The organism is Cupriavidus gilardii, assembly GCF_008801915.1.
GTDB classification, from domain to species: Bacteria; Pseudomonadota; Gammaproteobacteria; order Burkholderiales; family Burkholderiaceae; genus Cupriavidus; species Cupriavidus gilardii.
Genome location: NZ_VZOV01000020.1, coordinates 1 through 56,943, shown reverse-complemented (window position 1 = coordinate 56,943; position 56,943 = coordinate 1). Strand labels below are relative to the sequence as shown.

Here is a 56,943-nt window from a genome sequence, read left to right as displayed (position 1 = left end):
CGATTTCCGACGACGGCTTGCGCGCGATCAGCCGCGCCTCCGCGCTCGAATAGTTGGTCAGGCCGCGTGCCACCTCGCGCCCCTGCGCATCGACGCAGGCGATGACCTCGCCGCGCGCGAACTCGCCCTGCACTTCCACCACGCCGATCGGCAGCAGCGACTTGCCGCCCGCGGTCAGCTTGTCGACCGCGCCGGCATCGATGACGACGCGCCCACGCAGCTGCAGATGGTCGGCCATCCATTGCTTGCGCGCGGTCAGCCGCCCGGTCGGCGCCAGCAGCTGCGTGCCGATCGCCTCGCCGCCGGCCAGACGCGCGAGCACGTCGGCCTCGCGTCCGGACGCGATCACCGTATGGGCGCCCGACTTGGCCGCGCGCTTGGCCGCCAGGATCTTGGTCAGCATGCCGCCGCGGCCGATCGCGGTGCCGGCGCCGCCGGCCATCGCCTCGAGCTGCGGCGTGCCGGCCAGCGCCTCGTGCACGAACTCGGCGGCCGGATCCTTGCGCGGATCGGCGGTGTACAGGCCGCGCTGGTCGGTCAGGATCACCAGCGCATCGCCCTCGATCAGGTTGGTGACCAGCGCGCCCAGCGTATCGTTGTCGCCGAACTTGATTTCGTCGGTGACGACCGTGTCGTTCTCGTTGATGATCGGCACCACGCCCAGGCCGAGCAGCGTCAGCAGCGTCGAGCGCGCATTCAGGTAGCGCTCGCGGTCGGCCAGGTCGGCATGGGTCAGCAGCACCTGCGCGGTGCGGATGCCATAGCGGCCGAACTGGCTCTCGTAGACCTGGGCCAACCCCATCTGGCCGACCGCGGCCGCGGCCTGCAACTCATGAATCTCGCGCGGACGGCGCACCCATCCCAGCCGCTGCATGCCCTCGGCGATCGCGCCCGAGCTGACCAGCACGACTTCCTTGCCGGCGGTACGCAGCCTGGCGATCTGCGCCGCCCAGCGGGCGATGGCATCGTGGTCCAGCCCCTTGCCGTCGTTGGTGACGAGGCTCGATCCGACCTTGACGACGATGCGCCGGGCCTGCGCGATGACCGATTGGGTGGGCAACTGTGTCTCCTGAAGTAGGGTCGTGCCGGGCAAAGATCCGGGACAGAATTCCGGCGAGGCGATCAGCCTTGTCGTTCGTCGCGATCGACGTTGTGCAGCCGCTCGTCCAGACGCACGTCCGGCTCGGCCAGCGCCGCGGCCTCCTCGGCCTTCAGCGCGGCCAGATGGTCCTTGATCGCGTAGACCAGCTCGCGGCAGCCCTCGCCGGTCAGCGCCGAGATGCGGAACACCGGTCCCTTCCACTTGTAGCGCTTGATGAAGTCCTTGACGCGCGCCTCGCGCTCGTCCTCGGGAACCATGTCGAGCTTGTTCAGCACCAGCCAGCGCGGCTTCTCGTACAGCTCGGCATCGTACTTCTTCAGCTCGTTGACGATGGCGCGCGCCTCGGCGACCGGATCGACCGATTCGTCGAACGGTGCCAGATCGACGATATGCAGCAGCAGCCCGGTGCGCTGCAGATGGCGCAGGAACTGATGTCCCAGCCCGGCGCCCTCGGCGGCGCCTTCGATCAGCCCCGGAATATCGGCGATCACGAACGATTGCTCGTGGTCGACCCGTACCACGCCGAGATTCGGATGCAGCGTGGTGAACGGATAGTCCGCGACCTTGGGCCGCGCATTGGACACGTGCGAGATGAAGGTCGACTTGCCCGCATTGGGCATGCCCAGCAGGCCGACGTCGGCCAGCACCTTCAGTTCGAGCTTCAGCATGCGGCGCTCGCCCGGCTTGCCGTCGACCTGCTGGCGCGGCGCACGGTTGGTACTGGACTTGAAATGCAGATTGCCCCAGCCGCCCATGCCGCCCTCGGCCAGGCACACCTTCTGGCCGTGCTCGGTCAGATCGGCGATGACCTCGCCGCTGTCCATGTCGGTGATCAGCGTACCGACCGGCATGCGCAGGGTCACGTCGTCGCCGGCCGCGCCGTAGCAGTCGGAGCCGCGGCCGTTTTCGCCATTGCGGGCGACATGCTTCTTGGCGTAGCGGAAATCGATCAGCGTGTTGATGTTGCGATCGGCCACCGCGTAGACGCTGCCGCCACGGCCGCCATCGCCGCCGTCCGGCCCGCCGAACGGCACAAACTTCTCGCGCCGGAACGACGCGCTGCCATTGCCCCCATTGCCGGCAATGACTTCGATTCGGGCTTCGTCGATGAACTTCATGATGGTGATCCGTGCTGGAGCGTGCCGCGTCGAAAGACCTTGTCAGGCGCTGCCGGCGGCGGGCGACGTTCGACATTGTCGCCAGAAAAGAAAAAGCCCCGCAAGGGTTGCGGGGCCTTCGTGCTGCAAGGCAGTGGTCAGGCTGCCGGAACGACGCTGACCTGCTGCTTCTTGGCAGCGCCCTTGACGGCGAACTTCACGTGGCCGTCAACCAGGGCGAAGAGGGTGTGGTCCTTGCCCACGCCGACGTTCTCGCCGGCATGCACACGGGTACCGCGCTGGCGGACGATGATGCCGCCGGCGTTGATGGCCTGGCCACCAAACACCTTCACGCCCAGACGCTTCGATTCGGAATCGCGGCCGTTCCGTGTGGAACCGCCGCCTTTTTTCTGTGCCATGACTTAGCTCCTGTCGCTTTACCTGGATGTCACCGATTTGCTCTCGTTGCGGTCCGCGGGGACTCAGGCAACGATCGCTTCGATGCGCAGTTCGGTGTAATTCTGGCGATGGCCTTGGCGCTTCTGGTAATGCTTGCGACGGCGCATCTTGAAGATCTTCACCTTGTCGTGACGACCCTGGGAGATAACGGTAGCTTTGACGGAAGCCCCGCTGACCAGCGGCGTACCAAACTTGATCTGGTCGCCAGCGCCCACTGCGAGCACTTGGTCGAGCGTGATTTCTGCGCCAATGTCTGCCGGTATCTGTTCTACTTTCAGTTTTTCGCCAGCAGCAACCTTGTATTGCTTGCCGCCGGTTTTTACGACCGCGTACATTGTCGAACCTCTCGATGTGAATAAACGCCCAAAAGCCAGCGCTGGCGCGGCTTCGCGGCTAGGCGAAGCGGCCATGCAACGCGCTTTCGGCCCGGTTATCTCCCGCCGGCACGGACGCAACAACAGCAGTTCAGCCGGAGGAAACTCGGCATTCTATACGAGCAGCGGGAAAAGTGCAAAGAAAACAAACACATAGGCCCGCAGAGACGGGCAGCGCACTTAATGCAGTGGCCCCTCAGGTCGCCTCGGCGAGCAGAAATCCGGCCAGCGCGGCGAACGCGACCCACCACGCGAGGCGGCGGAAGGGGCGGCGGCCATGGCCATCGGGAGCGGCGGGCTTGTTCATGGCGGCATTATAGGCGCCGGTCCCGCCCCGGCCCGCAAGCCGGTATCCGCCGGCGAACGCGCCGCGCGATCGCGCGCACGAGGTGCCATCCGGGCCATCTGGACACGGCCATCGCATATAATCGCTCGTTCTGCGTAACGGTGATCATCTTGTCCGAGTCTTCCGCTTCTGCCTTGCTCGCTCCGGTCGCTGCCGACATGCGCGCCGTCGATGCAGTCATCCGGCAGCGCCTGTCTTCCGAAGTGCCCCTGATCGAACAGATCGGCGAATACATCATCGGCGCGGGCGGCAAGCGCCTGCGCCCCGTGATCCTGCTGCTGTCCGCACGCGCGCTGGGCTATGACGGACATCGCCATCACGAACTGGCCGCGGTGGTGGAATTCATCCACACCGCCACGCTGCTGCACGACGACGTGGTCGACGAATCCGAGCTGCGGCGCGGCCGCCAGACCGCCAACGCGGTGTTCGGCAATGCCGCCAGCGTGCTGGTCGGCGACTTTCTCTATTCGCGCGCGTTCCAGATGATGGTCGACGCCGGCAGCATGCGCATCATGCAGATCCTGTCGGACGCGACCAACGTGATCGCCGAGGGCGAGGTGCTACAGCTGCTGAACATGCACGACCCCGACGTCACGGTGGAGCGCTATCTGCAGGTGATCCGCTACAAGACCGCCAAGCTGTTCGAGGCCTCGGCCCAGCTTGGCGCGGTGCTGGCGGGTGCCGACGCGGCGATGGAAGAGGCGGCCGCCGAATACGGCCGCCGCATCGGCACCGCCTTCCAGCTGATCGACGACATGCTCGACTACACCGCCAGCGCCGAACAGATGGGCAAGAACGCCGGCGACGACCTGCGCGAGGGCAAGCCGACGCTGCCGCTGCTGCATCTGATGGAGCATGGCAGCGCCGAGCAACGCGCGCTGGCGCGCGAGGCGATCGTCCAGGGCGGCACCGAACACTTCGACGCGGTGTTCTCGGCCATCCATCAATGCGGGGCCCTGGATGCGACCTTCGAGGCCGCAAAACGCGAGGCCGATGCGGCCGAACGCGCGGCAATGCAATTTCCCTCTTCACAACTGAAGGAAACGCTGATAAAGTTATGTGCTTTCTCGCTGCAACGTCAGTCCTGACGCGGCGGGGAACAGAAAACGGGGTGTAGCTTAGCCTGGTAGAGCGCTACGTTCGGGACGTAGAGGCCGGAGGTTCGAATCCTCTCACCCCGACCAGTTTTTCCGAAAGGGCCGTGCAGCGATGCACGGCCCTTTTGTTTTGGTCCGTTCGTTTAAGTCTTCTTGCTTTGGCCGTCCCCGCCATTTGAGACTGGGCGCATTCCCGTTCCCGCCGGCGCATCGCACACTGGGCCACTCCCGCACTGCGTCCCGCCCGCCATGATCGCCATGACCGCCCCGTCCGATGCGCCGATCGAATACGACCCCGCCATGCCATCGGTCGACGACGCGCCGGTCGTGCGCTTCGTCCAGACGCTGCTGGCCGAGGCCTGCCGGCGCGGCGCCTCGGACCTGCACTTCGAGCCGTACGAAGGCTTCTATCGCGTGCGCTTTCGCATCGATGGGCAGCTGCACGAGGTCGCCCGTCCGCCGCTGGACATTCGCGATCGCATCGCGACGCGGATCAAGGTGCTGGCGCGGCTGGACATCGCCGAGAAGCGTGTACCGCAGGATGGCCGCATGCGGTTCGTGGTGCCGCGGCGCGACGGCGAGGCGACGCCTGACGGGGCCGCCGGCCGCGCGGTCGATCTGCGCGTATCGACGCTGCCGACGCTGTTCGGCGAAAAGATCGTGCTGCGCATGCTGGCCGCGTCCAGTGTGCGGCTCGATATGGACAGCCTCGGCCTCGAGCCGACGCAGCTGGCCGTGCTGCTCGAGCGGCTGCGCCGTCCGCACGGCATGGTGCTGGTCACCGGTCCGACCGGCAGCGGCAAGACCGTTTCGCTGTACGCCCTCCTGAATCTGCTGAACCAGCACGAGCGCAATATCTCGACGGCCGAGGACCCGGCCGAGATCCAGCTGGCCGGCATCAACCAGGTCAATATCCACGACAAGATTGGCCTGAACTTCCCCACCGTGCTGCGAGCGTTGCTGCGGCAGGACCCGGACGTGATCATGGTCGGCGAGATCCGCGATGCCGAAACCGCCGATGTCGCGGTCAAGGCGGCGCAGACCGGCCATCTGGTACTGTCGACGCTGCACACCAACGATGCGCCGGGCACGCTGACACGGCTCGCGCAGCTTGGCGTCGCGCCCTTTCACCTGGCCGCCAGCGTGCTGGTGATCACCGCGCAGCGGCTGGCCCGCATGCTGTGCGCCTGCAAACGTCCGGTCCCGGTGCCGCTGTCCGCGCTGCGCGAGGCCGGTTTCGCGGACACCTTGCTCGACGGCGACTGGCAGCCCTGCCAGCCGGTCGGCTGCGCCGCGTGCCGCGGCAGCGGTTATCGCGGGCGCTGCGGCATCCATCAGGTGATGCCGGTCTCCGACGCGATGCAGAACATCATCCTGTCGCGGGGCAGTGCCCGTGCGCTGGCCCAGCAGGCGCGCCGCGAGGGCGTGCTATCGTTGCGCGAGGCGGGGCTGCTCAAGGTCAGGGCGGGCACGACCTCGCTGGCCGAGGTGCTGGCGACGACCAATCCATAACGACAATCCATCACGAAGATCGACCGAACGATCATGCCATCCGGGTCCACCATGGCGGCGCCGGCACCGCGCGCCGCCGTCCGCCTCAGGGCCATGGCGCGCGTCATCGCGCCACCCCGATTCCATGCCGAGGACATCGCGCGCTTCACCCGCCAGCTGTCGACGCTGCTGGGCGCCAGCGTGCCGCTGCTGCCGGCGCTGGACATCATCGCGCGCGGCCATGGCGACCCGGCGTGGCGCCGCCTGCTGGCGCAATTGCGCGCCGACATCGAGGGCGGCAGCGGCCTGGCGCAGGCCATGCGCCGCCATCCCCGCACGTTCGACGCGCTGTACTGCAGCCTGGTCGAAGCCGGCGAGCACAGCGGCGCGCTCGGCGGCATGCTCGACAGGCTGTGCGTCCATCAGCAACAGGAGATCGCGCTGCGTGGCCAGGTACGCGCCGCGCTGCGCTATCCGCTGGTGGTGCTGGCGGTCGCCGCCGCCGTGACGACGATCCTGATGCTGTTCGTCATTCCCGCCTTCAAGCAGGTCTTCGTCGGCTTCGGCGCCGGCGCCGAACTGCCCGGACCCACGCAATTCGTGATCGCGGTGTCGGATGGCCTGGTTGCCAACTGGCAGCTGCTGTTGTTGCTGCCGCCGCTGGCGTGGCTGGCCCTGCGGCATGCGCTGCGGCGCTCGGCTGCGCTGCGCCATGCGCGCGATCGCGCGGTGCTGCGGTTGCCGCTGGCCGGTCCGCTGCTGCGCAAGGCGGCGGTGGCACGCTGGACGCGCACGCTGGCGACGCTGTCCGCCGCGGGCACGCCGCTGGTCGAGGCCATGGCGCTGGTCGCGGGAGCCGCCGGCAATCGTGTGTACCGCGATGCCACGCGGCAGATCGAACGCGCGGTGCGTTGCGGCGCCAGCCTGGCGACGGCAATGCGCGCCAGTGCCGCGTTCGACCCGATGGCGCTGCAGATGACGCGCATCGGCGAGGAATCGGGCGCGCTCGACACGATGCTGCTCCATGTCGCGCAATGCTGCGAGCGCGAGGTCGACGAGGGCGTCGCCGCGGTCGCCGGCATGGTCGAGCCGCTGATCGTCGTGGTGCTGGGCGTGCTGATCGGCGCGCTGGTGATCGCGATGTATCTGCCGATCTTCAAGCTGGCCCAGGTGGTCTGAGATGCAAGGCTTCCTGTCGAACTGGAACGCGGCCATGCCCGCCGGTACCTGGACCATTGCCGCACTGGCCGCGCTGCCGCCGTGGTTCCTGCTGGGCGCGGCCGCGCTGCTCGGTCTGGTGGTCGGCAGCTTCCTCAACGTGGTGGTGCATCGGCTGCCGCGCATGATGGAACGCGAGGAGGCGAACTATCTGGCGGCGCTGCGCCACGAGCCCGTGCCCTACCCCGATCGCTACGACCTCGTGGTGCCGCGCTCGTCGTGCCCGCACTGCGGCCATGCGATCGCCCCGTGGGAGAACATCCCCGTGCTCGGCTATCTGTTGCTGCGCGGCCGCTGCTCGGCCTGCGGCAAGCCGATCGGCCTGCGCTATCCCGCCGTCGAGCTGATCAGCGCGGCACTGTGCGCGCTGGCGGCCTGGCATTTCGGGCCCACCTGGCAGGCGCTGGCCGCGCTGGTGCTGATCTGGTCGCTGCTGTCGCTGGCGCTGATCGATGCCGACACGCAACTGCTGCCGGATCAGATCACGCAGCCGCTGCTGTGGCTCGGCCTGCTGCTGAACCTGACCGGCCTGTTCGCGCCGATCGGCGATGCGGTGATTGGCGCGGCCGCCGGCTATCTGCTGTTGTGGACCACCTATTGGCTGTTCAAGCTGCTGCGCGGCAAGGAGGGCATGGGCTATGGCGACTTCAAGCTGATGGCCGCGCTCGGCGGCTGGTTCGGCTGGCAGGCGCTGCCTGCGCTGGTGCTGGTGTCCTCGGTGGTGGGACTGGTGTACGGTCTTGCCAAGATCGCACTGCGCCGCCACGATCGCGATACGCCGTTCCCGTTCGGGCCGTTCATTGCCGGCGCCGGACTGCTGGTGCTGTTCGCCGGTGCCGACTGGCTGCTGCCGTCATTGGCGCCGGACATTGCCATCGAAGCGGGCGCGATGCAGACCCACTGACCCTGGAGACTTATGCTGGAAATCGGATTGACCGGGGGCATCGGCTCCGGCAAGAGCCGCGTCGCTGATCTGTTTGCCGAGCGCGGCGCCGCGCTGATCGATACCGACCTGATCGCGCACGAGATCACCGCGCCCGGCGGCGCGGCAATACCCGCGCTGGTCGAGGCCTTCGGCCCCAAGTGTCTGCGCGCCGACGGCGCGATGGACCGCGACGCGATGCGCGCGCTGGTCTTCTCCGATCCGACCGCCAAGGCCCGGCTCGAGGCGATCACGCATCCGCTGATCCGCGAGGTCACCGAACAGCGGGCCGCCCGGATCCGCGCGGACGGCGCCCATCCCTATCTGATCCACGTCGTGCCGCTGCTGGTCGAATCGGGCCGCTGGCGCGAACGTGTCGACCGCGTGCTGGTGGTCGACTGCAGCGAAGCGACGCAGATCGCCCGCGTAATGGCGCGCAACGGCTTCTCGCGCGAGCAGGTCGAGGCCATCATGGCCAGGCAGGCCACACGCGCGCAACGGCTGGCCGTCGCCGACGACGTGATCGACAACGATGGCCCGGTCGAGGCATTGCCGCCGCAGGTCGAGGCGCTCGATCGCCGCTATCGTGCGATGCAGCCGCTGTCCGCCAAACCCGCCGCGCGCTAGCCACGCCGGCGTGCAAGCGCACTTTCCGTCAGGCGCCGCCGAGGCCACCATCGGCGGCGTTTCATTGTCCTTGCGCGCTGTCTCGCATAGAATGCGTTGGAATATGCTGCCAAGTGCATGCATACGGCCGCATGCGAGCTTCGCATGCATTCTGTACCGATCGCCTCGCGCGCCAGCCTGAGCCGATTCGTCTGTCGAATCCAGCACCGGGCCGGCAAGCTGGCCGACGCCGCGCTGCACGGACTTCCCCTTGATTCTGTACGAATATCCTTTCAACGAACGCATCAGGACACTCCTGCGTCTGGAGGACCTGTTCGATCGGCTGGATTACTTTCTCGGACAGGAACATGCGCTGCAGCATCATGTCGCGCTGACCACGCTGTTCGAGATCATCGACGTCGCTGGCCGCGCCGACCTGAAGACCGATCTGATCAAGGAACTGGACCGCCAGCGCCAGGCGCTGAGCGCGCTGCGTTCGAGCCCGCAGATCGACCAGCAGACGCTCGACGCGGTGATCGGCGAGCTCGAGCAGGCCATCGCGCAGCTGAACCAGACCGTCGGCAAGGCGGGCCAGCTGCTGACCGACAACGAGTGGCTGACCAGCATCCGCAGCCGCGCGATCATTCCCGGCGGCACCTGCGAGTTCGACCTGCCCTCGTACTACGCCTGGCAGCATCGGCCCGCCGAGGAGCGGCGCGCCGACATCCTGAAGTGGGTGCGTCCGCTGATTCCGTTGCGCGTGGGTACCGATGCGGTGCTGAAGCTGCTGCGCGAATCCGGACAGAGCGGCAAGGTGATCGCCACCGGCGGCAGCTATCAGCAGATGCTGTCCGGCCGCAGCTACCAGCTGATGCAGGTGCTGCTCGACGATTCGCTGCTGGCCTTCATCCCGGAGATGAGCGCCAACAAGTACATGCTGTGGGTGCGCTTCACCCAGCAGGACGGCGACATGCGACCGCGCTCGGTCGACGCCGACATCCCCTTCCTGCTCAAACTCTGCAACTTCTGATTTGCCATGCCATCCGTAGTCAAATGCCCGACCTGTGGCAAGGACGTCGTTTGGGCGCCGGAAAACAAGTTCCGCCCCTTCTGTTCCGAACGTTGCAAGCAGATCGACCTGGGTGCCTGGGCCTCGGAGAAATACGTGATCGGCGGCAAGCCGGCCGATCCGACCGAGGACGAGCAGGACCGGAACGAGGACTGAGCGCCCGCGCGCGCACGGCGGCAGCCCTCAGGCCGCCTCCTCACCCAACCACTGGACCACCGGAATCGTCGCCGGCAGCAGCGGGCCGACGGTAACGGGCACCCGCTCCCACGAGAACGCCTGGCCTTCGCGCCCGACCGGCTCGCCGGTCCAGCCGGTGACCTTGCAGAAGTGCAGCCGCACATAGGCGTGCGGGTAATCGTGCTCGAGCACGTGCCAGCGCGTCGAGGCCGTGATGTCCAGGCCCAGTTCCTCGTGCAGCTCGCGCGCCAGCGCCGCTTCGACCGATTCGCCGGCTTCGAGCTTGCCGCCGGGAAACTCCCAGTAGCCCTCGTAGGGCTTGCCGGCCGGCCGCTGCGCCAGCAGGAAGCGGCCGTCCGGCCGTACCAGCACGCCGACCGCGACCTCGGTGACCTTGCGTCCGCCGCTCATGCCGGCTCGCCCTGGTGCGCGCCCGGATGTCCCCCGTAAGGCTTGCCATGCTTGCCGCCCCAGTCGCGCGCGAACTGCCACGCGACGCGCCCGGAGCGCGAGCCGCGCTCCAGCGCCCAGACCAGCGCATCGCCGCGCGCGGCGGCGATATCGTCATCGTTGCAGCCGAACTGGCGCAGCCAGTGCGCGACGATATTCAGGTATTCGTCCTGCTTCGGCGGATAGAACGACAGCCACAGGCCGAAGCGCTCGGACAGCGAGATCTTTTCCTCGACCACCTCGCCGGGATGGATTTCGCCATCCGCGGTGTGCTGGTAGGTCTCGTTGTCCTTCATGTACTCCGGCAGCAGATGGCGGCGGTTCGACGTCGCATAGACCAGCACGTTGTCCGACTGCGCGGCGACCGAGCCGTCGAGCGCCGACTTCAGCGACTTGTAGCCCGATTCGCCGTCCTCGAACGACAGGTCGTCGCAGAAGATCACGAAGCGCTCCGGCCGCTGCGTCAGTTGCTCGACGATATCGCCGAGGTCGCCCAGGTCGGCCTTGTCGACTTCGACCAGGCGCAGCCCCTCGTCCACGAAGGCGTTCAGGCAGGCCTTGATCAGCGACGACTTGCCGGTGCCGCGCGCGCCGGTCAGCAGCACGTTGTTGGCCGGCAGCCTGTGCACGAACTGGCGCGTGTTGGCGACGATCGCGTCCTTCTGGCGCTCGATGTTCTTCAGGTCGTCCAGATGGATCGGCGGCAGCTGGCGGATCGCCTGCAGATAGCCGATATTGCCGAACAGGCTCTGCCGCTTGCGCCAGCGGAAGGCGACGGCCTGTTGCCAGTCCGCCTCGGTCAGCTGCGGCGGCAGCCACTGTTCGAGCCGGGCGAGAAATTGGTCGAGACGGGAGGCGAGATCGGACATGGCGGCAATCCGGAGAGGCGGGGGATGGGAGAAGCGGAACAGCGAGGGGATGGCGGTGGCCCGATGCCGGGCCGCCATCGCCGGCGATGCCTCGCCAGGCGGCAAGGCATCGTCGGGCAACGATCAGGAACGATAGTCCGCGTTGATCGATACGTAATCGTGCGACAGGTCGCAGGTCCAGACCGTGGCCGTGGCATTGCCGCGGCCCAGCGCGATGCGCACCGTGATCTCGGCCTGCTTCATCACGCGCTGGCCGTCTTCCTCGCGGTAGTCGGGGTGCCGGCCGCCGTCCCTGGCGACCCAGACATCGTCGAGCCACAGGTTGACGCCGCCGACATCGAGATCGTCGACACCGGCATAGCCGACCGCGGCCAGGATCCGGCCCAGATTGGGATCGGACGCGTAGAACGCGGTCTTGACCAGCGGCGAGTGGGCGACCGCGTAGGCGATCTGGCGGCACTCGGCGACATCGCGTCCGCCCTCGACCTGGATCGTCATCAGCTTGGTCGCGCCTTCGCCGTCGCGCACGATCATCTGCGCCAGCTCCTGCGCCAGCGACGTCACTGCATCGCGCAGCGCCTCGAACTCGGCACCGTCGGCACGCTCGATCGCGGGCGCGCCGGCGCGGCCGGTGGCGATCAGCACGAACGAATCGTTGGTCGAGGTATCGCCGTCGATCGTGATGCTGTTGAACGAGTGGTCGGCCGCGTGCGACACCAGCGCCTGCAGCACCGGCTGCGCCACGGCCGCATCGGTGGCGATGAAGCCCAGCATCGTCGCCATATTGGGACGGATCATGCCGGCGCCCTTGCTGATGCCGGTCAGCGTGACGGTCTTGCCGCCGATCGTCACCGTCCGCGACGCGGCCTTCGGCTGCGTGTCGGTGGTCATGATCGATTCGGCCGCGGCCAGCCAGTTGTCCTCGCGCGCGCTCTCGATCGCCTTCGGCACGCCGGCCAGCAGGCGCTCCATCGGCAGCGGCTCGAGAATCACGCCGGTCGAGAACGGCAGCACCTGGTCGGCGCCGATGCCCAGCGCCGCGGCGACCGCGTCGCAGGTCGCGCGTGCGTTGGCCAGACCCGGCTCGCCGGTGCCGGCATTGGCGTTGCCCGTATTGATCACCAGCGCGCGGATGCCGCGGCCTGCCGCCAGATGCTCGCGGCAGACCTGCACCGGCGCGGCGCAGAAGCGGTTGCGCGTGAAGACGCCTGCCACGGTGCTGCCTTCGGCTAGGCACACCACCAGCACGTCCTTGCGGTTGGCCTTGCGGATGCCCGCTTCAGCCCAGCCGAGCTCGACGCCGGCGACCGGTTTCAGATTCTCTGCCTGCGGCAGCGGCAAGTTGACGGCCATGTTCGATTCCTTGCTTCGATGCGATACCCAGTGCCAGTGTCTTGCGGCCGGCTCAGCTCAGCCTGCCGTGGCACTGCTTGAACTTCTTGCCCGAGCCGCACGGGCACGGATCGTTGCGGCCGACGCGGGGCATGGTCGCCACTTCGCTGTCGTCGCGCGCGCCGCGTGCCGCGGCGGCGATCGCGCGCTCGCCGGTGTCGGGACCGGCGCCGCCGAACTCGTCATGCTGGTATCGCACATTGCCCAGATGCGACAGATCGTCCTCGATCTGCTCGGAGGCGTGCTCGAGCTCTTCCGGCGACTGGATCTGGACGTTGAAGACGACGCGGGTGACCTCGCTCTTGATCACGTCCAGCAGCCGCGCGAACAGCTCGAACGACTCGCGCTTGTACTCCTGCTTCGGATCCTTCTGCGCATAGCCGCGCAGATGGATGCCCTGGCGCAGGTGGTCCAGCGCGGCCAGGTGCTCGCGCCAGTGCGTGTCGATGCTCTGCAGCATCACGGAGCGCTCGAAGCCGGCAAAGGCCTCGCGGCCGACCTGCGCGACCTTGGCCTCGTAGCGCTCGGCCGCGGCCGAGACGATCATCTGCAGCAGTTCCTCGTCCTCGATGCTCTGCGCGTTCTCGATGGTCTGCGCGAGCGGCAGCTCCAGGCCGAAATCGTCGCGCAGGCGCTTCTCCAGGCCGTCGATGTCCCACTGCTCTTCCATCGATTCGGCCGGCACGTACTCGCGGAACAGATCGACCAGCACGCCCTCGCGCAGGCTCTTGATCATCTCGCCGACGTCCTGCGCTTCGAGCACCTCGTTGCGCAGCTTGTAGATTTCCTTGCGCTGGTCGTTGGCGACGTCGTCGTACTGCAGCAGCTGCTTGCGGATATCGAAGTTGCGGCCCTCGACCTTGCGCTGCGCAGATTCGATCGAGCGCGTGACGATGCCGGCTTCGATCGGTTCGCCCTCGGGCATCTTCAGGCGGTCCATGATCGCGCGCACGCGGTCGCCGGCGAAGATGCGCAGCAGCTGGTCGTCCAGCGACAGATAGAAGCGCGACGACCCCGGGTCGCCCTGGCGGCCGGCGCGGCCGCGCAGCTGGTTGTCGATCCGGCGCGATTCGTGGCGCTCGGTGCCGACGATATGCAGGCCGCCCGCGGCCTTGACCTGCTCGTGCAGCGATTGCCATTCGGACTTCAGCTGCGCGATGCGCGAGGCCTTGTCCTCGGCCGACAGGCTGGCATCGGCCTCGATGAAGCCGGCCTGCTTCTCGACGTTGCCGCCCAGCACGATGTCGGTACCGCGGCCCGCCATGTTGGTGGCGATCGTGATCATCTGCGGCCGGCCCGCCTGCGCGACGATCTCCGCCTCGCGCGCGTGCTGCTTGGCGTTGAGCACCTGGTGCGGCAGCTTTTCCTTGTTCAGCAGGTCCGACAGGTATTCCGAGGTCTCGATCGACGTGGTGCCGACCAGCACCGGCTGCCCGCGCTCGTAGCATTCGCGGATATCGCGGACCACGGCGTCGTAGCGCTCCTTGGACGTCTTGAAGATCTGGTCCTGGAAGTCCTTGCGCTGGGTCGGCTTGTTGGTCGGGATCACGACCACTTCCAGGCCGTAGATCTCCTGGAATTCATAGGCCTCGGTGTCAGCCGTGCCGGTCATGCCGGCCAGCTTCTCGTACATCCGGAAGTAGTTCTGGAAGGTGATCGTCGCCAGCGTCTGGTTTTCCTGCTGGATGGTGACGCCTTCCTTGGCCTCGACCGCCTGGTGCAGGCCGTCGGACCAGCGGCGGCCCGTCATCAGGCGGCCGGTGAATTCGTCGACGATGACGACCTCGTCGTTCTGCACCACGTAGTGCTGGTCGCGATGGAACAGGCTGTGCGCGCGCAGCGCGGCGTACAGATGGTGCATCAGCGTGATGTTCTGCGGCGCGTACAGCGACTCGCCCTCGCCGATCAGGCCCAGCTGCGCCATGATCTGCTCGGCCTTCTCGTGGCCGGCCTCCGTCAGGTAAACCTGGTGCGCCTTCTCGTCGACGTAGTAGTCGCCCGGCTTCTCGACGCCGGTGCCGTCCGCCTTCTCCTCGCCGATCTGGCGCTCGAGCAGCTTCGGGATGCCGTTCATGCGCTGGTACAGGTCGGTATGGTTCTCCGCCTGCCCCGAGATGATCAGCGGGGTGCGCGCCTCGTCGATCAGGATCGAGTCGACCTCGTCGACGATCGCATAGTGCAACGGCCGCTGCACGCGCTGACCCGGGTCGTAGACCATGTTGTCGCGCAGGTAGTCGAAGCCGAATTCGTTGTTGGTGCCGTAGGTGATGTCGCTATTGTAGGCCGCCTGCTTCTGGTCGTGCGGCATCTGCGACAGGTTGACGCCGACCGACAGCCCGAGGAAGTTGTACAGCCGGCCCATCCACTCGGCATCGCGCTGCGCCAGGTAGTCGTTGACCGTGACCACGTGCACGCCCTTGCCGGTCAGCGCGTTCAGGTAGACCGCCAGCGTCGCGGTCAGTGTCTTGCCCTCGCCGGTACGCATCTCGGCGATCTTGTTGTCGTTCAGCACCATGCCGCCGATCAGCTGCACGTCGAAATGGCGCATCTTCATCACGCGCTTGCTGGCCTCGCGGCAGACCGCGAAGGCTTCGGGCAACAGCGACTCGAGCGATTCGCCGCCGGCGTGGCGCTGGCGGAACTGTTCGGTCATGCCGCGCAGCTCGTCGTCCGACAGCGCTTCGAACTTCGGCTCCAGCGCGTTGATCCGCTCGACTGTCCGTCGATATTGTTTGATCAGCCGCTCGTTACGGCTGCCGAAGACTTTCTTGAGAAGGCCCGTGATCATCGATTGGTGTCACCTGCGCACGATTGCGGTCCCGCCGTCCGAGCCGGAGGGCCGGACGCGAAGCGCGCGTGGCGAAGAGAGGATTAGCGCAAAACGCCGAGTTTATCACGCGCGGCGGGCGGTTCCGTGGCGGGTCCCGCGCGGTTTCCGAGACGCCGGGCGTGGCTGCCGGCCCTGCCGGCACGGTGTCTCGCGCACGGCACCGCCGGTGCCGCGGCGGGGCCGCTCGAGGCAGCCAGAGGCTAGAATGCGGCATGCGCCTGTTCACCCACCACGCCCTGCAAACGCCCCACGCCAAGCCGCTGAACGACTGGCTGGCCAAGGCCGGTCCGATGTCGTCGCTGATGCAGGCGGCGCGCGAGCTGGCCGCGCTGGAAGCCGAGGTGATGGCCCTGCTGCCCCCCGGCATGCGCGCCGGCATCGCGGTCGGCGGCGTGCGCCAGGACACCCGCAGCCCGGGGCAGCCCAACACGCTGCTGCTGCTGGCCGCGCACGGCGCCGCCGCGGCGCGGGTGCGGCAGATCGTGCCGAGCCTGCTGGCGCGGCTGCAGCAGCGCGGCGCGCGGATCGATGCGGTCAAGGTACGGGTACAGCCCGACGCCGCACGCGGCGACTGGGACGTGGAGCCGGCCGAGCGGCCGAAGAAGACGGGCGTGCCGGCGGCGGCATTGAACAGCCTGGGCGAACTGGCGCAGACGCTGCCGGACTCGCCGCTGCGGGACGCGGTGCAGACGATGCTGTCGCGGCACCGCCAGGGACGTGGCTAGCGCAACCGCAAGCGGAGAGCGGGCGCGCCCGCGGGTCAGGCGAAGGCGGGCTGCAGCTGCGGCAGGAAGGCGGCCGGGGCCTCTTCCTGACGTTCGAAGCTGACGATCTCGTAGGCCTGCTCGTCGGCCAGCAGCGCGCGCAGCAGCTGGTTGTTCAGCCCGTGGCCGGACTTGTTGGCGACGTAGGCGCCGATCAGCGGATGGCCGACCACATAGAGGTCGCCGATCGCGTCGAGGATCTTGTGGCGCACGAACTCGTCGCCATAGCGCAACTCCTCGTTGTTCAGCATGCGGTGCTCGTCGAGCACGATCGCGTTGTCCAGGCTGCCGCCGCGGGCCAGGCCCATCTCGCGCAGCGCCTCGACCTCGTGCGCGAAGCCGAAGGTGCGCGCGCGCGCGATCTCGCGGACATAGCTGGTGTCGCCGAAATCGATCTCGAAGGTCTGGCCGGTCTTGTCGACGGCCGGATGGCGGAAATCGATGGTGAACGACAGCTTGAAGCCGAAGTAGGGTTCGAGCCGGGCCAGCTTGTCGCCATCGCGCACCTCCACCGCCTTCCTGACGCGGATGAAGCGCTTGGCCGCCGGCTGCTCCTCGATGCCCGCCGACTGCAGCAGGAACACGAAGGACGCGGCGCTGCCGTCCATGATCGGGATTTCCTCGGCGTCGACGTCGACGAACAGGTTGTCGATGCCGAGACCCGCGCAGGCGGACATCAGATGTTCGATGGTGGACACGCGCGCGCCGTTCTTCTGCAGCACGGACGCCAGGCGCGTATCGCCGATGGCCGACGCCTTGACCGGGATCTCGACCGGCTCGGCCAGGTCGACGCGGGTGAACACGATGCCGGTATCGGTCGGCGCGGGCCGCAATGTCAGCGTCACCTTGCGGCCCGAGTGCAAGCCAATGCCAACGGTCTTGACCAGGGACTTGATAGTGCGCTGTTTGAGCATGACGGCCTCTGCTAATTATTAAAGTCTATCGGGCGTGAGATCTAATAAACCGTATCTTACCACCGGCACGGATATTGCGCTGCACCAGTTTTGTTTCGTCGTGTTAACGGTGTGGCATTCGACGGTTAAAGCCCCGAAAAAGATGCGGCGATCGACGGAGAACGCGTCGCGGAAGGCCCGATAAGCGGCATCCCAATCACTTCCATTGCCGCTTTCCGCACGTCCACAGCCGCCGAGGTACGGAATCCCGTCTTACCCGCGCAACATCGCGAGCACCGCTTCCGCGCTGCTGACCTCGAATTTGCCCGGGGCTTCGACGGCCAGATGCGTGACCACGCCGTCGTCCATCACCATCGCATAGCGCAGCGAGCGCACGCCCATGCCGCGCTTGCCCAGGTCCTGCTCCAGGCCGAGCGCACGCGTCCAGTCGGCGCTGCCGTCGCCGAGCATCCGGACCTTGCCGGCGGTGCCCTGCTCGCGCGCCCACGCGCCCATCACGAAGGCGTCGTTGACCGACACGCACCAGATCTCGTCGACGCCGGCGGCGCGCAGCGCGTCGGCCTGCTCGACGAAGCCGGGCACGTGTCGTGCGGAACAGGTCGGCGTGAACGCGCCGGGCAGACCGAACACGACGATGCGGCGATCCTTGGCCAGCTCGGCGACCGAGAAGGCGTTGGGACCGAGCGCGCAGCCGCCCGCCTCGGTTTCGAAGTATTCGTACAGCGTCGCGTCGGGCACGCGTGCACCGATTTCGATCATGGCGATTTCCTCAGGCAGCCACGGCGTCCGGCGTCCACCTCGAACATCGGCAACGACGGCGATCGCCCTGGCCAAACCCAGTCTGCATCATAGTTGCCGCCTTCCGGCATCCCAAGTGGGACGGCGGCGCGCACGGCTGTCGGCGCATGCCGACAGGCTGGCAAGCAGAACTGACAAAAACAGGCGCGGCGAGCTTGCGCTCGCCGCGCGGACGGGAGGCACATCCCGGCCGGGATACGGCGGGAGACCAGTCCGGGGAGGCGGCCGGCGGCGCGCCTGTCCCGGCACGGGATGCGGACGGAGGACAGCGGGCGGCGTCAGTCTCCTCGCTCGCGCGGAAGGCCGGCGGCCGTCATCCGTAGCGCGGGCACGGGCGGATGGGGAGCGCCCATCGTGCCCCGCTGTCGCGGATGCGCGGCCGGCAACCTGCCGGCGATGCGATCGGCCAGCCGAGCAGTCGGCTCGCCGTGGGTCGACGTCGCGCCGTGCTCAGTCCGCCTGCTTGCGCAGGAAGGCCGGAATGTCGTACGTGTCGACACCCTTTTCCTGCAGCGCGGCCACGTGCGCCGACGCGGTTTCGCGCGAGCTGCGGAACACCGCCGGCGTATCGAGGCCGCTGTAGTCCGGCGCGCTGTGCAGCGCCGAGCCATGCTGCAGGCCGGCCATCATCTGCACCGGCATGTTGTCGGTACCGGTCTTGAGCAGCGTCATCGGCTGCTGCTTCTTGCCCGAGCGGCCCAGGCCCGTGGCGACCACGGTCACGCGCAGCGCATCGCCCATCGAGTCGTCGTAGACGGTACCGAAGATCACGGTCGCATCTTCCGCGGCATAGCTGCGGATCGTGTTCATGACTTCCTTGGTCTCCGACAGCTTCAGCGAGCGGCTGGCCGTGATGTTGACCAGCACGCCGCGCGCGCCGGACAGATCCACGCCTTCCAGCAGCGGGCTGGCGACCGCCTGCTCGGCGGCCAGGCGCGCGCGATCGACGCCCGACACCGTGGCCGTCCCCATCATCGCCTTGCCCTGCTCGCCCATCACGGTCTTGACGTCTTCGAAGTCGACGTTGACCAGGCCGTCCACGTTGATGATCTCGGCAATGCCGGCCACCGCGTTGTGCAGCACGTCGTCGGCGCACTGGAAGCACTTGTCCATCTCGGCGTCGTCGCCCATCACCTCGAACAGCTTCTCGTTGAGCACGACGATCAGCGAGTCGACGTTGTTTTCCAGCTCGGCCGAACCGTGCTCGGCGACCTTGGCGCGGCGTGCGCCTTCGAAGTCGAACGGCTTGCTGACCACGCCGACGGTCAGGATGCCCATCTCCTTGGCGACCTGCGCCACGATCGGCGCCGCACCGGTACCGGTGCCGCCGCCCATGCCGGCAGTGATGAAGACCATATGCGCGCCGCGCAGCGCGTCGGCGATCTGTTCGCGCGCCGATTCGGCGCAGGTGCGGCCGACTTCCGGCTTGGCGCCGGCGCCCAGGCCCGTATTGCCCAGTTGCAGCACGCGCGCCGCGGTCGAGCGCTTGAGCGCCTGCGCATCGGTGTTCATGCAGATGAATTCGACGCCCTGCACCCCGCGGTTGATCATGTGCTGCACGGCGTTGCCGCCCGCGCCGCCCACGCCGACCACCTTGATGATGGTGCCGTCCTGCATTTCCGATTCGATCATGTCAAAGTCCATCACTGCCTCCGAGAAAAATCAGTCGCCAAACGCTGCGGCCTCCCCGCCGCAACCCTTGGTTCCTGAACAAAGAACCAAAAGAAAGAAACTGCTCCATCAACGCGCCGCGCCCGCCACGGTGGACAAGCCGGCAACAAGCGCGTCGCCAATTCGATGCCGGCCAATCAGAAATTGCCGACGAACCATTCCTTCATGCGCGTCCAGATCTGCTTGACCGAACCGCTCTGCACCGCGACCTTGCGTCCGCGCATCCGCTGCACGCGGCCTTCCAGCAGCAGGCCCATCACCGTCGAGTAGCGCGGGCTCTTGACGACCTCGTGCAGGTTGCCGCGGTACTCGGGAACGCCAACCCGAACCGGTTTGAGGAAGATGTCCTCTCCCAGTTCCACCATGCCGGGCATCATTGCCGTGCCGCCGGTGATCACGATGCCGGACGACAGCAATTCCTCGTAGCCGGACTCGCGCACGACCTGATGCACCAGCGAGTACAGCTCCTCGATGCGAGGCTCGATCACCGCCGCCAGCGCCTGGCGCGACAGCGTGCGCGTACCGCGGTCGCCCACGCCGGGCACCTCGATCATTTCCTCCGGATCGGCGATCGCCTGCTTGGCGATGCCGTACTGGATCTTGATGTCCTCGGCATCGGGCGTCGGCGTGCGCAGCGCCATCGCGATGTCGTTGGTGATCTGGTCGCCGGCGATCGGAATCACCGCGGTATGGCGGATCGCGCCTTCGCTGAAGATCGCGATATCGGTGGTGCCGCCGCCGATGTCGACCAGCACCACGCCCAGTTCCTTCTCGTCCTCGGTCAGCACCGCCAGGCTCGACGCCAGCGGCTGCAGGATCAGGTCGTGCACCTCCAGTCCGCAGCGGCGCACGCACTTGACGATGTTCTGCGCGGCGCTGACCGCGCCGGTCACGATATGGACCTTGACCTCCAGGCGGATGCCGCTCATGCCGATCGGCTCGCGCACGTCCTCCTGGCCGTCGATGATGAATTCCTGGGTCAGGATGTGCAGGATCTGCTGGTCGGTCGGGATATTGACCGCCTTCGCCGTTTCGATGACCCGCGCCACATCGGTCTGGGTCACCTCCTTGTCCTTGATCGCCACCATGCCGCTCGAGTTGAACGAGCGGATGTGGCTGCCGGCAATGCCGGTGAAGACCTCGGCAATCTTGCAGTCGGCCATCAGCTCGGCTTCCTCGAGCGCCTTCTGGATCGACTGCACGGTGGCCTCGATATTGACCACGACCCCTTTCTTCAACCCCTTGGACTCGGATTGGCCCATCCCGATCACTTCATAGCTGCCGTCGGGGCGCAATTCCGCGACCACCGCCGCCACCTTCGAGGTGCCGATGTCCAGACCAACCAACAGGTCCTTGTATTCCTTGCTCATCGGGTTTTCTCCGCGTTCTCTTTTCTCAGTCGCGTCGGATTGTTGTTGGAAGCCGGGCCACGCTTCGTGCTGCTTGCACTGGCACTGGCACTGGCACTGGCACGGTTGGCGCCGTTCGCATTGCTCGTTCCCTGCTCGCGTGCCTTGGCGGCGGCTGCCGCCTGGGCCTCGGTCAGGAAGCGCACATTGGCTGCCCGGATGGCAAACCCGTTCGGATAGCGCAAATCCGCATACTCGATCTGCTTGCCCCACTGCTCCGTCACCTGCGGCCAGGCGATGACGAAACGCTTGACGCGCTCCTCCATCGCCATCCGGTCAAGGTCGGTCTGCTCCCGTCCCAGTTCGACCACCATGCCGTTGGACAGCCTGGCCCGCCAGGCGTAACGCCCGGACAACGTCACCGCGAGCGGTTCGGCCTTCAACGGCCGGAACCAGTCGCGCATGATCTCGAGCTTGTCGACGACATCCGCCTCGCTGCCGGGCGGGCCATCGAGCGCGAGCAGCCGGGCGTCCTCTTCCGCCTCGGCGGGATTGGCCACGAACAGCTCGCCATAGGTATTGATCAGCCGGCCGGTATCGGGCGCGCCCCAGGTACCGAGCGCCTCGTGTTCCTCGATCCTGACCGTCAGGCCGCTCGGCCATTCGCGCCGCACGCTGGCCTTGCGCACCCAGGGCACCGACTCGAAGGCCTGGCGCGCGGCGTCCAGGTCCAGCGTGAAGAAGTTGCCCGACAGCTTGCCCAGCGCGTTGGCGCGCACCGCCGGCGCGTTGACGTGGCGCAGCGCGCCGCCGTACATCGGCGCCAGCTCGACATGGGTGATCGCGAACACCGGCCGCTGCGCCAGCCACATCAGGCCGGCCGCGAGCGCCATCACCACCACCACGGCGTACAGCGTGGTGGCGATCAGGTTCAGCAGGCGTGCGTTGTGCCACATGTCGATTCGGAAGGCGCGGGGTTATTCGGGTTTCCAGTGCTCGTTCGGATGCAGGTCCAGCGTCGCCGCGGCGACCACCTGCAGCACGAAGTCCTCGTAGCTGATGCCGGCCGCGCGCGCCGACATCGGCACCAGCGAATGGCCGGTCATGCCGGGCGAGGTGTTCATCTCCAGCAGGTAGGGCTGGCCGTCGGCGGTCAGCATCACGTCGGCGCGCGCCCAGCCGCGGCAGCCCAGCACGCGGAAGGCCTCGACCGCGAGGCTGCGCACGCGCTGCTCGAGTTCGTCGCCCAGGTTCGCGGGGCACAGGTACTGGGTCACGTCCGTGAAGTACTTGTTCTGATAGTCGTAGTTGGCGTCGGGCGCGACGATCCGGATCACCGGCAGCGCCACCGCGTCGCGGCCCTCGCCGACGATCGGGCAGGTCAGCTCGGCGCCGTCGACGAACGCTTCGGCGATCACGTCGTTGTCCAGCGCGGCGGCCTTCTCGTAGGCGGCGCGCATCTGGCCGGCGTCCGTGACCTTGGTCAGGCCGATCGACGAGCCTTCGCGCGCCGGCTTGACGATCAGCGGCAGGCCCAGGTCCGCCACCACTGCATCGAACTCGCGCTCGGTGCAGTCGGCCGTCAGCATCGCAAAGCGCGGCGTCGGCAATCCGTGGGTGCTCCACAGCCGCTTGGTGGCGGGCTTGTCCATCGCCAGCGCGGAGGCCAGCACGCCGCTGCCGGTGTAAGGAATGCCCAGCTGCTCGAGCAGGCCCTGCATGGTGCCGTCCTCGCCGTAGCGGCCGTGCAGCGCGATGAAGACGCGGTCGAAACCGGCCGCGGCCAGTTCGGCGACACTGCGCAGCGCCGGATCGAAGGCATGCGCGTCGACGCCGCGCGACTGCAGCGCGGCCAGCACGCCCTGCCCGGACAGCAGCGAGATTTCGCGTTCGGCCGAACGGCCGCCCATCAGCACGCCGACCTTGCCGAGCGTCTTCGGATCGATCTGGGGATTGGGGACGAAGCTCATGCCTGGCCTCCGGCTTGCGGCACGGCCGCTTGCACTGGTTGTTGCGACGCTGACTGGGCAGCGGGTTGCGAAGGGGAAGACGCCGCCGATGCCGTGGATGCGGAGGAGGCCCCGGCCTGGCCCGACACCAGCAGGCCCGGCACCGCGCCGATCGTGCCGGCGCCCATCGTCACCACCACGTCGCCCGGACGCGCGGCGTCGAGGATCGCTTGCGGCATGTCGTCGATCTGCTCGACGAAGACCGGCTCGACCTTGCCGGCGACCCGCAGCGCGCGCGTCAGCGCGCGGCCGTCGGCGGCGACGATCGGTGCCTCGCCGGCCGGATAGACCTCGGCCAGCAGCAGCGCGTCGACGGTGCCGAGCACCTTGACGAAGTCCTCGAAGCAGTCGCGCGTGCGCGTGAAGCGATGCGGCTGGAACGCCAGCACCAGCCGGCGGCCCGGGAACGCGCCGCGCGCGGCGGCCAGCGTCGCGGCCATCTCGACCGGGTGGTGGCCGTAGTCGTCGACCAGCGTGAAGGTACCGCTGCCGTCCGCGCAGGCCACCTCGCCGTAGCGCTGGAAGCGCCGGCCGACGCCGTGGAATTCGCGCAGCGCCTTGACGATGGCGGCATCGGGCACTTCCAGCTCGGTGGCGATCGCGATCGCCGCCAGCGCGTTCTGCACGTTGTGCAGGCCCGGCAGGTTCAGCACCACGTCCAGCGGCGGCTCGGCATGGTTGTTCAGCTGGCGCAGCACCGTGAAATGCATCTGGCCGTCGACCGCGCGGGCGTTGACGGCGCGCACCTGCGCGTCCTCGGCGAAGCCGTAACGGACCACCGGCTTGGACACGAAGGGCAGGATCTCGCGCACGTTGGGATCGTCGACGCACAGCACCGCGATGCCGTAGAACGGCAGCCGCTGCGTGAACTCGACGAACGCCTGCTTCAGACGGGCGAAGTCATGCCCGTAGGTGTCCATATGGTCGGCGTCGATGTTGGTGATCACCTCGATCACCGGGAACAGGTTCAGGAACGACGCGTCCGATTCGTCCGCCTCGGCGACGATGAAGTCGCCGGTGCCCAGCCGCGCATTGGCGCCGGCCGAGTTCAGCCGGCCGCCGATCACGAAGGTCGGATCGAGCCCGCCCTCGGCCAGCACCGACGCCACCAGGCTGGTGGTGGTGGTCTTGCCGTGCGTGCCGGCGATGGCGACGCCTTGCTTCAGGCGCATCAGTTCGGCCAGCATCACCGCGCGCGGCACCACTGGAATGCGCTTGGCGCGCGCGGCCAGCACCTCGGGGTTGTCGCCGCTGACGGCGGTCGACACCACCACCGCGTTGGCGCCGGCGATATGCGCGGCATCGTGGCCGTGCATCACCGTCGCGCCCAGCGCGGCGAGGCGGCGCGTCGCGGCGTTGCTGCCCATGTCGGAACCGGACACCCGGTAGCCGAGATTGAGCAGCACCTCGGCGATGCCGCTCATGCCGGCGCCGCCGATGCCTACGAAGTGGATGTTCTTGACGATATGCTTCATGAATCCTGCTTGTCGGTGGACCTCGATCCCCTCGGTTCCCCGTACTAATCCTTGGCCAGCTCGCTGCAGACCTGCGCCACGCGCCGGGTCGCATCCGGCTTGGCCAGTCCGCGCGCGCGCAGCGCCATCTCTTTCAGTTGCGGCCGCGACAGCTGCGCCAGCGTCTGCGCGAGCCCCTCCGCGGTCAATGCGTCCTGTTGCACCAGCAGCGCCGCGCCCTGTTCCGACAGGAAGCGCGCGTTGGTGGTCTGGTGGTCGTCCACCGCATGCGGGAACGGCACGAACAGCGCGGCCACGCCGGCGGCCGCCACCTCCGATACCGTCATCGCGCCGGCGCGGCAGATCACCAGATCGGCTTCGGCGTAGGCCTGCGCCATGTCGTCGATGAAGGGCACGGCCTCGGCCGCGACCCCGGCCGCTGCGTAGTTCGCGCGCAGCGTATCGATCTGCCTGACGCCGGCCTGGTGCCGCACCAGCGGCCGCTCGCCTTCGGGCAGCAGCGCCAGCGCCTGCGGCACCACCGAATTGAGCGCAGCGGCGCCGAGGCTGCCGCCGACCACCAGCACCCGCAGCGGACCCTGGCGGCCGTCGTAGCGCGCGGCCGGCTCTGCCAGTGCCGCGACTTCCTCGCGCACGGGATTGCCGGTCCACTCGGCGCCGGGCAGCGTCTGCGGAAATGCGCACAGCACGCGGTCGGCGACCCTGGCCAGCACCTTGTTGGCGAGGCCGGCGATCGAGTTCTGCTCGTGCAGCACCAGCGGCCGGCCCAGCAGCGAGGCCATCATGCCGGCCGGGAACGTGATATAGCCGCCCATGCCGAGCACCACGCTCGGGCGCACCCGGCGCAGCGCGCCGATGCTCTGCCAGAACGCGCGCAGCAGGTTCAGCGGCAGCAGCAGCTTGGTCAGCAGTCCCTTGCCGCGCAGCCCGCCGAACTGGATGAACTCCATCGGGATGTCGTGCTTCGGCACCAGCGTCGCTTCCATGCCGGTGCGGTTGCCGAGCCAGACCACGCGCCAGCCCTGTGCGCGCAGCGCATGCGCGACGGCGAGCCCCGGGAACACATGGCCGCCGGTACCGCCCGCCATCACGAGCAGGGTGCGTGGCTGCGTGGAACTCATACCTTCCCTCCACGCATCAACACCCGATTGTGGCTACGGCCGCTGCGCTTGACTTCCCGCTGGCGCGGGAAGTTAGCCTGCGCCGAAACCGCGTATTGCTGCGTTCCGGTCATACCTTCCCTCCACGCATCAATACGCGGTTTTCATAATCGATGCGCAGCAGCAGCGCCAAGGCGACGCAGTTCATCAGGATCCCCGAACCGCCGTAGCTGACCATCGGCAGCGTCAGCCCCTTGGTCGGCAGCAGGCCCAGGTTCACGCCCATGTTGATGAAGGCCTGCCAGCCGATCCAGATGCCGATGCCCTTGGCGACCAGGCCGGCGAACGTGCGGTCGAGCTGCAGCGCGGTGCGGCCGATCGAGAAGGCGCGGCGCACCAGCCAGTAGAACAGCACGATCGCGGTCAGCACGCCGATGAAGCCCAGCTCCTCGCCGATCACGGCCAGGATGAAGTCGGTATGCGCCTCGGGCAGGTAGTGCAGCTTCTCGATGCTGCCGCCCAGCCCGACCCCGGCCCATTCGCCGCGGCCGAAGGCGATCAGCGAGTGGGTCAGCTGATAGGCCTTGCCCAGCGCGTATTCCTCGCGCCAGGGATCGAGATAGGCGAAGATCCGCTCGCGCCGCCACGGCGACACCGCGATCAGCAATGCGAAGGTGCCGACCGCGATCGCCACCAGCGCGCCGAACAGCTTGCCGTTGACGCCGCCCAGGAACAGGATGCCCATCGCCACCGCGGCGATCACCAGGAACGCGCCCATGTCGGGCTCGAGCAGCAGCAGCATGCCGACCACCGCGACCGCGACGCCCATCGGCAGGAAGCCCTTGCCCAGGCTCTGCATCCATTCCTGCTTGCGCACCGTGTAGTTGGCGGCGTACAGCACCACCGCCAGCTTCATCAGCTCGGACGGCTGGAAGTTCATCAGGCCCAGCGGAATCCAGCGGCGCGCGCCGTTGACGCCCTTGCCGATGAAGGGCACCAGCACGATGATCAGCAGGACCAGCGCCAGCACGAACAGCTTGGGCGCATAGCGGTCCCAGTACTTGACCGGGATCTGGAAGGCCAGCAGCCCCACGCCCAGCCCGATCAGCAGCGAGAACGCATGGCGGATCAGGAAATGGCTCTCGCGGTAATTGGCGAAGCGCGGCGAGTCGGGCAGCGCGATGGTGGCCGAATAGACCATCACCAGGCCGAGCGACAGCAGCACGATCGCGACCCACAGCAGCGGCTGGTCGTACTCCATCATCCGCGAGCGGGTCGGCTTGACGCCCGACACCGCATCGCGCAGCCCTTCCCAGGCATTGCCGATGGTCGCGCCGACGATGGTGGCGCCGACGAAGCCGCTGCGCTTGGCCTGGCGCTCTGCCTGCATCTCGCTCATGGCATGATCCCCCGGGACAGCGCCAGTTCTTCGACCGCGGCGCGGAACACCTGCGCGCGATGCACGTAGTTGCGGAACATGTCCAGGCTCGCGCAGGCCGGCGACAGCAGCACCACGTCACCCGGCTGCGCCTGTGCGGCGGCCAGCCGCACCGCGGCCTCGAGCGCGCCCTCCTCCGAACCCGCATCGAGCAGCGCGACGCCGGTGCCTTCCAGCGCCGCGCGCAGTTCGCCGGCGGCCTTGCCGATCAGCACCACCGCGCGCGCGTACTGCGCCACCGGCGCCGCCAGCGGCGAGAAGTCCTGACCCTTGCCCTCGCCACCGGCGATCAGCACCACGCGCTTGTCCAGGCCGGACAGCGCGGCGACGGTCGCGCCGACATTGGTGCCCTTGCTGTCGTCGAAGTACTCGACATCGTCGATCGTGGCGAGCCACTCGACCCGGTGCGGTTCGCCGCGGTATTCGCGCAGGCCGTGCAGCAGCGCGTTCAGCGGCAGATCGATGGCGCGGCACAGCGCCAGCGCCGCCATCGCGTTGGTGGCGTTGTGCATGCCGCGGATGTGCAGCGCGTCGGCCGGCATCAGGCGCTTGTGCCGCACCGGCACCGGCGCGGCGTCGTCGCCGGCCGCGCCCCTGCGGCGGCGCGGCTTCGCTTCGTCGGCCTCCGTGTCGGGCTCGGCCAGCACCAGCCACGGCATGCCGCCCTCGCGCAGGATGCCGAAGCTGCCCGGCACTTCCGGCAGGTCGGTGCCGAACGTCACCGGCACGCTGCCCTGGCGCGCCATCTCCATCGTCAGCCGGTCGTTGCGGTTCAGCACCTGCACGCAGTGCGAGCCGTCGCTGCCGGCAGGCCCGAAGATGCGCTGCTTGGCCGCCGCGTAGGCCTGCATCGTGCCGTGCCAGTCGAGGTGGTCCTGGGTGACGTTGAGCACCGCGGCCGCGTGCGGAGCCAGCGTATGCGTGGTCTCCAGCTGGAAACTGGACAGTTCCAGCACCCAGACGTCGGGCAGCGTTGCCGCGGCGATGCAGGCCGACAGCTTGTCCAGCGCCGACGGGCTGATATTGCCGGCGACCGCCACGGTCTTGCCGGCGCGCTCGACCAGCCGGCCGGTCAACGCGGTGGTGGTGGTCTTGCCGTTGGTGCCGGTGATCGCCAGCAGCTTCGGCGCGTAGCCCGCTTCGGCCTGCAGATGCGCCAGCGCGCGCGCGAACAGTTCGATCTCGCCCCACACCGGAATGCCGCGCTCGCGCGCCGCGTCCAGCAGCGCGCCGGTGTCGGCTTCGGCCGGCGACAGGCCCGGGCTGATCGCGATCAGCCCGATGCCGTCGAGCAGCGCGGCCGTGAACGGGCCGCCGACGAATTCGGCCGAGGGCAGCTCGGCCTGCAGGAAGGCAAGATTGGCGGGCGCCGGACGGGTATCGGCGACACGCAGCGCGCAGCCATACCGGCCGCACCAGCGCGCCATCGCCAGGCCCGATTCACCGAGGCCCAGTACCAGCACATCAGGGGTCTGCAACTGGCCAAACACTTCGTTTCCTGCCTTTGATTTCCTGTCGTCGATTGAACTTGCGATCCGTGCGCGTCAGCGCAGCTTCAGCGTCGAGAGCCCGATCAGCACCAGCAGCAGCGTGATCACCCAGAAGCGGACGGTGACCTGCGTTTCCTTCCACCCGCTGAGCTCGAAATGGTGGTGCAGCGGCGCCATGCGGAACAGCCGCCGCCCTTCGCCATAACGCCGCTTGGTGAACTTGAACCAGGCGACCTGCAGCATCACCGACACCGTCTCGGCGACGAACACACCGCCCATCACGAACAGCACGATCTCCTGGCGCACGATGACGGCGATGGTGCCGAGCGCCCCGCCCAGCGCCAGCGCGCCGACATCGCCCATGAATACCTGCGCCGGATGCGCGTTGAACCACAGGAACGCGAGCCCCGCGCCGGCCATCGCCGAGCAGAAGATCAGCAGCTCGCCCGCGCCCGGGATGTGCGGGAACAGCAGGTACTTGCTGTAGACCGCGTTGCCCATCACGTAGGCGAACACGCCGAGCGCGCTGCCGACCAGCACCACCGGCATGATCACCAGGCCGTCGAGGCCGTCGGTCAGGTTCACGGCGTTGCTCGAGCCGACGATCACGAAATAGGTCAGCACGATGAAGCCGGCCACGCCCAGCGGGTAGCTGACCTCCTTGAAGAAGGGCACCAGCAGGTTCGACTTGTAGGGCATGTCCAGCGACAGCCCGCCTTCGACCCAGCTCAGGAACAGCTCCCACACCTTGACGTTGCTGGCCTCGGAGATCGAGAACGCCAGATAGACCGCGGCCACCAGCCCGATCAGCGTCTGCCAGAAATACTTCTCGCCGCTCGACATGCCGCGCGGGTCGCGATAGACGACCTTGCGGTAGTCGTCGACCCAGCCGATCGCGCCGTAGCCGAAGGTCACCAGCATCACCACCCAGACGAAGCGGTTGCCCCAGTCGCACCACAGCACCGTCGAGATGCCGATCGACAGCAGCACCAGCACGCCGCCCATGGTCGGCGTGCCGGACTTGACCAGATGGGTCTGCGGGCCGATCGTGCGCACCGCCTGGCCGATCTTCATCTCGGTCAGCTTGCGGATCACCCACGGACCGAGCGCGAGGCCGATCACCAGCGCCGTGAGGTTGGCCATCACGGCGCGGAAGGTCAGATAGTTGACGACCCGCAGGAAGCTGTAGTCATCTTGCAGCCATTGGGCCAGGGCCAATAACATCGTTCTTCGGTTTCCAGTCTGCTGCCGCGGTGTCCCTCGTTCGGGGCCTGCGGCCAATTCCAATCAATCGTTAAGCTTCACTGCCGTTCAGTCTCAACCCTTGTTCGCCGGCTCGGCGGACGCAGCCGGCCCGGCCGCCGGCGTGACCAGCGCATCGACCATGCGTTCCATCCGCATGAAGCGCGAGCCCTTGACCAGCACGGCGCTCGCCCGCGCGACGGTACCGTCGGCATCGGCGGCCAGCGTCGCCGCCAGGTCGCCGGCGCCGGCAAAGTGGCGCGCGCCCTCGCCGAACGCCTGCACCGCATGCGGCGAGGCCTCGCCGGTCGCCCACAGCGTCTCGATGCCGCGCGCACGCGCATAGGCGCCGATCTCGGCGTGGAACGCCGGCCCCTGATCGCCGACCTCGCCCATGTCGCCGATCACCAGCACGCGCGGCGGCGCGAAGCCGGCCAGCACGTCGATGGCCGCGCGCATCGAGTCGGGGTTGGCGTTGTAGGTGTCGTCGATCACCACGGTGCCGACAGCGGCACGCTTGACCTGCAGCCGGCCCTTGACCGGCGCGAAGGAGGCCAGGCCGCGCTGGATCGCGTCGATCTCGACGCCGGCGGCCAGCGCGCAGGCGATCGCCGCCAGCGCATTGCGCACGTTGTGCATGCCGAGCAGCGCCAGCCGGACCTCGAAGACGCGGCCGGGCGCGCGCACCTGCAGCCGCTGTACGCCGTCGTCGAGGCTGACCTCGGCGCTGACGTCGGCACGCGAGTCCGCCTGGCCGTCGTTGCCGCCCTCGGCCAGGCCGAAGGTCAGCACCGGCCGGCTGCCAGCGGCGGCGCGCCAGATGCCGGCATGCGCACCGCCGCTGGCCGCGTCCACCGGGAACACCGCGGTGCCGCCGGCCGGCAGCGCGGCCAGGATGCTGGCGTGCTCGTGCGCGACGGCCTCGACGCTGACCATGAATTCCTGGTGCTCGCGCTGGGCGTTGGTGATCACCGCCACCGTGGGCTGCGCGATCGCCGCCAGCGACGCGGTCTCGCCCGGATGGTTCATGCCGAGCTCGAGCACCGCGAGCCGGTGGCTCGGACGCAGCCGCAGCACCGTCAGCGGCAGCCCGATGTCGTTGTTCAGGTTGCCGCCGGTGGCCAGCCGCTGCGGCTCGCCGACCGCCGCGGCGAAGATCGCCGCGATCATTTCCTTGACCGTGGTCTTGCCATTGCTGCCCGTCACGGCCACCGTCGGCGGCGTGAAGCGGGCGCGCCAGCCGGCACCGAGCTGGCCCAGCGCGATGCGCGTGTCGGGTGCCACGATCGCCGGCAAGCCCGGCGCCGCGGCGGAGACATCGCGCTCGACCAGCACCGCGGCGGCGCCCTTGGCGGCCACCTCGGCAATGAAATCGTGCGCGTCGAAGCGCTCGCCGCGCAGCGCGACGAACAGGTCGCCGGGCTCGACGGTACGGCTGTCGGTATGCACACGGGTAAACCGCCGTGTGCCATCGCCTTCCACGCGCGCGCCGGCGATCCAGCCCGCGGCCTGCTGCAGGTCGGTCATCGTCTGTTCCGGTGTCGCCTTCGCGTTCATATCGATACTCATGCCGACAGTCATGCCGATACCCCGCGCGCCGCCAGCGCCAGGCGGACATGCTCGCGATCGGAGAACGGCCGCTTGCGGCCCTGGATTTCCTGCGTGGCCTCGTGGCCCTTGCCGGCCACCAGCACCACGTCGTTTGCGCCGGCATGCTTGACCGCATAGAGGATGGCCGCGGCGCGGTCCTCGATCTGGCGGCCACGGCGGAAGTCGCGCATGCCGTCGGCGATCGCATCGAGGATCGCCTGCGGGTCCTCGCTGCGCGGGTTGTCGCTGGTCAGCACCACCTCGTCGGCCAGCCGTTCGGCCACCGCGCCCATCTGCGGGCGCTTGCCCGGATCGCGGTCGCCACCGCAGCCGAACACGCACCACAGCCGGCCCTGGCGCGCCGCCACCACTGGCCGCAGCGCGTTCAACGTCTTCTCCAGCGCGTCGGGCGTATGCGCGTAGTCGACCACGGCCAGCGGCCCTTCCTGCCCGCCGAACAGCTCCATGCGCCCGTCCACGGGGCGCAGCGCGCGCAGCGCCGCCAGCGCCGCGTCCCAGGCCACGCCGTTGGCCAGCGCCGCGCCGAGCACGGCCAGCAGATTGCTGACGTTGAACTCGCCAATCAGCGGCGTGGCGACCTCGGCGCTGCCGAAGCTGCCGTCGACCTTGAACACGGTGCCGGTCGGGGTCGCCTTGACGCCGGTGGCGCGCAGCCACGCCGCGCCGCCGCTGAAGCCGGTCGCGCCGGCGGGGCCGCCGATGCCGTACTCGATCACCTGCCGCGCCGCCATGCCGGCCGCCAGCAGGCGCCGGCCCATCGCGTCGTCGCGGTTGACCACCGCGGCCTGCAGCTTGGGCCAATGGAACAGCAGCGTCTTGGCCGCCTCGTACTCGGCCATGCTGCCGTGATAGTCGAGGTGGTCCTGGGTCAGATTGGTCAGCACCGCGACCCGGAACGGCGTGCCGGCGACGCGGCCCTGCTCGAGGCCGTGCGAGGACACTTCCATCGCCACCGCGGCCGCGCCGGCGGCATGCAGCTCGGCCAGGCTGTCCTGCAGCTGCACCGCGTCGGGCGTGGTGAAGCCGGTGTGCTGCAGCGAGTCCGGAAAGCCGCTGCCCAGCGTGCCGATCGTCGCGCAGCGGGTGCCGGCGGCCTGCAGCACGCGCGCGAGCCACTGGCTGCACGAGGTCTTGCCGTTGGTACCGGTGATGCCGGTGATTGCCAGACCGCGCGCCGCGTTGCCGTACCAGGCGGCGGCGATCGGGCCGGCCAGCCGCTCCAGCCCTTCGATCGGCAGATGCGGCACGGCGTCGCCATGCGGCCAGTCGTAACCGCGGCTCTCGTAGACCACCGCGGCGGCGCCGCGCGCCAGCGCCTCGGCGATATATGGGCGGGCGTCGGTCGACAGGCGCGCGTTGCCGAGCACATAGGCGAAGAAGACATCGCCCTGGCGCAGCCGGCGCGTGTCGCCGGTCAGGCGGGCCGTGTCCGATGCGTGCTGGCGCAACCAGGCCGCTGCCTTGGCAGCGGCCTGTTCGAGGGCGGCGTGCTTGCTGCGGGCGGTCATCGGGCGGTGCTCCCGGATCCGCGAGCGGACAGCGTTTCGGGCGGCGTATCGGGCAGGGTCTCGGGCACGCTCTCGGTGACCACCAGTTGCCGGATCGGCGAATCGGGCTGGACGTTCAGCGCGCGCAGCGTGCCGCCGGTGATCGCGGCGAACACCGGGCCGGCAACCGCGCCGCCATAGTGGCTGCCGGAGGTCGGCTCGTCGACGCTGACGGCGACGATGATGCGCGGGTTCGACATCGGCGCCAGGCCGATGAACGAGGCGCGGTACTTGCTGCGGTCGTAGCCGCGGCCGACGTGCTTGTAGGCGGTACCGGTCTTGCCGCCGACGCGGTAGCCCATCACCTGGGCCTGGGTCGCGGTGCCGCCCGGCGCCGTCACCATTTCCAGCATGCCGCGCACATCCCGCGCGACCTGGGGCGAGATCACGCGCTCGCCGCTGGCCGGACCGTCGGTGCGGAACATCGTGATCGGAATCAGTTCGCCGTCGTGGGCGAAGATCGTATAGGCGTGCGCCATCTGCATCAGCGACACCGACAGGCCGTAGCCGTACGACATCGTCGCCTGCTCGATCGGCCGCCAGCTCTTGTACGGGCGCACGCGGCCGGCGGCGGCGCCGGGAAAACCGAGCTTGGGCGCCTGGCCCAGGCCCAGGCTGGTGAACATGTCCCACATTTCCTGCGGCTTCATCAGCATCGCCATCTTGATGGTGCCGATGTTGCTGGACTTCTGGATCACGCCGGCGACGGTCAGCGGGCCGTAGTTGTGGGTATCCGAGATCGTCGCGCGCTCGAAGGTGTAGCGGCCGTCGGTCTGGAACACGGTCGACGGCGTCACGCGCTTCAGTTGCAGCGCCAGCGCGGCGGTGATCGGCTTCATCATCGAGCCGGGCTCGAAGGTGTCGGTCAGCACGCGGTTGCGCAGCTGCTCGCCGGACAGGCGCGCGCGGTCGTTCGGGTTGTAGCTGGGCCAGTTGGCCAGCGCCAGCACCTCGCCCGTCTGCGCGTCGAGCACCACCGCGCTGGCGGCCTTGGCCTTGCTGCGCTCGGCCACCGCCTTGACCTCGTTGAAGGCCAGATACTGGATCTTCGCGTCGATCGACAGCTGCAGGTCCTGGCCGTCGCGCGGGCTGCGCAGCACGCCGATGTCCTCGACCACGCGGCCGAGCCGGTCCTTGATGACCTGGCGGGCGCCGGCCTTGCCGGCCAGCACGCCTTCGCGGGCCAGTTCCATGCCTTCCTGGCCGCGGTCCTCGACGTTGGTGAAGCCGACGATGTGCGCCATCGCCTCGCCTTCCGGGTAGAAGCGCTTGTACTCGCCGCTCTGGTGCACGCCGTCGATCTTCAGCGCGGCGATCTTTTCGGCGACGTCGGGCAGCACCTGCCGCTTCAGATAGACGAAGCTCTTGTCCTCGGTCAGCTTCTTGCGCAGGTCCTTCTCGGACATGTCGAGCAGCTTCGCGAGCTGGCGCAGCTTGCTTGCATCGAGGTTCGACGGCACGTCCTCGGGCACGGCCCAGATCGCCTTGACCGGCAGGCTGGTGGCCAGCACCAGGCCGTTGCGGTCGAGGATCTTGCCGCGCGTGGCGGGCAGCTCGAGCGTGCGCTGGAAGCGCTTCTTGCCCTCGGCCTCGTAGAACTGGTTGCCCGGGCCCTGGATCCACAGCGCGCGCACGGCCAGCGCGACGAAGGCCGCGAACATCAGGAACACCACCAGCTTGGAGCGCCACATCGGCAGGCGCAGGCCGAGCACCGGGCTGGCCGAGAACTGGCCCGAGCGCGGACGCGTGGCGGCGGGCCGCGCGGCGCGCGGGCGGTGCAGGCTGGGACGGGCCATCGTCATGGACGGCCCTCCGCGTTGGCGCTGGACTGCTGCTTGTCTGCGCCATCGCCCCCTTCGCCGGCCGCGGCGCCGTCGGCGCGCGGCAGCACGATGCCCTGCAGGTATTGGGTGCGGCCGGGGCTGACCGGCGACATCTTCAGTTGCGCACGGGCCGCGTCGGCAATGCGCGCGCTCTTGGACAGCGCGCTCTGCTGGTATTGCAGCCGCGACCACTCGGTCTCGAGCTGGCGCTCCTCCGACTGCTCGCGCTCGAGCGCGACGAACAGCGTGCGCGCCTCGTGCTGGGCGCTGACCAGCGACAGCGCGCACAGGATCAGCGCGCCGAGCAGGAAGAAGGTCAGGCGGTTCATGCGCGCGCCCCGCCCTGCGGCGCGACGGGCGCCAGTTTTTCAGCGATGCGCATCACCGCCGAGCGCGCGCGCGGATTGTCGGCGGTCTCCTGCGGGCCGGGCTTGACGCGGCCGAGCAGCTTCATGGTCGGCTGGGGCAGGTCGGCCGCGCGCAGCGGCGCGCGCCGCAGCGCCGGATCGGCGTCCTGCTGCGGGCGTGCGTGCGCCTGCATGAACCGCTTGACGATGCGGTCCTCCAGCGAATGAAAGCTGATCACCACCAGCCGTCCCCCTACCTCGAGCAGATCGTAGGCCGCGCTCAGACCGCTTTCGAGGTCCGCAAGCTCTTGATTGATGAAAATCCGTAGAGCCTGAAAGGTGCGGGTCGCAGGGTCCTGACCCTTCTCGCGTGTCTTGACGGCTTTCGCCACGAGCGCGGCAAGGTCGGCAGTAGTGGCGAGGCGTCCGCCATCGCCGGGTTCGCTCCGGCGAGCAACAATCGCCTTTGCAATCTGTACAGCAAACCGTTCTTCCCCATAGTCTCGTATCACCCTCGCGATGTCCTGCTCGTCGGCCTGCGCCAGCCACTCGGCGGCGGTGATGCCGCGCGTGGTGTCCATGCGCATGTCGAGCGGGCCCTCGAACCGAAACGAAAACCCCCTCGCTGCGTCGTCGATCTGGGGCGAGCTGATCCCCAGGTCGAGCAGCACGCCCGCGACCTTCGCGCCGGCCAGGCGCTCGCCCATGGCGGCGAAGCTCGCGTGCTCAATAGAGAAGCGGGCATCCTTGATGGTGCCCGCTTCTGCGATTGCTGCCGGATCCTTGTCGAAGGCGACCAGTGCCCCTTCGGGTCCCAGCCGCGCCAGCACGGCCCGGCTGTGCCCTCCCCTGCCGAAGGTGCCGTCCACGTACACGCCGTCGGGCCGCCACACGAGCGCATCGACGGCTTCGTCGAGCAGCACGGTGCGATGGCGCAGGGGGGTGGGCCCCGGCGTACGGGTCGGTTCCATAACCACTTCAGAAAGAGAAGTTCTTCAATGCTTCAGGCATGCCCTGGGCCATCGCCTGCTGTTCCTTGGCGGCGTAGGTCGCGGCATCCCAGACCTCGAAATGGCTGCCCATGCCGAGCAGCATCACTTCCTTGTCCAGCATGGCGGCGCTGCGCAGCTCCGGCGCGATCAGCACGCGCCCGGCGCTGTCCATTTCGACGTCCGCGGCATTGCCCAGAAAAATGCGCTTCCACCAGTGCGCGTCCATCGGCAACGCCGCAATGCGTGTGCGAAAGGTTTCCCATTCCGGCCGGGGAAAGAGCAGCAGGCATCCATCCGGGTGCTTGGTCAGCGTCACCCGGCCCTCGGCCTGTTGTTGCAGCGCTTCCCGGTGCCGCGTCGGAATCGACATCCGACCCTTGGCATCGAGGGAGAGCGCCGATGCTCCCTGAAACAAGTTCACCCCCGTCCCGCGCCTGCCTGCGGCGGCTTGGCGTGGCGTTGACTGGTCCGCTTCGGCTAGTGCACATCATCCCACACCGAAGCCCTTTCCTCACACAAAAATACACTTCCTCACACTATTCCCCACTTTAGAGGAAGCCTATTGGGCGGTCAAGGCTCGTCAACGGTGCCAAAAAGGCGTTTTTCGGAATCAGAACAAAGACTTAGCGCAGGGCGAGCGCGCACCAGGAAGGTGAATTCCTAATGAAATGAAGGTCTTAGGGGAGAAAGCCGAGAAACCACCTGAGAACTACGAGGAGAGAAGTCGCTGGCGCAAGGAAATACCGCGGTCCCGAGCCCGGCCAAAGGATACAACGATTCGGTGCCGATAGCCCTCGGGGCGAGCCCGCGGCGCGCGTCGGATCGCGGCGATCTGAACGCGCGCAGCATTGGGTAACTGCCCGGGGTAACTGCCGGGGTAACCGCTCAGATCCGGTAGGCGGTGGTGGTCATCACGCGCGAGGCCGCGCGCATCGCCGCGCGCACCGGTGCGGGCAGCGTGATGCCGCCCGCTTCCCGCGCGCTGGCGCCATGGCGGGCCTCGTCGTCGCGCATCTGCTCGAGGATCGCGCGCGAGCGTGCGTCGGCGGCAGGCAGTTGCTCCAGGTGGCCGGTCAGGTGCTGCTCGACCTGGCGTTCGGTTTCGGACACGAAGCCCAGGCTGGCGCGATCGCCGGCCCGTCCGGCCAGCCAGCCGATGGCGAAGGCGCCGGCGTACCACAGTGGATTGAGCAGGCTAGGCCGCGAGCCGAGTTCGCGCAGCCGCTCGGCGCACCAGCCGAGGTGATCCTCTTCCTCGCGCGCGGCGGCATCCATCTGCGCGCGCACCGCGCCATCGCGGGCGGTCAGCTTCTGCGCCTGGTACAGCGCCTGGGCGCAGACCTCGCCGACATGGTTGACCCGCATCAGCCCGGCGACATGCCGGCGCTCTCCGGCGTCGAGCTGCGTGTCGTCGTGTTCGGCTAGCGGCTCGGCCGGGCTGGGGCGCCCCGCTCGGGTCGCGCCGGTGATGGCGCGCAGGGCGACGTCGAATTCGTGGATCAGCTTGTCCATGTCGGTACGGCGGCGGCCCGCGTGACGGTGAAAGTGACGATGAGCCGCCTTGGGTCGGTTCGGGGAATTCCCGCATTGTACCGCCCCCGTTTCGGACCGCCCGCGCGGGGCGCCTTGCCAGTACTGGCTTGGGCTGGCGGGCTACTCCAAAACCCTGAGTTGTGAAAAGCCGACAATAGAACGACTGTGCGATTGTGCAAACAAGGCCGTTTGTTACAGTACCTGACAACTTCTCGCGAAGTTGGGTGCGTGGGCCATGGAGAGCTCAGGAGGCTGCCTCGCGCATCACACCAATAATTCTTACTACAGGAGATAAACCAGCATGAAGAAGTCGCTTCTTGCATTGGCCGCGCTCGGCGCATTCGCCGGCACTGCACAGGCCCAATCGAGCGTCACGCTGTACGGGGTGGTCGACGCCAACATCGAATACGTCAGCAACATGTCCTCGACCGCGGCCGGCACCGCCGGATTCCCGGGTCGTGGGGAGAACAAGTTCGGGGTGACTTCCGGCGGCCTGTCCGGTTCGCGCTGGGGTCTGCGCGGCGTGGAAGATCTGGGCGGCGGCATGAAGGCGCTGTTCGTGCTCGAAAGCGGCTTCGGCGTGGACGATGGCCGCATGCAGCAGGGCGGCCGCCTGTTCGGTCGTCAGGCGTACGTCGGGATCGAAAGCAACCAGGTCGGCCGCATCACCTTCGGCCGCCAGTACACCTCGATGTTCGATGCGTTCGCCAACTTCTCGCCGACCGGCTACGCGACGCAGTATGAACCGATCGCCTATCAGCTGGGCACCAACTTCCGTTCTGACAACACCGCCAAGTACACCGGCAAGTTCGGTCCGGTCACGGCCATCGCGCACTGGTCGTTCGGCAACGGCGTCGCCGGCACCGGCGAAGTCCCGGGCCAGTTCCGGCGCGACACCGGCTACGGTGGCGCGGTGGCGTACGCGGCCGGTCCGCTCGGCGTGACCATCGCCTACGACCAGTCGAACCCGACCGTGGCCAACACCGGCGGCGACACGGCGACGTTCCGCAAGGCAGGCGCCGCGGCCAGCTACGCGTTCGGCCCGGCCAAGCTGATGGCCGGCTACCGCTGGGGCCAGAACAAGGCCCCGAACGACGCCACCATCTATCGCGACGACTACTACTGGGCCGGCGCCAACTACCAGGCCACCGCCGCGCTGGGCCTGACGCTGGCGTACTACTACGCCGACGTCAAGAACCTGAACGGCGTCAACGCTCCGAACCCATGGCAGGTCAGCTTCGTGGCGGACTACAACATCACCAAGCGGACCGACATCTACCTGACCGCTGCCTACACCAAGAACGCCGGCCTGAACTTCGACAGCGCCGTGATCAGCTTTGCCAACGGCTACCCGCTGGGCGCCGGCGAAGACAATATGGTCGGCGTGGGCATCGGCATCCGCCACAAGTTCTAAGAACAACGGCAATACCGCGGGCACGCCCGCTTTGAAAGGGCACCTCCGGGTGCCTTTCTTGTTGGCCTGGCGGCGGTGCCATAGGGCTTCACCTCATCGGCAGCGCCGCGTCGGCGCCACTAGAATGCAGCAGTCCCGCCGGCCCGCCGGCAAGCACAAGACGATGCGCCAGCCAGGCGCCCGAGGAGACGAACCGATGCAAGCAACCCGCCGCCGCGCGCTGCGCCTGACCCTGGCCGCTACCCTGAGCGGGCTCGCCGCGACGGCATGGCAGATTCCCGCGCACGCCGCCGATCCCGGCAGCTACCCCGCCAAGCCGATCCGCATGGTCGTACCCTTCGCCCCCGGCGGCACCACCGACATCCTGGCGCGCGCGGTCGCCGCCGAGCTGTCGAAGCTGCCGGGCTGGAGCGTGGTGGTCGACAACCGTCCCGGCGCGGGCGGCAATATCGGCGCGGAGATCGTGTCGAAGGCCGAGCCCGACGGCTATACGCTGCTGATGGGCACGGTCGGTACGCATGGCATCAACCAGTCGCTGTACGGCAAGCTGCCGTACGACCCGATCAAGGACTTCGCACCGATCACGCTGGTCGCCGCGGTGCCCAACGTGCTCGTGTTGAACCCGGCGTTCGCGCAGCAGAACAGGATCAACAGCGTCAACGACCTGATCGCGTACGCGCGCGCCAATCCCGGCAAGCTGAACATGGCCTCGAGCGGCAACGGCACCTCGATCCACCTGGCCGGCGAACTGTTCAAGACGCAGACCCGGACCTTCATGGTCCACTTCCCGTACAAGGGCAGCGGCCCGGCCCTGACCGATCTGGCCGGCGGCACCATGCAGGTGATGTTCGACAACCTGCCGTCGTCGATGTCGCTGATCAAGGCCGGCAAGCTGAAGGCGCTGGCGGTAACGAGCGCCAGGCCGTCGCCGGCGCTGCCGGACCTGCCGACCATCGCGCAGGCCGCGAAGCTGCCCAACTACGAGGCCAGCTCGTGGTTCGGCCTGCTGGCGCCGGCCGGCACGCCGCCCGCGATCGTGTCGCGCATCCAGCAGGAAGTCGCCAAGGCGCTGGGCACGCCGGCGATCCGCGAAAAGCTGCAGGCCCAGGGCGCCGAGCCGGTCGGCAATACGCCGGAGCAGTTCGCGCAGCATATCCGCGCGGAAACCGCCAAATGGGCCAAGGTGGTCAAGGACTCGGGCGCCAAGGTCGACTGATCGCCCCTCCTGCGCTGCGCCGTGCCGGCTGCCGCGGCGAGCCTGGCGGCCGGCCGAACGCATATACTTCAGGCGTCAACCATTTCCCGATGCCCGCCTGCAATGCCGACCTCCGCCGCCGACGCCGCGCCCAACGCGGCGCCAGTCGATCTCGAAACCCGCGCCGATGACGCCAGCCACGAGGCGCTGCGCCTGTGGTTGCGGCTGCTGACCTGCACCAACCTGGTCGAGGCCGATATCCGCAGCCGGCTGCGCGAGTCGTTCGGCTGCACGCTGCCGCGCTTCGACCTGATGGCGCAGCTCGAGCGCCATCCCGAGGGCCTGAAGATGGGCGAACTGTCGCGCCGCATGATGGTGACCGGCGGCAACGTGACCGGCATCACCGATCAGCTGCAGCAGGAAGGGCTGGTTTCGCGCGAGCCGCTCGCCAACGACCGGCGCGCCTATCTGATCCGGCTGACACCGGCCGGCCGCGCGGCTTTCACGCGCATGGCGCGCGCGCACGAGCAATGGGTCGAGCAGTTGTTCGAAGGGCTCGCCGAAACCGAGCGGCGCGCGCTGTTCAAGCTGCTGGGCCGTCTCAAATCGACTCTGGTGTCCGCATGAAACCCCTACCGTTGCAACAGCGGCCCCAACCGCAAGCATTGCGTGTCCTGGGCCTGCCGGCGCGGGCCGCCTCGGTGGCCGCCATGGCCACCGCCGTCGCCGTCCTCGCCGGCGCCTGCGCCAGCTCGCCGGGCGTCCCCCCCGCGCCGCAGATCACGCCGGTCAACGCCACGGTCAAGCTGGGGCGGATCGCCGAGAAGCGCTTCGTCACGCGGGTCGACGTCGAACAGGCGCGCGGCTATTCGGGCTATGGGGTCGGGGTCGGCGCCGCCAGCGGGGGCGGCTGGAGCGGCGGCGGCGTGGGGGTCGGGCTGGCGTTCGACCTGGGCCGGCTGCTGAATCGCGCGCCGGTGCAGCAGGTCGACATCTTTGCCTACGAGATCAAGCTGAACGACGGCACCGCCGCGACGGTCAACGGCCCGGCGGCGCCAAGGCTCGATGTCGGCAGCTGCGTGCGCGTGGTCTACGCGGACGGACGGCGCGAGCCGGGGCTGGCGCCGTCCAACGAGTGCTGAGCCGGCGCCGTCATCGTCGGCGCCGTGGCGGCGATCAGGCGGCCTTGCGCGAATCGCGCAGCTCGCGGCGCAGGATCTTGCCGACGTTGGTCTTCGGCAGCTCGGTGCGGAACTCGACGTACTTCGGCCGCTTGTAGCCCGTCAGCCGGTCCTTGCAGAACGCGATCACGTCCTGCTCGGTCAGCGCCGGGTCCTTCCTGACGACGAACAGCTTGACCACCTCGCCCGAGTGCTGGTCCGGCACGCCGACCGCCGCGACCTCCAGCACGCCCGGGCACTCCGCGACCACGCCCTCGATCTCGTTCGGGTACACGTTGAAGCCCGACACCAGGATCATGTCCTTCTTGCGGTCGACGATGCGGGTATAGCCGCGCTCGTCGATGATGCCGATGTCGCCGGTCTTGAAGAAGCCGTCCGGCGTCATGACCTTGGCGGTCTCGTCCGGCCGGTTCCAGTAGCCGGCCATCACCTGCGGCCCGCGGATGCAGATCTCGCCCGGCTGGCCCAGCGGCACGTCGCGGCCGTCGTCGTCGCGGATGGCGATTTCCGTCGAAGGCAGCGGCAGGCCGATGGTGCCCGAGAACGCGTCGCTGTCGGTCGGATTGCACGTCGCCGACGGCGAGGTCTCGGACAGGCCATAGCCTTCGATGATCGGGCAGCCGGTCTTGGCCAGCCATTTCTTGGCCACCGCCTCCTGCACCGCCATGCCGCCGCCGTTGGCCACGCGCAGCCCCGAGAAGTCGACCTTGTCGATGTCCGGATGGTTGATCAGCGCGTTGTACAGCGTGTTGACCGCCGGGAACATGTGGAAGCGGTACTTCTGCAGTTCCTTGATGAAGCCCGGGATGTCGCGCGGATTCGGAATCAGCACGCTCAGGCCGCCGCTGCGCATGCCCAGCAACGCGCAGACCGTCAGCGCGAAGATGTGGTACAGCGGCAGCGCGGTGATCGTCACCACCTGGTCGATCGGCGCGCCCTTGGCCAGCGCCGGCTGCATCCAGGCCTGCGACTGCAGCACGTTGGCGACGACGTTCCGGTGCAGCAGCACCGCGCCCTTGGACACGCCGGTGGTGCCGCCGGTGTATTGCAGGAAGGCGATGTCGTCCGGGCCGGTATCGACCGGCTTGCGCTGCAGCCGGCTGCCCTCGGCCAGCGCCGTGGGGAAGCGCACGCAGTTCGGCAGCTCCCACGCGGGCACCATCTTCTTGACGTTGCGCACGACGAAGTTGACCACCGCGCCCTTGAGCCCGCCGAGCATGTCGCCCATGCTGGCCACCACCACGTGCTTGACCGGCGTGGCGGACAGCACCTGCTGCAGCGTGGCGGCGAAGTTCTCCAGGATCACGATCGCCTCGGCGCCGCTGTCCTTGAGCTGGTGCTCGAGCTCGCGCGGCGTGTACAGCGGATTGACGTTGACCACCACCATGCCCGCGCGCAGCACGCCGGCCAGCACCACCGGATATTGCAGCACGTTGGGCATCATGATCGCGACGCGTGCGCCGGGCTTCAGCCCGCGCGACTGCAGCCAGGCGGCGAAGTGGCCGGACAGCCGGTCCAGCTCGGCATAGGTGATCGCCTTGTCCATGCAGACGAAGGCGCGCCGGTCCGCGTAGTCCCGAAAGGATTCCTCCAGCAGTTGGGCAAGCGACCGGTACTGGGTGGCGTCGATCTCGGCGGGGACGCCTGCCGGATAGTGTTTCAGCCACTGCTTTTCCATATGCCGTCTCCTGGTTTCTGAATGATCGTTCGATTTTTTGCAACGCTAAACGGCGATGCTAAACGGCGGGCACCCTTAAGACAACACCAGGACAACACGTTAGATGAAGTCCTCTGGACCGCTGCCAGTGTAACGGCGGCCGACCGTGCCGTCGGTGCGCGCGCCGGCGCGGGAATACCCTAGGATCCGCCGGGTTCGGCGATCGTTGCACCGTTGCCTGCCGCACCGTGGGCCGTCGCAGCATTGCCGGTTGCAGCATTGCCGGTTGCAGCATTGTCCACCGCGGCATTTCCGGCCACAGCGCTGTCCACCGCAGCGTTGCCCGCCGCAGCGTGGTGTACCGCAGCGTTGTGTACCGCAGTGTTGCCGGTGGCGGCGTTCACGGTCGCCGCCGCGGTCGTCGGCTCGTTCGGCGCCAGCGCGCGCAGCCGCGCGTTGCGCTGCTCGGGCTTGAGCTTGCCGATGCGTGCGGCCTCGGCATAGAAGGCCTTCCAGTCGCCGCCGCATTGCTCGAGCAGCGCCAGGAACGCCGGCACCCATTGCTGATAGGTGGCCACCGCGGCCAGGTGGGCATTGGTCAGCGGCTGCGAGAACCAGCGGTCGTAGCCGCTGTAGCCGCCCCACGATTCCTTCAGCGCCGCATAGCGCTGGCGCAGCGCGGCGAAGATCGCCGCCTTGCCGGCCCGCTTGGCCTCGTCGTCGATCGGCTTGCGGTACAGCGCGTCGAGTTCGGCGCGCGTCTGCAGCAGCATCGCGCGGAACTGCCGGCGGCGCCCATCGTACTGGCGATAGCTCGCGCGCGCGTCGGCCGAAGCCTCGCGCGCCAGCCAGCGTTCGACGCCGGCGATCTCCACCGCGGAGGCAAACGACTCGTTGAAGGTGGTGTCGTTGCGCACGTAGACCACCTGGTGCGCGAGCTCGTGGAAGATCATCCGCGCCAGCTCGCCCTCGGGCAGATAGACGAAGGTGTTCAGCAACGGATCGTCGAAATAGCCCAGCGTCGAATAGGCGGGCACGCCCGCCACATAGGTCTCCAGCCCCTGGCTGCGCAGCCCCGCGGCATAGCGGTGCGCGTCCTCGATCGCGTAGTAGCCGCGGTAGTTGATGCAGCCGACCACCAGGAAGCACCACTTGTGCAGCTCCATCGACAGCTCGGGCGTGGCGAACACGCTCCACACCACATAGGGACGATGCAGATTGGCGTAGTGCCGGTAGCTGCCGTTGTCCGGCAGCGCCAGTTCGCGCGAGGCAAAGTCGCGCATGCGCCCGGCCAGCGCGAGCCGGTCGGCCAGCCGCTTGTCGTTGCTGCCGTTGGCGTAGGCGATCGCGTCGGACAGCGGCGTGGCCTGGGCCATCACGCCCAGATGGCCGCTGATCGACTGCGCGTAGTAGCCGACGGCCTCGCAGCCGGCCAGCAGCGCGCCCAGCGCAACAGCGGCCAGCGCGGCCGCCACGCGGACGCGAGCCGGCCGCCGTGCCATCACGTCACCGCCTGCGCGGCGGCCTCCACCTGCACCAGGCAGTCGTAGAAGACCGGCGCGCGGCCCATGTCGGTCAGACGCTGGCTGGTCAGCTCGTTGGCGTTCTTGCCGTCCGGCGCCAGCTTCTTCCACCAGATCGACAGCCCGACCACCAGTCCCTGGCGCGCGCGGTCGGTGACGCGGGCGCGCGCCTGCATGCTGCCGCGGTCGTTGAACGCGCGCACCATCATGCCGTCGACGATGCCGCGCGCGGCGGCGTCGTCCGGATGGATGTCCAGATGCGGCTCGCCCTCGGTCGCGCGCAGGCTGTCGACGTTGACGAAGGTGCTGTTCAGGAAGTTGCGCGCCGGCGGCGAGATCATCGCCAGCGGATAGCGCGCCGCCAGCTCCGGCGCGCTGGCGGGCGCCTCGTACGGCGCCACATAGCCCGGCAGCGGATCGAGGCCGTCCTTGACCATCTCGGCCGCGTAGAACTGGCACTTGCCGGTGGGGCTGGGAAAGCCCCCCTCGGCAAACGGCGCCGCCGGCAGCTTCAGCTTCTGCCAGCCGCTTTCCTTCAGCGTCGTCCAGTCGATGCCGGCCGCGCGCGGGTCGCTGCGCGCGATCGCCTGCGCGGCGATGTCCTCGTCGCTGTCGGCGAAGCACGGCTCGGTAAAGCCCATGCGCCGCGCCAGCCGGCGGAAGATCTCGGTATTGGGAAGCGCCTGGCCCAGCGGTGCGATCGCCTGGTTGTTGGCGAGGAAGTAGGTATGGCCGTAGGCCTTGTGCACGTCGACGTGCTCGAGCTGCGTGGTGGCCGGCAGAATGATGTCGGCGTAGTCGGCGGTATCGGTGCGGAAGTGCTCGAGCACCACGGTGAACAGGTCCTCGCGCGCGAAGCCCGCCGCGACCTTGCCCGACTGCGGCGCGACCGCGACCGGATTGCTGTTGTAGACGACGATCGCCTCGATCGGCGGCGTGCCGGCCGGCAGCCCCTCGCCGAGCAGCGCATCGCCGATCGTCGACATATTGATCGTGCGCGGCAGCTTCGGCCAGCTCGGCAGCAGGTCCGGGCGCTGCAGCGCCGCATTGTCGATCGGGAAAAAGCCCGAAGTGGACAGCTGCAAGCCGCCCGCGGCGTGGCGCCATGCGCCGACCAGCGACGGCAGGCAGGCCACCGCGCGCACCGCCTGGCCGCCGCCGTGGGCGCGCTGCATGCCATAGTTCAGGCGGATCGCGACCGGTTGCCGCTCGCGCACTGCCAGCGTGCCGTACAGGCCGGCCAGCCATTCGATGTCCTCGGCATCGATGCCGCAGATCTGCGCGGCATGCGCCGGCGAGAACTGCGCCGCGCGGTCGCGCAGCGCGTCGAAGCCGACCGTGTGCCGCGCGATGTAGTCGTGGTCGAGCAGGTCGTCGCGGATCAGCACATGGATGATGGCCAGCGCCAGCGCCCCGTCCGTGCCCGGCATCGGCGCGAGATGGCGATGGCACTTCTCGGCGGTCAGCGAGCGGTACGGATCGATCGCCACCAGCGTCGCGCCGCGGCGCTTGGCCTGCTGCACGCGGGTCCAGAAGTGCAGGTTCGAGGCGATCGGGTTGCCGCCCCAGATCACGATCAGCTTCGCGTCCTCGACATGCTCGATGTCCATGCCGACGCTGGCGCCATAGGTGTAGCGCAGCGCGGTGGCGCCGGCGCTGGCGCAGATGGTGCGGTCGAGCAGCGAGGCGCCGAGCTTGTGGAAGAAGCGCGCGGCCATGCTTTCGCCCTGCACCAGCCCCATCGTGCCGGCGTAGCTGTAGGGCACGATGGCCTGCGGGTCGCGGGCGGCGATTGCGCCGAGCCGCTGCGCGACGATGTCGAGCGCCTCGTCCCAGCCGATCGGCGCGAACTGTCCGCTGCCCTTCGGGCCGATCCGCTTCATCGGGGTCAGCAGGCGGTCGGGATGATAGGTGCGCTCGGTATAACGCGACACCTTGGTGCACAGCACGCCCTGCGTGCCCGGATGGTCGGGATCGCCGGCCACCTTGACGGCGCGGCCGTCCTCGACGGTGACGAGCAGCGCGCAGCTGTCGGGACAATCGTGCGGGCAGGCGGCGCGGACGATGCGGGTGGACATGGGTTCTCCGGGGGCGATGGTCTTTGTGGCCGATTGTATTCGATCGGATTCCGTCGGATTCGATCGGATTCCATCCAGGGGCAGCCGGCGCAGGCGCCGCCGCCTCCCTGCGTCCCCTGCTCGCCTCCTCCGGCCAGTGGTCCCGTCGTCCGCGTCAGGCGCTCAACGCTGGTCGTTCAGATGGCAGGCCGACATCCGCCCCGGGGCGATCTCCTTCAGCGCGGGCGCCTCCTGCCGGCAACGCGGCATCGCATGCGGGCAGCGCGGATGGAAGTGGCAGCCCGAGGGCGGATGCAGCGGCGACGGGATCTCGCCCTGGATCGCGACATAGGTCTTCTTGCCGACCTCCAGCTTCGGGGCCTCGGCAAGCAGCGCCTGCGTGTACGGATGGTTCGGCGCGGCGAACACCTGCTCGGTCGGCGCGGATTCGACCACGCGGCCCAGGTACATGATCACCACGCGGTCGCTGATGTGCTTGACCACGCCGAGGTCGTGGCTGATGAACAGGTAGGTGAGGTTCAGCTCCTGGCGCAGCCGCATGAACAGGTTCAGCACCTGGGCCTGGATCGACACGTCCAGCGCCGCCACCGATTCGTCGCAGACCAGGAACTCCGGCCTGACCGCCAGCGCCCGCGCGATGCCGATCCGCGCGCGCTGGCCGCCCGAGAACTGATGCGGAAAGCGCCGCAGCACGGTCGGGTCCATGCCGACCCGCGTCAGCATCTCCTCGACATAGGCCTTCTGGCCCGAGGCCGGCACGATGCCGTGCACCACCGGCGCCTCGCCGACGATATCGAGCACGCGCAGCCGCGGATTCAGCGAGGCGTACGGATCCTGGAAGATCATCTGGATCGCCAGCTGCTTCTCGCGCTTTTTCTCCGGCGGCAGCTGCTCCAGGTCCTCGCCCTTCCACAGCCGCGTGCCTTCGGTCAGCGTATGCAGGCCGACGGCCATCCGGCCCAGCGTCGACTTGCCGCAGCCGGATTCGCCGACCAGGCCGACCACCTCGCCGGCGCGGATGGCCAGGTCGACATGGTCGACCGCGTGCACCACTTCTTCCTTCGCATGCGCGCCGAACAGATTGGCGATGCGGGCGGCGGCGTCGAGCGACTTGACGAAGCGCTTGGAGACGCCGCGCAGCTCCAGCAGCGGCGTGCCGGCTGCCGACGCCGAGGCCGGCTTCGCCGCCGCGTCGGCGGGCGCGTCGATCACGGACATATCGGTCATGCGGCCTCCTGCGTTTCAAGCACCGGGTGGAAGCAGCGCAGGCGCCGCCCGTCGGGCGCGCTGCTCAGCGGCGGCTCGGTGCGGCAGATCTCGGTGGCGCGCGGGCAGCGCTCGCGGAACGCGCAGCCGCCGGGCAGGTTCAGCAGCGACGGCGTCATGCCGGGGATCTGGCGCAGCGGCGCGCCGCGCGGATTGCGCGACGGCGCCGAGCCGATCAGTCCGTGCGTATAGGGATGTTCGGGATGCTCGAGCACCTGGCGCACGTCGCCGGCCTCGACGATCCTGCCGGCGTACATCACGCAGACGCTGTCGGCCAGGCCCGCGATCACCGACAGGTCGTGCGTGATCCAGATCAGCGCGGTGCCGGACTCGCGGCACAGCTTCTGCATCTCGTAGAGGATCTGGCCCTGGATCGTCACGTCAAGAGCGGTGGTCGGCTCGTCGGCGATGATCAGGTCCGGCTTGTTCAGCAGCGCGATCGCGATCGCCACGCGCTGGCGCATGCCGCCCGAGAACTGGTGCGGATAGGCCTGCAGCCGCTCGTCCGGCGATGGAATGCCAACCCGCGCCAGCGCATTGCGCGCGCGCTCGCGCGCCACCGCCTTGTCGACCTTCTCGTGCGCCAGCACCGCCTCGATCATCTGCGTGTCGATGCGCAGCACCGGGTTCAGCGTCATCATCGGATCCTGGAAGATCATCGCGATGCGGTTGCCGCGCACGTTGCGCATCTGCGCCGGCGTCAGCTTGCGCAGGTCGCGCGTGACGCCGTCGCGGCTGGTCAGCTCGATGCGTCCGCCGACGACCTGCCCGGGCGGATCGATCAGTCCCATGATCGAATAGCCGGTCATTGACTTGCCTGAGCCGGACTCGCCGACCAGGCCCATGATCTCGCCGCGGCCGATCGAGAAGGACACGCGATCGACCGCGCGTGCAACGCCGCCGCGCGTGAAGAAATGCGTTTCCAGGTCCTCGACCAGCAGGGTTGGTTTGCTGCTCATCCGGTCATTCCCTTGTTGGCGTCGTCTGTCAAAGCGTCTGCAGGCGCGGGTTCAGCACGTCGCGCAGCTGGTCGGCGACCAGGTTCATCGCGACGATGGTCACCACCAGCGCAATGCCGGGGAAGAAGCTGATCCAGTACTTGCCGGACAGCATGTACTGCTGGCCGTTCGAAATCAGCGAACCGAGCGACGGCTCGGTGATCGGCACGCCCAGGCCGAGGAAGGACAGCGTGGCCTCCAGCGTGATCGCCGAGGCCACCTGCAGCGCAGCGATCACGATCAGCGGCGGCAGGCAGTTCGGCAGCAGATGGCGGAACATGATGCGCCGCGCCGGCAGCCCCAGGCAGGTGGCCGCCTCGATATATTCCTTGCGCCGCTCGACCAGCGCCGCGCTGCGCGTGGTGCGCGCGTAGTAGGCCCATTGCACCGCCACCAGCGCGATCACGATATTGCCGATGCCAGGCCGCAGGAAGGCCAGCAGGATCAGCGCCAGCAGGATCGGCGGGAACGACAGCTGCAGATCGGCGACGCGCATGATCAGCGCCTCGACGCGTCCGCCGACGAAGCCGGCGATCAGCCCCAGCGTGGCGCCCAGCACCAGCGCGATCACCGTGCTGACCACGCCGACGCCGATGCTGATGCGCAGCCCGTACATCACGGCCGACAGGATGTCGCGGCCCTGCTCGTCCGAGCCGAGCAGGAACGTCATGCCGTTGCCGGCCACCTCCCCCGGCGCCAGGCGCGCGTCCAGCACGTCCAGCGTCGCCAGGTCGTAGGGATTCTGCGGCGCGAGCCACGGCGCGAAGATCGCGATCAGCACGATCGCGATCAGCACGGCCAGGCCCGCCACCGCGATCTTGCTGGAGAAGAACTGCCGCGCGAAGCGGCGCCACGGCGTGTCGACGCCCGCCGCCGCGGACGGCGTCGGCGTGCCGGTCGGGGTGCCCGGGGGACCGGCGGCGAGATCGGTGGTCGGGGCCGGCAGCCCGTCCGGCGTGCCCGGTTGCGTAGCGATGGTCATTGGGATCAGCCCTTGTTGTCGGCGATGCGCACGCGCGGGTCGAGCACGCTGTAGAGGATGTCGACCGCCAGGTTGATCAGGATGAACAGCGTCACGATCACCATCAGGTAGGCGACGATCACCGGCCGGTCCAGCAGCTGGATCGAATCGATGATCAGCTTGCCCATGCCGGGCCAGGCGAAGATCGTCTCGGTGACGATGGCGAAGGCGATGATCGAGCCGAACTGCAGCGCGATCACGGTGACGATCGGAATCAGGATGTTCTTGAGCACATGCACGCCGACGATGCGGGTGTTCGACAGGCCCTTGGCGCGCGCGAACTTGACGTAGTCCTGCAGCATCGCCTCCTGCGTGCCGGCGCGCGTCAGCCGGATCACCATCGCGATATTCAGCAGCGACAGCGTGACGGCCGGCAGCACCAGATGGCGGATGCCGTCGACGGTCAGGAAGCTGACCGGGATGCCGAGCACCGACACGGTCTGCCCGCGCCCGTTCGACGGCAGCCAGCCCAGCTGCACCGCGAACACCATGATCAGCATCAGCCCGACCCAGAAGGTCGGCAGCGAAAAGCCGAGGATCGACACCGTCATGATCGACTTGCCCGCGATGCCGTTGGGCCGCAGGCCGGCCCACAGGCCGAGCGGGATGCCGAGCACGATCGCCAGCAGGATCGCGCAGACCGCCAGCTCCATCGTCGCCGGCATCCGCTCGAAGATCAGCTTCAGCGCCGGCGTGCCGTGCGCGAACGAGATGCCCAGATTGCCCTGCAGCGCATTGGTCAGGAAGATCCAGTACTGCTCCCACAGCGGCTTGTCGAGGCCGAGCGCGGCGATGGTGCGCTTGATGTCTTCCTGATCGGCCTGCGGATTGATCAGGATGTCCACCGGGTTGCCGATGGCGAACACACCGAGAAAGACCAGCAGCGACATGACGAAGAGCACGACCACGCTCTGCATCAGGCGCCGGATGATAAAGACCAGCATAGTCGGGACGCTTTTCCTTCGCCGCCGGCGCCGCGCACCGCCATGTCCCGCGCGAGGGGTCGCGCGAAGGCATGCGGCGGAGCGCGGCACCGGCTGACGGCTATCGCCGCCCGATCGTCGCCGGGCGGCTGTTTTCGTGGCGATCGGCGCATCGCCGGACCCGCGGGCGGCGGGGCCGGCTGCGCGGCGCGGGCCGGTTGGGACGCGCGGCGCCATTGGGCACCGCGCGCGCCCGGGCTGTCAAGCGAACGGCCCGCCGACAGCCCTGCCGAGATTACTGCTGCGGCTTGAAGTTGTGCGCGTAGGTCCGCTCGTCGGTCCGCGGCACGTAGGTGATGCCCTTCTGCGTGGCCCAGGTGGTCACCTGTTGATGAATCGGAATGATGCCGCCGTCGTTGATCGCGATCGCGGTCGCCTCCTGCAGCAGCTTCGAGCGCTCGCCATCGTCGACGGTCCGCAGCGCCTTCTCCAGTACCGCGTCCATCTTCGGATTGCAGTACTCGCCCCAGTTGGTCGTGCCGAAGCCCTTCTTGGCGTCCTCGCACGCCAGCAGCGCGCGCAGCGGCGAGCTGACCTCGCCGGTCTGCGCGCCCCAGCCCAGCAGGCCGAACGACCACTCGTGCTTGATGCCCTTGGACGAGTAGGTCGCCATCGGCATGCCCTCGACGCGGGTGGCGATGCCGATCCGCGTCAGGTTCTGCGCGATGGTCTGCGCGATCTTCTCGTCGTTGACATAGCGGTTGTTCGGCGTATGCAGCGTCACGCCGAAGCCGTTCGGATAGCCGGCCTCGGCCAGCAGCTTCTTGGCGCCCTCGGGGTCGTACTTGACGGTCTTCAGGTTGGGGTTATGCCCGAACAGCGTCGCCGGCACCAGGTTGTTGGTCGGCTCGGACAGGCCCTCCATCAGCCGGTCCTTGATGCCCTGACGGTTGATGGCCATGCTGATGGCGTTGCGCACGCGCGCATCCTTCAGCGGGTTCTTGTCCATCGGCTGGCCGTCCTTGCTGGTGACGTACGGCGACTTGTCGCGCTTGGCATCGAAATACAGGTAGATCACGCGGTGCGAGATCTTCGAGAAGAACGACAGCTTCGGGTTCTTGCGCACCTGCGGCAGATCCGGCGTCGGCACGTTCTCGATCGCCTGCACGTCGCCCGACAGCAGCGCGGCCAGGCGCGTCGCGGGGTTCGGAATGAAGCGCAGCGTCACCTTGTCCCACGCCGGCTTCGGTCCCCAGTAGTCGGCGTTGCGCGTCAGCTCGACCCGGTCGTCCCGCGCATAGCTGACGAACTTGAACGGACCGGTGCCGATCATGCCCTTGCCCTGCGCGAAATCGTCCGAGTTCAGGCCCTGCGTGGCCTTCTTCTGCACGATGAAGATCGACGTCAGGTCGTTCAGCACCAGCGGATAGGGCTGCGCGGTGATCAACTGGATCGTGTTCGGATCGATGACCTTCTTGGCGACGATGGCCTTGGTGTAGACATCGAACTTGCCGGGGCTGTTCTGGATCGTCGCGGGCCGGTCCAGCGACCACAGGATGTCCTCGGCGGTCAGCGGCGAGCCATCATGGAACTTGACGCCCTTGCGGATCTTGAACTCCCAGGTGGTCTCGTTGACCAGCTTCCACGACTCGGCCAGGCCCGGAATGATGCGGCTGTCCGCGTCCATCTTGATCAGGCTGTCGAAGATGTGCTCCGACACGTTGATGTTCGAGAACAGGTTGTAGAAGTGCGGGTCCATCGAGGTCGGCGGCGAGCTCATGGCCAGCTTGAAATCGGCTGCCAGTGCCTGACCGCCGGCGCCGAAGCTGATGGCTGCGGCGAGCAGGGCGGTTGCAAATGCCTTCTGGTGGTGGCGTAGCGGCATCGAGCGATTCTCCCGAAAAGTGGGGGCAACTATAACGAGCGGCCTGTGACCGTCGCAAGCTGCGACGCCGCAAATTGGTGCAGGCGTCGGGACACATGCGCGGCCCGGCTCGCGGACGCGGTACGGCAAGCATTAACTGTTCCAGTAGAGAAGCACCGGCGGCAATGCGGGGAAACCCACCTCCGGGCGCGACGATGACGAATGCGGGCGGCAAGGCCGGCGGTATATTGGGCCGGTATCCAGGGGAAACCTCGCAGCAGAAATCTCGCGGCGCGATGGTTTTGGCGGGGGCTGTTGGGCCCTGGCCTTGGCGGCGATGTTGGTGCCGCTATTGGAGGCGGTTTTGGCGCATTCCGGCGGGGCGTCGTATGATCCGGTTGTTTCACCCCCTGCGGTTTCCCCATTCCGTATTGCCGACCCGGTGTTTCTCCCCGGGTCATTACCTTCTCGTTTATCACCGCTTACCGCTGCTGCCACGGCCATGACACTGATCCCCGAAATCCTCCAGGCGCAAGACGAGATCCGTTCGATCCGCCGCGATATCCATGCTCATCCGGAACTGCGATTCGAGGAGCAGCGCACCGCCGACGTGGTCGCGCGCACGCTGACCGACTGGGGCATCGAGGTCCATCGGGGCCTGGGCAAGACCGGCCTGGTCGGCGTGATCCGCAACGGCAGCAGCGCGCGCAGCATCGGCCTGCGCGCCGACATGGACGCGTTGCCGCTGCAGGAGGCCAACACCTTCGGCCACCGCTCGCAATACGACGGCAAGATGCACGCGTGCGGACACGATGGCCATACCGCGATGCTGCTCGGCGCGGCCCGCTACCTCGCGCGGCACCGCAACTTCGACGGCACCGTCCATCTGATCTTCCAGCCTGCCGAGGAAGGCGGCGGCGGCGCCCGCGAGATGATCCGCGACGGGCTGTTCGAGCGCTTTCCGTGCGACGCGGTGTTCGGCATGCACAACTGGCCCGGCATGCCGGCCGGTTCCTTCGGCACCTGCGCCGGGCCGCTGATGGCATCGAGCAACGAGTTCCGCATCGTCGTGCGCGGCAAGGGCGCGCATGCGGCGATGCCGCATAACGGCAACGACCCGGTCTTTACCGCTGCGCAGATTGTCGGCGCGCTGCAGGGCATCATTACCCGCAACAAGCGGCCGATCGACGCGGCGGTGATCTCGGTCACGCAGTTCCACGCCGGCGACGCCACCAATATCGTGCCCAACGAGGCGTGGATCGGCGGCACCGTACGCACCTTCACGCTGCCGGTGCTCGACCTGATCGAACGGCGCATGGAAGAGGTGGCGCGTGCCGTCGCCACGGCATTCGACTGCACCATCGAATTCAGCTTCGAGCGCAACTATCCGCCGACCGTCAACAGCGCCGCGGAAGCCGCCTTTGCGGTCGAGGTCGCACGCGAGCTGGTTGGCGTCGACAACGTCGAGGCCAACGTCGAACCGACGATGGGCGCCGAGGACTTTTCCTTCATGCTGCTCGAGCGGCCCGGCTGCTATCTGTTCATCGGCAATGGTGAGGGCGGGCACCGGGAGGCCGGCCACGGCATCGGGCCCTGCATGCTGCATAACCCCAGCTACGACTTCAACGACGAGATCCTGCCGGTCGGCTCGACCTTCTTCGTCAAGCTGGTCGAGAAGTGGCTGGCGCCGGCGTGAGCGACCAGCACGTTGCCGGCGTGAATGGCACGGCCGGGCGGACCGCGCTGCCGGCGCTCGATATCGCAACCGCCAGCGCCTTCGCGCAGGTCGCGCTCGAGAACATCCTGCGGCCCTATCCCTACCGCATCGACCACATGATGATGGGCGCCGGCGACCTGGCGGAGCCGCGCACGCTGCATCCGGTCTATTTCGGCAGCTACGACTGGCACTCCAGCGTGCACATGCACTGGCTGCTGGTCCGGCTGCTGGCGCAGCGGCCCGATCTTCCCGAGGCCGGCGCGATCCGCTCGACGCTCGATATCCAGTGGCAGGCGCAGGCGGTCGCGGCCGAACTTGCCTATTTCCAGCGGCCGGGTTGCGCCACCTTCGAACGCCCCTATGGGTGGGCCTGGATCCTGCGGCTGCAGGCGGAGCTGCGCGAATTCCCCGGGGCCGACAAGCAAGTCCAGCGCTGGGCGAAGGCCTGCGAGCCGCTGGCGACCGAGCTGGCGGGACGGCTGACCGACTATCTCGATATCGCCGACTTCCCGATCCGCACCGGCACGCACGCCAACAGCGCCTTCGCGCTGGTGCTGGCCGACGGTTATGCGCGCACCGACGGCCACCCGGCGCTGCGCCGGGCGATTGCGCGGCGCGCGCATCGCTGGTTCGGCCACGACCAGCGCTACCCGGCCCGCTATGAGCCGGGCGGCGACGAGTTCCTGTCAGGCGGCCTGATGGAGGCGGTGCTGATGCGCAGGGTGCTGGACGACTGCGCGTTCGCCGAATGGTGGGAGATGTTTGCGCCGGCGCCGAACGATCTGGCGACCTGGCTGACGCCAGTGGTGGTCGCCGATCGCACCGATCCCAAGCTGGTGCACCTCGATGGACTGAACCTGTCGCGCGCCTGGTGCTGGCGCCTGCTGGGGCCGTCGCTGCCGGAACCGCTGCGGACGAAAGCGGCGGGCGCTTGGGCCGATCATCTGGACGCGTCGTTGGCGCAGGCGGTCAGCGGCGACTATGTCGGTACGCACTGGCTGGCGTCGTTCGCGGCGCTGGCCCTGACCGACCCCGTGCTGACAGCTTGAGCGCCTGTTCTTCGACGATTGATGTTCGCCGCTCGATCTTCGTCGATTGATGTTCGGCGATCGATGTTCGTCGATCGATCTTCGTCGATTGATTTTCGGCGATCGAGGTTCGGCGATCGATGGTCGTATCGGTCTGCCTGCGGCTAGTCCAGCGCGATGTCGCCATACCACGCTTCGGCCTGGCTCTTGGTATTGTCGGTGTCCGTCATGATGCCGACCGCCTGCAGACGGCCCGGCTCCTTGCCGAAGGCGGCACGATAGTCCGCTCGCAGGTCGCGCTCATGACAGCGCCATTGCCTGGCGTGACGCGTGCCCGAGTCGGCCACGATCATGCGGATACGCTCGGTATGGGGATTCGGAATGACGGTCCCTTCCGCACGTTTCGAACCCCAGATGTACATCAAGGTCGCGTAAGGCATCTCGCGGCCTGTCATCAGGCGCGCCATCTCGTCCATCAGATGGTCCTTCAGCGACAGCGTGCTCTTGTCGCCATCGAACGCCACGAACACCCGCAGCGGCGCGTCTTCGCGCGGCCCGGCGGCGTTGTCGCCGTCGGCGATGACGTCGCGGGTCTTCCAGGCCCAACGCAACTTGCCCGGATCGCGCGGCGTCAGCGGGACATAGAGCCCTGATGCCGAGCCCTCGGCGCGCGCATGCAGCACGACACGCTGATCGACTTCGGCAAGCGCATATTGCGTCGGCGTCTTGCTGCGGTTGACCGTCCAGCTGCGCCAGCCGGCAGGCAGCGATTGCTCGGGATCGGACGCGGAAAATAATGGAAGATGCGACAACGGCGCCGGCTCGCTGTCTTCTTGCTCGCTTCCGTCGGCAACTTTCTGGAACACGCCCGCGGCGTCCGTGCCGGCCGATGCTTGCGTGCGCAGCGTTTTGGCGGTGGAGGAAGCGGCGAGCCGCTTATGAAAGCCGCGGCAGTCGGTCGCGGCGATCTTGATCGATGGCTTCGCCGACGGCGCGCGGGTCGCTGAGTCGATCGGCGGCGATGAAGAGGTCGAACAAGCCGCCAACGTGGCGGTCAGCACCGCAACTGCTGCTGCAAATGCAGGCCTGCGCAGGTCCATGCCGATGACTCCGGGCCTGTTTGCGGCCATCCCTCTCTCCCCGAACTTCCGATCGCCGGGCGCTGATTCGACCGCGGCTCTGATTGCATGACGCCGGCCTGCCATGCCCTGAAACGGGGCGGATGCCAATGCCGAGCGACACCATAGCAGAGGCCGTTCGGGCCGGAAACCGGTGACTTCACGCGGGCGGCCAATCTGTTGTATTCCGTCTGCGGGCCGGCGCACACCATGTCGTTTTGATTCAGCCCGCCGCAAAGCAAAACGCCCCAGACCTTGAGGATCTGGGGCGTTTTCAAAGGAGAGCCTGGCGATGACCTACTTTCACACGGGTAGTCCGCACTATCATCGGCGCGAAGTCGTTTCACGGTCCTGTTCG

General features: G+C 68.1%; 49 protein-coding genes and 1 tRNA gene (1 of these 50 only partly in view). 15 read left to right on the top strand and 35 right to left on the bottom strand.

Annotated features, from left to right (window positions below; all coding sequences use genetic code 11):
• From proB to rplU, 4 genes are all read right to left on the bottom strand, one after another.
• On the bottom strand, positions 1-1,060 hold the 5' portion of the coding sequence (proB, locus tag F7Q96_RS20485) for a glutamate 5-kinase (protein ID WP_053822554.1). It extends 65 nt beyond the left edge of the window; the window shows 1,060 of its 1,125 coding nt (coding positions 1-1,060); it begins with the start codon at positions 1,058-1,060; its stop codon lies beyond the left edge, outside the window.
• Positions 1,061-1,122: 62 nt separating this feature from the next.
• Positions 1,123-2,220: a GTPase ObgE gene (obgE, locus tag F7Q96_RS20480; protein WP_053822555.1), complete on the bottom strand. Its 1,098-nt coding sequence runs from the start codon at positions 2,218-2,220 to the stop codon at positions 1,123-1,125.
• Positions 2,221-2,357: 137 nt separating this feature from the next.
• Entirely contained in the window at positions 2,358-2,618 is a 261-nt protein-coding gene (gene rpmA, locus F7Q96_RS20475) for a 50S ribosomal protein L27 (protein ID WP_053822556.1), read from the bottom strand.
• Positions 2,619-2,681: 63 nt separating this feature from the next.
• The gene (gene rplU, locus F7Q96_RS20470) at positions 2,682-2,993 is read right to left on the bottom strand and encodes a 50S ribosomal protein L21 (protein ID WP_006576525.1); all 312 of its coding nucleotides are present in this window, start codon (positions 2,991-2,993) and stop codon (positions 2,682-2,684) included.
• A 543-nt stretch (positions 2,994-3,536) separates the two neighbouring features.
• On the opposite strand from rplU, the gene ispB reads away from it, so the two are divergent.
• The 8 genes from ispB to F7Q96_RS20430 all read left to right on the top strand — a co-directional run bounded on the left by ispB (position 3,537) and on the right by F7Q96_RS20430 (position 9,937).
• The gene (gene ispB / locus F7Q96_RS20465; RefSeq protein WP_053822557.1) at positions 3,537-4,466 is read left to right on the top strand and encodes an octaprenyl diphosphate synthase; all 930 of its coding nucleotides are present in this window, start codon (positions 3,537-3,539) and stop codon (positions 4,464-4,466) included.
• A 19-nt stretch (positions 4,467-4,485) separates the two neighbouring features.
• Positions 4,486-4,562: transfer RNA gene (locus F7Q96_RS20460), tRNA-Pro, on the top strand.
• Positions 4,563-4,664: 102 nt separating this feature from the next.
• Entirely contained in the window at positions 4,665-5,987 is a 1,323-nt protein-coding gene (locus F7Q96_RS20455) for a GspE/PulE family protein (RefSeq protein WP_390885701.1), read from the top strand.
• A 33-nt stretch (positions 5,988-6,020) separates the two neighbouring features.
• Positions 6,021-7,145 (top strand): type II secretion system F family protein, encoded by a 1,125-nt coding sequence (locus F7Q96_RS20450; protein ID WP_082371553.1) that lies wholly within the window; start codon positions 6,021-6,023, stop codon positions 7,143-7,145.
• A 1-nt stretch (position 7,146) separates the two neighbouring features.
• Positions 7,147-8,088: a prepilin peptidase gene (locus F7Q96_RS20445; protein ID WP_269465299.1), complete on the top strand. Its 942-nt coding sequence runs from the start codon at positions 7,147-7,149 to the stop codon at positions 8,086-8,088.
• A gap of 12 nt (positions 8,089-8,100) precedes the next feature.
• Positions 8,101-8,733 carry a dephospho-CoA kinase gene (coaE, locus tag F7Q96_RS20440; RefSeq protein ID WP_053822559.1) on the top strand — a complete coding sequence of 211 codons (633 nt, stop codon included), beginning with the start codon at positions 8,101-8,103 and terminating at the stop codon, positions 8,731-8,733.
• A 250-nt stretch (positions 8,734-8,983) separates the two neighbouring features.
• Positions 8,984-9,742: a cell division protein ZapD gene (gene zapD / locus F7Q96_RS20435; RefSeq protein ID WP_006578256.1), complete on the top strand. Its 759-nt coding sequence runs from the start codon at positions 8,984-8,986 to the stop codon at positions 9,740-9,742.
• A gap of 6 nt (positions 9,743-9,748) precedes the next feature.
• Positions 9,749-9,937, top strand: a complete 189-nt coding sequence (locus tag F7Q96_RS20430; RefSeq protein WP_053822560.1) for a DNA gyrase inhibitor YacG — start codon at positions 9,749-9,751, stop codon at positions 9,935-9,937.
• A gap of 27 nt (positions 9,938-9,964) precedes the next feature.
• Here the strand turns inward: F7Q96_RS20430 and F7Q96_RS20425 are convergent, their stop codons facing one another.
• The 4 genes from F7Q96_RS20425 to secA form a co-directional block, all read right to left on the bottom strand.
• A complete protein-coding gene (locus tag F7Q96_RS20425; RefSeq protein WP_053822561.1) occupies positions 9,965-10,369 on the bottom strand; it encodes an NUDIX domain-containing protein in 405 nt (134 codons plus the stop codon).
• On the bottom strand, positions 10,366-11,277 hold the full coding sequence (locus F7Q96_RS20420) for an ATP-binding protein (protein ID WP_053823207.1): 912 nt from the start codon (positions 11,275-11,277) through the stop codon (positions 10,366-10,368). The genes F7Q96_RS20425 and F7Q96_RS20420 overlap by 4 nt, the downstream gene beginning before the upstream one ends.
• A gap of 123 nt (positions 11,278-11,400) precedes the next feature.
• On the bottom strand, positions 11,401-12,630 hold the full coding sequence (argJ, locus tag F7Q96_RS20415; protein WP_053822562.1) for a bifunctional glutamate N-acetyltransferase/amino-acid acetyltransferase ArgJ: 1,230 nt from the start codon (positions 12,628-12,630) through the stop codon (positions 11,401-11,403).
• A gap of 52 nt (positions 12,631-12,682) precedes the next feature.
• Entirely contained in the window at positions 12,683-15,457 is a 2,775-nt protein-coding gene (secA, locus tag F7Q96_RS20410) for a preprotein translocase subunit SecA (RefSeq protein WP_053822563.1), read from the bottom strand.
• 254 nt (positions 15,458-15,711) lie between these two features.
• On the opposite strand from secA, the gene F7Q96_RS20405 reads away from it, so the two are divergent.
• On the top strand, positions 15,712-16,224 hold the full coding sequence (locus F7Q96_RS20405; protein ID WP_053822564.1) for a DciA family protein: 513 nt from the start codon (positions 15,712-15,714) through the stop codon (positions 16,222-16,224).
• 35 nt (positions 16,225-16,259) lie between these two features.
• Here F7Q96_RS20405 and lpxC read toward each other — a convergent pair whose 3' ends face one another.
• From lpxC to coq7, 18 genes are all read right to left on the bottom strand, one after another.
• A complete protein-coding gene (lpxC, locus tag F7Q96_RS20400; RefSeq protein ID WP_053822565.1) occupies positions 16,260-17,177 on the bottom strand; it encodes a UDP-3-O-acyl-N-acetylglucosamine deacetylase in 918 nt (305 codons plus the stop codon).
• 252 nt (positions 17,178-17,429) lie between these two features.
• On the bottom strand, positions 17,430-17,936 hold the full coding sequence (locus tag F7Q96_RS20395) for a peroxiredoxin (RefSeq protein WP_053822566.1): 507 nt from the start codon (positions 17,934-17,936) through the stop codon (positions 17,430-17,432).
• A gap of 489 nt (positions 17,937-18,425) precedes the next feature.
• A complete protein-coding gene (ftsZ, locus tag F7Q96_RS20390; RefSeq protein ID WP_006579111.1) occupies positions 18,426-19,619 on the bottom strand; it encodes a cell division protein FtsZ in 1,194 nt (397 codons plus the stop codon).
• Between the two features lie 164 nt (positions 19,620-19,783).
• Entirely contained in the window at positions 19,784-21,016 is a 1,233-nt protein-coding gene (gene ftsA, locus F7Q96_RS20385; RefSeq protein ID WP_006579112.1) for a cell division protein FtsA, read from the bottom strand.
• Complete coding sequence (locus F7Q96_RS20380; protein WP_053822567.1) at positions 21,013-21,951, bottom strand: cell division protein FtsQ/DivIB; 939 nt, start codon at positions 21,949-21,951, stop codon at positions 21,013-21,015. Before F7Q96_RS20380 ends, ftsA begins: the two co-directional genes overlap by 4 nt.
• A 21-nt stretch (positions 21,952-21,972) precedes the next feature.
• The gene (locus tag F7Q96_RS20375; RefSeq protein ID WP_053822568.1) at positions 21,973-22,965 is read right to left on the bottom strand and encodes a D-alanine--D-alanine ligase; all 993 of its coding nucleotides are present in this window, start codon (positions 22,963-22,965) and stop codon (positions 21,973-21,975) included.
• Positions 22,962-24,479 carry a UDP-N-acetylmuramate--L-alanine ligase gene (murC, locus tag F7Q96_RS20370; RefSeq protein WP_082371554.1) on the bottom strand — a complete coding sequence of 506 codons (1,518 nt, stop codon included), beginning with the start codon at positions 24,477-24,479 and terminating at the stop codon, positions 22,962-22,964. The genes F7Q96_RS20375 and murC overlap by 4 nt, the downstream gene beginning before the upstream one ends.
• Before the next feature lie 44 nt (positions 24,480-24,523).
• The gene (gene murG / locus F7Q96_RS20365) at positions 24,524-25,600 is read right to left on the bottom strand and encodes an undecaprenyldiphospho-muramoylpentapeptide beta-N-acetylglucosaminyltransferase (protein ID WP_151023204.1); all 1,077 of its coding nucleotides are present in this window, start codon (positions 25,598-25,600) and stop codon (positions 24,524-24,526) included.
• 109 nt (positions 25,601-25,709) lie between these two features.
• Entirely contained in the window at positions 25,710-26,978 is a 1,269-nt protein-coding gene (gene ftsW / locus F7Q96_RS20360) for a putative lipid II flippase FtsW (protein WP_053822569.1), read from the bottom strand.
• Positions 26,975-28,507 (bottom strand): UDP-N-acetylmuramoyl-L-alanine--D-glutamate ligase, encoded by a 1,533-nt coding sequence (gene murD, locus F7Q96_RS20355; RefSeq protein ID WP_053822570.1) that lies wholly within the window; start codon positions 28,505-28,507, stop codon positions 26,975-26,977. Before murD ends, ftsW begins: the two co-directional genes overlap by 4 nt.
• 54 nt (positions 28,508-28,561) lie before the next feature.
• Entirely contained in the window at positions 28,562-29,731 is a 1,170-nt protein-coding gene (gene mraY, locus F7Q96_RS20350; protein WP_053822571.1) for a phospho-N-acetylmuramoyl-pentapeptide-transferase, read from the bottom strand.
• A 93-nt stretch (positions 29,732-29,824) separates the two neighbouring features.
• Complete coding sequence (locus F7Q96_RS20345; protein ID WP_226994767.1) at positions 29,825-31,318, bottom strand: UDP-N-acetylmuramoyl-tripeptide--D-alanyl-D-alanine ligase; 1,494 nt, start codon at positions 31,316-31,318, stop codon at positions 29,825-29,827.
• 8 nt (positions 31,319-31,326) lie between these two features.
• Positions 31,327-32,868, bottom strand: a complete 1,542-nt coding sequence (locus F7Q96_RS20340) for a UDP-N-acetylmuramoyl-L-alanyl-D-glutamate--2,6-diaminopimelate ligase (protein ID WP_053822573.1) — start codon at positions 32,866-32,868, stop codon at positions 31,327-31,329.
• Entirely contained in the window at positions 32,865-34,709 is a 1,845-nt protein-coding gene (locus F7Q96_RS20335) for a peptidoglycan D,D-transpeptidase FtsI family protein (RefSeq protein WP_053822574.1), read from the bottom strand. Before F7Q96_RS20335 ends, F7Q96_RS20340 begins: the two co-directional genes overlap by 4 nt.
• Positions 34,706-35,059, bottom strand: a complete 354-nt coding sequence (gene ftsL / locus F7Q96_RS20330) for a cell division protein FtsL (RefSeq protein ID WP_053822575.1) — start codon at positions 35,057-35,059, stop codon at positions 34,706-34,708. Before ftsL ends, F7Q96_RS20335 begins: the two co-directional genes overlap by 4 nt.
• Positions 35,056-36,048, bottom strand: coding sequence for a 16S rRNA (cytosine(1402)-N(4))-methyltransferase RsmH (rsmH, locus tag F7Q96_RS20325; RefSeq protein ID WP_151023202.1), 993 nt, complete (start codon positions 36,046-36,048; stop codon positions 35,056-35,058). The genes ftsL and rsmH overlap by 4 nt, the downstream gene beginning before the upstream one ends.
• Positions 36,049-36,055: 7 nt before the next feature.
• Complete coding sequence (gene mraZ, locus F7Q96_RS20320) at positions 36,056-36,484, bottom strand: division/cell wall cluster transcriptional repressor MraZ (RefSeq protein WP_006577764.1); 429 nt, start codon at positions 36,482-36,484, stop codon at positions 36,056-36,058.
• A gap of 470 nt (positions 36,485-36,954) precedes the next feature.
• Positions 36,955-37,581 carry a 2-polyprenyl-3-methyl-6-methoxy-1,4-benzoquinone monooxygenase gene (gene coq7, locus F7Q96_RS20315; protein WP_053822576.1) on the bottom strand — a complete coding sequence of 209 codons (627 nt, stop codon included), beginning with the start codon at positions 37,579-37,581 and terminating at the stop codon, positions 36,955-36,957.
• 322 nt (positions 37,582-37,903) lie between these two features.
• On the opposite strand from coq7, the gene F7Q96_RS20310 reads away from it, so the two are divergent.
• The 4 genes from F7Q96_RS20310 to F7Q96_RS20295 all read left to right on the top strand — a co-directional run bounded on the left by F7Q96_RS20310 (position 37,904) and on the right by F7Q96_RS20295 (position 41,353).
• Positions 37,904-39,016 (top strand): porin, encoded by a 1,113-nt coding sequence (locus F7Q96_RS20310; RefSeq protein ID WP_053822577.1) that lies wholly within the window; start codon positions 37,904-37,906, stop codon positions 39,014-39,016.
• A gap of 196 nt (positions 39,017-39,212) precedes the next feature.
• Entirely contained in the window at positions 39,213-40,232 is a 1,020-nt protein-coding gene (locus F7Q96_RS20305; protein ID WP_053823208.1) for a Bug family tripartite tricarboxylate transporter substrate binding protein, read from the top strand.
• Positions 40,233-40,334: 102 nt separating this feature from the next.
• Entirely contained in the window at positions 40,335-40,838 is a 504-nt protein-coding gene (locus tag F7Q96_RS20300; protein ID WP_053822578.1) for a MarR family winged helix-turn-helix transcriptional regulator, read from the top strand.
• Between the two features lie 83 nt (positions 40,839-40,921).
• Positions 40,922-41,353 carry a hypothetical protein gene (locus F7Q96_RS20295; protein ID WP_151023228.1) on the top strand — a complete coding sequence of 144 codons (432 nt, stop codon included), beginning with the start codon at positions 40,922-40,924 and terminating at the stop codon, positions 41,351-41,353.
• 34 nt (positions 41,354-41,387) lie between these two features.
• Here the strand turns inward: F7Q96_RS20295 and F7Q96_RS20290 are convergent, their stop codons facing one another.
• The 8 genes from F7Q96_RS20290 to F7Q96_RS20255 form a co-directional block, all read right to left on the bottom strand.
• On the bottom strand, positions 41,388-43,070 hold the full coding sequence (locus F7Q96_RS20290) for a long-chain fatty acid--CoA ligase (protein ID WP_053822579.1): 1,683 nt from the start codon (positions 43,068-43,070) through the stop codon (positions 41,388-41,390).
• Between the two features lie 179 nt (positions 43,071-43,249).
• Positions 43,250-44,551, bottom strand: coding sequence for an aminopeptidase (locus tag F7Q96_RS20285; RefSeq protein ID WP_082371650.1), 1,302 nt, complete (start codon positions 44,549-44,551; stop codon positions 43,250-43,252).
• A complete protein-coding gene (locus tag F7Q96_RS20280) occupies positions 44,551-46,650 on the bottom strand; it encodes a molybdopterin-containing oxidoreductase family protein (protein WP_151023201.1) in 2,100 nt (699 codons plus the stop codon). Before F7Q96_RS20280 ends, F7Q96_RS20285 begins: the two co-directional genes overlap by 1 nt.
• Before the next feature lie 162 nt (positions 46,651-46,812).
• On the bottom strand, positions 46,813-47,868 hold the full coding sequence (locus F7Q96_RS20275; RefSeq protein WP_390885702.1) for an ABC transporter ATP-binding protein: 1,056 nt from the start codon (positions 47,866-47,868) through the stop codon (positions 46,813-46,815).
• A gap of 5 nt (positions 47,869-47,873) precedes the next feature.
• Positions 47,874-48,875 carry an ABC transporter ATP-binding protein gene (locus F7Q96_RS20270; protein WP_053822580.1) on the bottom strand — a complete coding sequence of 334 codons (1,002 nt, stop codon included), beginning with the start codon at positions 48,873-48,875 and terminating at the stop codon, positions 47,874-47,876.
• Positions 48,876-48,903: 28 nt separating this feature from the next.
• Positions 48,904-49,896, bottom strand: a complete 993-nt coding sequence (locus tag F7Q96_RS20265) for an ABC transporter permease (RefSeq protein ID WP_249041696.1) — start codon at positions 49,894-49,896, stop codon at positions 48,904-48,906.
• A gap of 5 nt (positions 49,897-49,901) precedes the next feature.
• Positions 49,902-50,879, bottom strand: coding sequence for an ABC transporter permease (locus F7Q96_RS20260; RefSeq protein WP_151023197.1), 978 nt, complete (start codon positions 50,877-50,879; stop codon positions 49,902-49,904).
• 274 nt (positions 50,880-51,153) lie between these two features.
• Positions 51,154-52,743, bottom strand: coding sequence for an ABC transporter substrate-binding protein (locus F7Q96_RS20255; protein ID WP_053822581.1), 1,590 nt, complete (start codon positions 52,741-52,743; stop codon positions 51,154-51,156).
• Positions 52,744-53,224: 481 nt separating this feature from the next.
• Between F7Q96_RS20255 and F7Q96_RS20250 the strand changes: the two genes are divergently transcribed.
• Positions 53,225-54,418 carry a M20 aminoacylase family protein gene (locus tag F7Q96_RS20250; protein ID WP_053822582.1) on the top strand — a complete coding sequence of 398 codons (1,194 nt, stop codon included), beginning with the start codon at positions 53,225-53,227 and terminating at the stop codon, positions 54,416-54,418.
• A complete protein-coding gene (locus F7Q96_RS20245) occupies positions 54,415-55,488 on the top strand; it encodes a DUF2891 domain-containing protein (RefSeq protein WP_249041695.1) in 1,074 nt (357 codons plus the stop codon). The genes F7Q96_RS20250 and F7Q96_RS20245 overlap by 4 nt, the downstream gene beginning before the upstream one ends.
• 143 nt (positions 55,489-55,631) lie before the next feature.
• Here the strand turns inward: F7Q96_RS20245 and F7Q96_RS20240 are convergent, their stop codons facing one another.
• The gene (locus F7Q96_RS20240) at positions 55,632-56,696 is read right to left on the bottom strand and encodes a DUF3047 domain-containing protein (RefSeq protein WP_315904133.1); all 1,065 of its coding nucleotides are present in this window, start codon (positions 56,694-56,696) and stop codon (positions 55,632-55,634) included.
• Between the last annotated feature and the right edge of the window lie 247 nt (positions 56,697-56,943).

Bases quoted from the DNA above. Each gene is read 5' to 3' on its own strand.
- F7Q96_RS20430 (WP_053822560.1), top strand. From the start codon at position 9,749: ATGCCATCCGTAGTCAAATGCCCGACCTGTGGCAAGGACGTCGTTTGG.
- coaE (WP_053822559.1), top strand. From the start codon at position 8,101: ATGCTGGAAATCGGATTGACCGGGGGCATCGGCTCCGGCAAGAGCCGC.
- F7Q96_RS20275 (WP_390885702.1), bottom strand. From the start codon at position 47,868: ATGTCCGTGATCGACGCGCCCGCCGACGCGGCGGCGAAGCCGGCCTCG.
- F7Q96_RS20335 (WP_053822574.1), bottom strand. From the start codon at position 34,709: ATGACGATGGCCCGTCCCAGCCTGCACCGCCCGCGCGCCGCGCGGCCC.
- murC (WP_082371554.1), bottom strand. From the start codon at position 24,479: ATGAAGCATATCGTCAAGAACATCCACTTCGTAGGCATCGGCGGCGCC.
- F7Q96_RS20260 (WP_151023197.1), bottom strand. From the start codon at position 50,879: ATGCTGGTCTTTATCATCCGGCGCCTGATGCAGAGCGTGGTCGTGCTC.
- rplU (WP_006576525.1), bottom strand. From the start codon at position 2,993: ATGTACGCGGTCGTAAAAACCGGCGGCAAGCAATACAAGGTTGCTGCT.
- F7Q96_RS20285 (WP_082371650.1), bottom strand. From the start codon at position 44,551: ATGGCACGGCGGCCGGCTCGCGTCCGCGTGGCGGCCGCGCTGGCCGCT.
- mraY (WP_053822571.1), bottom strand. From the start codon at position 29,731: ATGTTATTGGCCCTGGCCCAATGGCTGCAAGATGACTACAGCTTCCTG.
- rsmH (WP_151023202.1), bottom strand. From the start codon at position 36,048: ATGGAACCGACCCGTACGCCGGGGCCCACCCCCCTGCGCCATCGCACC.
- lpxC (WP_053822565.1), bottom strand. From the start codon at position 17,177: ATGCTCAAACAGCGCACTATCAAGTCCCTGGTCAAGACCGTTGGCATT.
- F7Q96_RS20450 (WP_082371553.1), top strand. From the start codon at position 6,021: ATGCCATCCGGGTCCACCATGGCGGCGCCGGCACCGCGCGCCGCCGTC.
- F7Q96_RS20290 (WP_053822579.1), bottom strand. From the start codon at position 43,070: ATGGAAAAGCAGTGGCTGAAACACTATCCGGCAGGCGTCCCCGCCGAG.
- F7Q96_RS20340 (WP_053822573.1), bottom strand. From the start codon at position 32,868: ATGACCGCCCGCAGCAAGCACGCCGCCCTCGAACAGGCCGCTGCCAAG.
- F7Q96_RS20305 (WP_053823208.1), top strand. From the start codon at position 39,213: ATGCAAGCAACCCGCCGCCGCGCGCTGCGCCTGACCCTGGCCGCTACC.
- ftsW (WP_053822569.1), bottom strand. From the start codon at position 26,978: ATGAGCGAGATGCAGGCAGAGCGCCAGGCCAAGCGCAGCGGCTTCGTC.
- F7Q96_RS20375 (WP_053822568.1), bottom strand. From the start codon at position 22,965: ATGAGCTTCGTCCCCAATCCCCAGATCGATCCGAAGACGCTCGGCAAG.
- ispB (WP_053822557.1), top strand. From the start codon at position 3,537: ATGCGCGCCGTCGATGCAGTCATCCGGCAGCGCCTGTCTTCCGAAGTG.
- F7Q96_RS20255 (WP_053822581.1), bottom strand. From the start codon at position 52,743: ATGCCGCTACGCCACCACCAGAAGGCATTTGCAACCGCCCTGCTCGCC.
- coq7 (WP_053822576.1), bottom strand. From the start codon at position 37,581: ATGGACAAGCTGATCCACGAATTCGACGTCGCCCTGCGCGCCATCACC.
- murG (WP_151023204.1), bottom strand. From the start codon at position 25,600: ATGAGTTCCACGCAGCCACGCACCCTGCTCGTGATGGCGGGCGGTACC.
- F7Q96_RS20265 (WP_249041696.1), bottom strand. From the start codon at position 49,896: ATGACCATCGCTACGCAACCGGGCACGCCGGACGGGCTGCCGGCCCCG.
- F7Q96_RS20250 (WP_053822582.1), top strand. From the start codon at position 53,225: ATGACACTGATCCCCGAAATCCTCCAGGCGCAAGACGAGATCCGTTCG.
- F7Q96_RS20300 (WP_053822578.1), top strand. From the start codon at position 40,335: ATGCCGACCTCCGCCGCCGACGCCGCGCCCAACGCGGCGCCAGTCGAT.
- F7Q96_RS20405 (WP_053822564.1), top strand. From the start codon at position 15,712: ATGCGCCTGTTCACCCACCACGCCCTGCAAACGCCCCACGCCAAGCCG.
- F7Q96_RS20425 (WP_053822561.1), bottom strand. From the start codon at position 10,369: ATGAGCGGCGGACGCAAGGTCACCGAGGTCGCGGTCGGCGTGCTGGTA.
- F7Q96_RS20420 (WP_053823207.1), bottom strand. From the start codon at position 11,277: ATGTCCGATCTCGCCTCCCGTCTCGACCAATTTCTCGCCCGGCTCGAA.
- secA (WP_053822563.1), bottom strand. From the start codon at position 15,457: ATGATCACGGGCCTTCTCAAGAAAGTCTTCGGCAGCCGTAACGAGCGG.
- rpmA (WP_053822556.1), bottom strand. From the start codon at position 2,618: ATGGCACAGAAAAAAGGCGGCGGTTCCACACGGAACGGCCGCGATTCC.
- F7Q96_RS20380 (WP_053822567.1), bottom strand. From the start codon at position 21,951: ATGTGGCACAACGCACGCCTGCTGAACCTGATCGCCACCACGCTGTAC.
- F7Q96_RS20345 (WP_226994767.1), bottom strand. From the start codon at position 31,318: ATGAGTATCGATATGAACGCGAAGGCGACACCGGAACAGACGATGACC.
- F7Q96_RS20280 (WP_151023201.1), bottom strand. From the start codon at position 46,650: ATGTCCACCCGCATCGTCCGCGCCGCCTGCCCGCACGATTGTCCCGAC.
- F7Q96_RS20445 (WP_269465299.1), top strand. From the start codon at position 7,147: ATGCAAGGCTTCCTGTCGAACTGGAACGCGGCCATGCCCGCCGGTACC.
- ftsZ (WP_006579111.1), bottom strand. From the start codon at position 19,619: ATGGACTTTGACATGATCGAATCGGAAATGCAGGACGGCACCATCATC.
- F7Q96_RS20270 (WP_053822580.1), bottom strand. From the start codon at position 48,875: ATGAGCAGCAAACCAACCCTGCTGGTCGAGGACCTGGAAACGCATTTC.
- F7Q96_RS20295 (WP_151023228.1), top strand. From the start codon at position 40,922: ATGGCCACCGCCGTCGCCGTCCTCGCCGGCGCCTGCGCCAGCTCGCCG.
- ftsL (WP_053822575.1), bottom strand. From the start codon at position 35,059: ATGAACCGCCTGACCTTCTTCCTGCTCGGCGCGCTGATCCTGTGCGCG.
- obgE (WP_053822555.1), bottom strand. From the start codon at position 2,220: ATGAAGTTCATCGACGAAGCCCGAATCGAAGTCATTGCCGGCAATGGG.
- ftsA (WP_006579112.1), bottom strand. From the start codon at position 21,016: ATGAGCAAGGAATACAAGGACCTGTTGGTTGGTCTGGACATCGGCACC.
- argJ (WP_053822562.1), bottom strand. From the start codon at position 12,630: ATGGCCGTCAACTTGCCGCTGCCGCAGGCAGAGAATCTGAAACCGGTC.
- F7Q96_RS20310 (WP_053822577.1), top strand. From the start codon at position 37,904: ATGAAGAAGTCGCTTCTTGCATTGGCCGCGCTCGGCGCATTCGCCGGC.
- F7Q96_RS20395 (WP_053822566.1), bottom strand. From the start codon at position 17,936: ATGATCGAAATCGGTGCACGCGTGCCCGACGCGACGCTGTACGAATAC.